The organism is Ruminococcus sp. RTP21484sp1_RTP21277st1_D2_RTP21277_210401 (assembly GCF_040924225.1).
Taxonomy (GTDB): domain Bacteria; phylum Bacillota; class Clostridia; order Lachnospirales; family Lachnospiraceae; genus Blautia_A; species Blautia_A faecis.
Genome location: NZ_JBCOMJ010000013.1, coordinates 1 through 57,671, shown reverse-complemented (window position 1 = coordinate 57,671; position 57,671 = coordinate 1). Strand labels below are relative to the sequence as shown.

Here is a 57,671-nt window from a genome sequence, read left to right as displayed (position 1 = left end):
AATAGCGGCTGATATCCAATGGTTTAATGGTAAAGTCTTTCGTAACAGAACCAGTGTAATTTCCAGTTCCAGTGAGAATTGCAGAAGCAGTACCTGCATCCCAGTTGTTTCTGTAGGAAACGTAATAATCCTGGTTCAGGGTTAATTCCTTGTCCCCGCTTTTTACTGTGGCGGTTGGGCGTAAAGAGGAGCCTGTGTAGGTAAGGCTTTCATCGGAAAGCGTAACCGTGCAGCTGCTGATGTTAGCTCTGTTTATAGTAAAGGATTTAGTTACATACCCCTGGTAATTTCCAATTCCATCAATTCCAACCCACGGAGAATTGTAATAACTGCTTGGTTCAATGTTGTTGTGGTATGTTACAGTGAAATCCCTGTCTTTTACCAGGGTTTTACCACTGTGGGTAACTGTCACTTCAGGAGTTACCTCGGAACCAGTGTAATATGCCGGGGCAATGGAGAATCTGGCATTTGCCATGATCTACAATACAATCACTGGAAATACAGATGCAGTAGAGGAAAATGGCGAGGCAGTCCGTCTGCACCAGAATTTCTGGAGCTTCACAAAGGAAAATGTGAAAAGGGACACAAATTTAGTTTTTCATTTAAGATAAATGTGAAAAAAATGTGAAATTAGCACTCGCCTATTGACAGTGCTAACAATACGTGTTATATTACATGCAGAACAAAGGAAGAGAGAAAAAGAAATCTTCCAGTTTTAACAAAGATGTTAATTAAACACGCAAGTGTTCACAATATAAGGAGGAATGGATTATGTTAATGCCTAGTATTTTTGGAGAAGATTTATTTGATGACTGGATGAGATTACCTGTAGAAAGAGAGAATCACAGAGGTTACAGAGCTGCTGAATTGATGAAGACAGATATTAAGGATGTAGATGGAAATTATGAGCTGAGCATTGATCTTCCAGGCTTCCATAAAGAGGATGTGAAGATTCAGCTGAAGGATGGCTATCTGAACATTCAGGCTTCCAGAACCGAGAATAAAGATGAGAAAGACAATAACGGTAAATACGTTCACAGAGAGCGTTACACCGGACAGTGCTCCAGAAGCTTTTATGTAGGTAAGGAACTGGAGCATGAGGACATCCATGCGAAATATGACAATGGTGTTCTGACTGTTACTTTCCCGAAGGAAGCGAAGAAGAAAGTGCCTGAAGAGAAGAAATTTATTTCTATTGAAGGCTGATTCCCGGGGAAAGAGTTGTTTTAACAGATAAGAATTTCCGTGGGAAACTGGTAACAGATAATAACTGGCGCGGAGTAGTTCACCTGCTTCGTGCCGATGAAATAGATGATTGAAATAGATAATATAGAGTGTGCATTAGCCGTGAATCAGAAGCGGTGGCTGATATTGCCGACTTACATAAGTAACGAGTGAAAGCGGCAGAGCATGTTTTATTTGATGTGCTTGCAGTGTATAGATTATTCAGCAATATTGAAATAATGGTAAACAGCTTCTTTTATATAGATTGTGTTTCATTTTAAGACGATTTCTTAATTTACATAGATTTTGTTTCATACCCCCTCATTTCCTGCCGGCTACCCACCGGCAGGTTTTTTCTTATGTCTTTACATCATTTCACCTGTCTGCTATACTTGTCTGGAATTGTTGATAACTGCAAAGGATAGAACAAAAAATCTCCCACAAATTATGATGTACATCTTGCAGAAAGCCTTTTCAAACAGGCTCCAGAGCATGAAAACAAGATGTTGCTGCAATAATCGTGGATGGCAAAAATATGTTACTGTTTACCTGTTCACAGTAACAAAAACATTTTCAGAAAAGGAATTTACCCATGAATTACATTGTATTTGACCTGGAATGGAATCAGAGTCCGGGGGGAAAAAGGTGGTCTAACAGCCGTCTGCCTTTTGAAATCATAGAAATCGGCGCCATAAAACTAAATGAAGAGAAAGAAATTGTGGATAGCTTTCAGCGTCTGATCAAGCCCCAGGTGTACAATTGGATTCATGACAGCATTCATGAAGTGATTCACATGAATTATAAGGATCTGCAGAAGGGAACTCTTTTCCCGCAGGCCATCATGGAATTTTTGGAATGGTGTGGCGAAGAATATATTTTCTTTACATGGGGAAATCAGGATGTAATGGAACTGCAGCGGAACATGAAATATTATGGAAAACTTTCCCTGCTGAAAGGTCCTGTGACTTATTATGATGTGCAGAAATTATTTGCCATTCGTTATGAAGAAAATGACGAGCGCCGTGCCCTGGAATTTGCTGCTGATAAAATGGGCGTGGAGAAGAAAATGGATTTTCACCGCGCTCTGGGAGATGCTTATTATACTGCATGTATTCTCCAGAAAATAGAAGATAAATACATTTTTCCAAACTCATCCCTGGACGTGTATCAGAATCCCAAGAGTAAGCGTGAAGAGATTCACATATCATATCCAACCTATGATAAATATGTATCCCGAGAGTTCTATTCCCGCGAAAAAGCCATGAAGGACCGGGAAGTAACCAGCACGAAATGTCCATTATGCCATAATCCGGCCAAGCGTAAGATACGTTGGTTTATGAATAATTCCAAGGTTTATTACAGTGTGTCCCTTTGTCAGGAGCACGGCTTTGTACTGGGAAAAATCAGGATTCGCCGAACGGAAGACAATAAGTATTATGTAATTAAGAAGCTCACCAATGTAACAGATGAAGAAGCCGATGAAATCCGCCAGAAACGTGATGCTCATCGTGCCAAACGGAGACTGAAGAAAGAGGAGCAGTAAATCCGTGAAACTACTGCTTGTAATGAATGAAAAACTAACATTTGGTTAATAGAAAAATCCTCTCCAATCACATATGCTGTTTATAAGTAATACAACAACAGCGTATAAAAAGGAGGGGATTTTATGAGTTTAAGAAATTATTTTTACAGGTTTGGGAAATACATTCTGACATTTTTCTTTGTAACACTGCTGATGGTTCTCTTTGGTCCGCTGCGGGCGCAGGCTGCTATTACCAAGGAAGTTACCTCGGATGGTTTTAAACTCAGCGGAACGGGCTGCATGAATGTGTGGGATGGAGACGAATTCCGCTATTATATTGGTTATCAGATTCCTCATGAAGACTCCATGGATTACAAGGTAGATGTGACTATGACTTTTCAAAGCTCCAGTCTGACACCAGGCAGGGCAAGCGTGTATCTGGATGACGACAGCATACCCTTATATTCAAACGGAGGTACGGTGCTGCAGGGCTCAGCCACCTTCTCCAAATCTGATGAAATGGAATTGATGGAAATATTTGTAAATTACGATAGTTTTCCAAGTGAGCAGAACGTAGATTTTTCCATCTCGGTAAATGTACGACAAAACCACAGGAGTGTTTCTGGTAACGGTTGACGATCCTTATGTTTTTTATTCAAATAAGGATTCGTCCAAATATTCTGTAAGTATTTCGGACTCATCGGTAGCACAGGTTACAGGCATTACTCCAAAATCCAATGACAGCTTTGAGGTAAGCGTATATTTTGCAAAAGCAGGTTCAGCGGATTTCATTTTTAAATATGGAAATCAGACGAAAAAGGTGACCTTCACAGTAGCGAAAACAGTCATAACTGTTTCCAGTTCCATCTCCCTGAAGGTGGGGGATACCACCATGTTTTCCAATTATGTTTTCAAAACTGGCGGTGGAAGCATCACCATCAAGAAAGTGAAATCCAGCAATAAAAAGATCGTTGATGCAGCCGGAGGATTCCTGATCGCAAAGAAGCCTGGCACTGCCAAGGTAAGCGCCCTGGTAAATGGCAAGCGGAGAACCATAACCGTGATTGTCGGCAAAAAGCCTGCCCCCAAGCCAAAACTGAAACAGCTTCAGGTAAAAGTGAAGGGCTATAAATATTATCCGGATTCTGGCAAAACCATATACACAACCCGTTTCACCAATAAATCCAAAAGTACCATCACCAAAGTGAAGCTGAAATTCACCATGACCATTAATGAAGAAATGACCCGAACCAAAACCTTCAAGGTCAATATAAAACCGGGAAAGACAAAAACCATGAAGCTGAATATAGGAAAATTAATAGCAGATCCTTCAAATATTAAGGTGAAATGCCTGAAATTCTGGTATAAGAGTTGAGGAAAGAAACTGTAGTAATAGGGGCATTTCGAATAAAGATATAAAAGAATATTGTGTAAAGTAGAGGAGTTGCAATAAAAATAATACAGGGCTAAGAACGAAAATGCGTAATGCAGTTTTCATTCTTAGCCCTTATTCTATAAAGTCGGTGTTGTCAGCAGACTGGTCATGATCGACCGTTCATACTGCATTCCCCATCCAACCATCTGGCCATTGAAATAATACTTGCTCTTTAATCTCAATGGTCCCACAGCGTTGGAAAGAATGGCCTGTTTCTTGGTAAGAACACTGAGGTCTGTTCCTGTGGGGATGGTCACGTATACATTTTTTGTGTAGTAGAATGGATAAGTATTTCCGCAATTATTCAGCAGATACTGTTCACTTGGAAGATTTTTCTTCGGGACAGGATTCTTGCTGATTTTCATTTTTTTACATTCGAAATTGTCGAAACCGTAATCCAGGAGACTTTTTGTGTCAGCCCAGGCGCCATTTACGGAATTCATCACAACTGCAACCAGGGTCATATTGCCGCGCTTGGCATAGGTGATCAGAGTCGCACCAGCAGCATCTGTGTAGCCTGTTTTTCCACCCAGAACACCATCGTAGGCGTAATCCCTGCCAGCCATCATTTTGTGATGATTGAGCAGATAGCGGGTTTCTGTAAAAATATTGGTAGGCGGAATTTCATAAAGATCTGTGGTGAAAAATTTCCTGCAAAGTGGATTCTGCCATGCAGCCTTGGCTATCTTTGCCATGTCGCCTGCGGTGGTTACATGAGTCTCATCAGGAAGTCCGTTAGGGTTATTAAAATGGGTGTTTTTGCATCCAAGCTGCTGGGCTCTGGTGTTCATCAGTTCTACAAACTTCTTCACAGAACCGGAAACCTCTTCCCCAATACCAAGTGCCATTTCATTGGCTGATTCCAGCATCAGTGCCATAAGACATTGTTCAACTGTAAAAACCTCTCCGGCATCACCATAAATGGTGGAGCTTCCCGCTTCAATTCCGTAAGCCGCCTGCTGGGAAAGGGTAAGCTGTGCGTTCACGTCCAGGTTCTCACATCCAAGAAGACAGGTGAGAAGCTTGGTAATACTGGCCGGGTAAAGCTGAGTATTAGCATTCTTGGAATACAGGACCGCCTCTGTGTTTAAGTCCATGAGAACTGCTGACTGCGCCTCAATCTTAGGACCCTCCGGCCAACCCTCAATGGAATCGGTATCAGCTGCCTGTGCATAATATTCGGTATGCGGATCCGGAGTAGGAGTGGGAGATTCGCTGGCAGTGTCTGTAGCTTCTGCCCAGACAGCGCCCGTCTGCCCAAGCAGCATTGCTGCTGTCAGGATTCCACAGAAAATCCGCTTTATTTTCATATGAAGATTTTTCCTGATCATATAAAATCCTTTCTTAAAATAGTACATAAAATTCCCAATACGTAATTGCATTATACCACTTTTCTTTATGTAAAACTATTAAAAGAGTGTGAATTGTTCACAGCACCCCGGAAAATCCACAAATTCAGCATTATTTTCCCCTATTCTCCCCATTTTTTCAGCGGAAAAACACTTGACATATAGAAATTCAGACCCTTATAATAGACAGGAAACAGAATAGTTAAAGACTGTGATGGAGACAGTAAGCTGATTTTGAACGTTTAAGGTTGTGCAGACACAGACAGCAGCAATCTTTTCAGCGAGACGGGGATGGTGTAAGCCCGCCGCAAGTAGATTCAGCCGAAGATCACTCCGGAGTTTTATCTCTGAAGGAACAAGTAGGAGATAACGGAATTCCCCCGTTACAGGGAGCGTGTATCGGCTGCGTGTGCAAGCCTGTACAATGTAACAGGTGGTATAACGAGTGCTGACAGCTTTCGTCCTTTTGCAGGATGAGAGCTTTTTTTATGCAGACGGAGAATCCTGCAGGCAGGATTCTTTATGTAACAGGAAATCCCAACAGCAATCGACTGATAATTTTAAAGGAGGAAAAAGCTTTGTACCAGAAAGTAGACACGAATCTGAATTTCGTAGATCGCGAGAAAAAAGTAGAAGAATTCTGGAAAGAAAACCATATTTTCGAAAAAAGTATGGAAAACCGTAAAGAAGGCCCGACTTACACATTCTATGACGGACCGCCAACAGCAAACGGCAAGCCGCATATCGGCCATGTGCTGACACGTGTTATCAAGGATATGATCCCAAGATACCGTGCAATGAAGGGTTACATGGTTCCGCGTAAGGCTGGATGGGATACCCATGGTCTTCCGGTAGAGCTTGAAGTAGAGAAGAAGCTTGGTCTGGATGGAAAAGAGCAGATCGAGGAATACGGTATGGAGCCGTTCATCCAGCAGTGTAAAGAGAGTGTCTGGAAATACAAAGGAATGTGGGAGGATTTCTCCTCAACAGTTGGTTTCTGGGCTGATATGGAGCATCCATATGTAACTTACGAGGACAATTATATTGAGTCCGAGTGGTGGGCACTGAAAGAAATCTGGAACAAAGGCCTCTTATACAAAGGTTTCAAGATCGTTCCTTACTGTCCACGCTGCGGAACCCCGCTTTCATCCCAGGAGGTTTCCCAGGGCTATAAATTAGTAAAAGAGCGTTCTGCGATCGCACGTTTCAAAGTGGTTGGAGAGGACGCATATTTCCTGGCATGGACCACAACACCGTGGACACTGCCTTCTAACGTTGCACTTTGCGTAAATCCGGATGAGACTTACTGTAAAGTAAAAGCAGCAGACGGATACACTTATTATATGGCAGAAGCACTTCTTGACAAAGTACTTGGCAAGCTTGCAAAGGAAGAAGAGCCTGCATATGAAGTTCTGGAAACTTATAAAGGTAAAGACCTGGAATACAAGGAATATGAGCCGCTGTTTAAATGCACAGGTGACTATGTAGCATCCAAGGGCAAGAAAGCGCATTATCTCGTATGTGATAACTACGTTACCATGAGTGATGGTACCGGTATCGTTCATATCGCTCCTGCATTTGGTGAAGACGACAGTCGTGTAGGACGTGAATATGACCTTCCGTTTGTACAGTTTGTAGATGGCAAGGGTGATCTTACTGCTGAGACACCATATGCCGGTGTATTTGTTAAGAAAGCAGACCCAATGGTACTGGCTGATCTTGAAAAAGAAGGCAAGCTGTTCGATGCTCCGAAATTTGAGCATGATTACCCACACTGCTGGCGTTGTGATACACCACTGATCTACTACGCAAGAGAATCCTGGTTTATTAAAATGACAGCTGTTAAAGATGACCTGATCCGCAATAACAACACCATTAACTGGATCCCGGAGAGCATCGGTAAAGGACGTTTCGGCGACTGGCTTGAGAACGTTCAGGACTGGGGAATCAGCCGTAACCGTTATTGGGGAACTCCACTGAATATCTGGGAGTGCAGCTGCGGTCATATGGAATCTGTTGGAAGCCGTCAGGATCTCTATGAGAAAACTGGTGACGAGCGCGCCAAGACCGTAGAGCTTCACCGCCCATACATTGACGAGCTTACCATGAAGTGTCCGGAGTGCGGCGGCACTATGCACCGTGTACCGGAGGTTATTGACTGCTGGTTCGATTCAGGAGCAATGCCATTTGCACAGCATCATTATCCATTTGAGAATCAGGAATTGTTCAAACAGCAGTTCCCTGCAAACTTTATTTCTGAGGCTGTTGACCAGACAAGAGGATGGTTCTACTCCCTTCTTGCTGAGTCCACTCTTCTGTTTAATCAGGCTCCATATAAGAATGTTATCGTTCTTGGACATGTTCAGGATGAGAACGGCCAGAAGATGAGTAAGTCCAAGGGAAATGCAGTTGATCCGTTTGATGCACTTCAGACATACGGTGCAGATGCCATCCGCTGGTACTTCTACATCAACAGTGCACCATGGCTGCCGAACCGTTTCCATGGCAAGGCTGTTCAGGAAGGTCAGCGTAAATTCATGGGTACTCTGTGGAATACTTATGCATTCTTTGTACTTTATGCAAATATTGATAACTTTGATGCTACCAAATATACGCTTGACTATGACAAGCTTCCGATTATGGATAAATGGCTCCTCAGCAAGCTGAATACACTTGTAAAGACTGTTGACGAAGATCTGAACGACTATAAGATTCCGGAGACTGCAAGAGCACTTCAGGGCTTTGTAGACGAGATGAGTAACTGGTATGTAAGACGCTGCCGTGAGCGTTTCTGGGCAAAGGGCATGGAGCAGGATAAGATCAATGCTTACATGACTCTTTACACAGCACTGGTAACAGTTGCCAAGGCTGCAGCTCCGATGATCCCGTTCATGACAGAGGATATTTACCAGAATCTTGTAAGATCTCTGGACAAAACAGCTCCGGAGAGTATTCATCTCTGCGACTTCCCAGAAGTAAAGGAAGAGTGGATCAATAAAGATCTGGAAGAAAACATGGAAGAAGTTCTGGATGTCGTTGTTCTTGGCCGTGCATGCCGTAACACAGCAAACATCAAGAACCGTCAGCCAATCGGAACCATGTATGTAAAAGCTCCGAAGGTGATGGATAAATATTTCACAGACATTATTGCAGACGAGCTGAATGTAAAAGAAGTGAAATTTGCAGACGATGTGGAATCCTTCATTTCCTACAGCTTCAAACCACAGCTTCGTACAGTTGGACCGAAATATGGCAAGCTTCTTGGCGGAATCCGTACTACACTTGCAGAAATCAACGGCAGCAAGGCCATGAGCGACCTGAAAGCAAACGGTGTACTTGTACTTGATATTGATGGAAACAAGGTTGAGCTTACAGAGGAAGACCTGCTCATCGAGACTGCGCAGACAGAAGGTTATGTAACAGAGTCTGAAGGCGAGACTGCAGTTGTTCTGGATACCAACCTGACACCTGAGCTGATCGAAGAGGGATTTGTCCGCGAGATCATCAGTAAAGTACAGACCATGCGTAAAGAGGCTGGCTTCGAGGTTATGGATAAGATCCGTGTTTCTGTAAAAGATAATGACAAGATTATCGAGACCATGAAGGCAAACGAGGCTGAGATCAAATCTGAAGTTCTGGCTGAGAAAGTCGTTTATGGCGAGACAGATGGTTATGTAAAAGAGTGGAATATCAATAAAGAGCATGTAACTCTTGGTGTTACAAAGCTTTGATTTAACATACAACAGGAGGATCAAAATGATTGACAAACAGTTTGACAAAGAAACCTTCAAGAAAAGTGTAAAAGACAACGTTAAGTTTCTTTACCGCAGAAAGCTTGAAGAGGCAACTCAGGAGCAGCTTTTCCAGGCAGTAAGCTACACTGTGAAGGATGTAATCATCGATAACTGGCTTGATACACAGAATGCTTATGAAGAGCAGGATCCGAAGATCGTATACTATATGTCTATGGAGTTTCTTATGGGACGTGCCCTTGGAAACAACCTTTTAAACCTTGGCGCATACGGTGAAGTGAAAGAAGCTCTTGAAGAGCTTGGAATCGACATCAATGCACTTGAGGATCAGGAGCCGGATCCAGCACTTGGAAACGGCGGTCTTGGAAGACTTGCAGCATGCTTCCTTGATTCCCTTGCTACACTTGGATACAGTGCATATGGATGCGGAATCCGTTACCGTTATGGTATGTTCAAACAGGAAATCAGAGACGGATACCAGGTTGAAGTACCGGATGCATGGCTTGAGGAAGGCTATCCATTTGAGCTTCGTCGTCCGGAGTATGCAAAAGAGGTACACTTCGGCGGATATGTAAGAGTTGAATATGACCAGGCAACCGGTCAGAACAAATTTATCCATGAAGGATACCAGGCAGTAAAGGCTATCCCATACGATATGCCAATCGTTGGATACGAGAACAATATAGTAAATACACTTCGTATCTGGGATGCAGCTGCTATCGAAGAATTTGGATTTGATTCCTTTGACAAAGGTGATTACAAGAAAGCCGTTGAGCAGGAGAACCTCGCAAAGGATATCGTAAACGTTCTTTATCCGAACGACAATAAAATGTCCGGTAAAGAGCTTCGTCTGAAACAGCAGTACTTCTTCGTATCTGCAAGTATTCAGGCTGCAATCGAGAAATATAAGAAAACACATAATGATATTAAGAAGCTCCACGAGAAAGTCGTATTCCAGATGAACGATACTCATCCAACTATGGCAGTTGCAGAGCTTATGCGTCTTCTTATGGATCAGGAAGGTCTTGGCTGGGACGATGCCTGGGCTGTAACTACCAAATGTGTTGCTTACACCAACCATACCATTATGGCTGAGGCTCTTGAGAAATGGCCGATCGAGCTGTTCTCCAGACTTCTTCCACGTGTATATCAGATCATCGAAGAGATTAACCGTCGTTTTATTATTGAAGTACAGAACAGATATCCTGGAAACTATGAGAAGATCAAAAAGATGGCAATCATCTATGACGGACAGGTTAAGATGGCTCACCTTGCAATCGTTGCAGGCTTCTCTGTAAATGGTGTTGCAAGACTTCATACAGAAATCCTGAAGAATCAGGAGTTAAAAGACTTCTATGAGATGATGCCTGAGAAGTTTAATAATAAAACCAACGGTATCACTCAGAGACGTTTCCTTCTTCACGGAAACCAGAATCTTGCTGCATGGATCACAGACCATATTGGACCAGACTGGATCACAGATCTTTCCCAGATCGGCAAGCTGAAAGTATACGCTGATGATGAGAAAGCACTTCAGGAGTTTATGAACATTAAATTCCAGAACAAACAGCGTCTTGCGAAATATATTCTGGAGCACAATGGTGTTGAAGTTGATCCTCACTCCATTTTCGATGTACAGGTTAAGAGACTTCATGAGTATAAGAGACAGCTTCTCAATATCCTTCATGTAATCTATCTGTACAATCAGATTAAATTACATCCGGAGATGGATTTCTATCCAAGAACCTTCATCTTTGGTGCGAAAGCATCCGCAGCATATGAGCGCGCGAAAAAGATCATCAAACTGATCAACTGCGTAGGTGATGTTGTAAACAACGATCCGGCTATCAACGGCAAGATCAAAGTTGTATTCATCGAGAACTACAGAGTGTCCAATGCGGAGATGATCTTTGCAGCAGCAGATGTTTCCGAGCAGATTTCTACTGCAAGTAAAGAGGCTTCCGGTACAGGTAACATGAAGTTCATGCTGAACGGTGCTCCTACACTTGGAACCATGGACGGTGCAAACGTAGAGATCGTTGAGGAAGTTGGTCAGGAGAACGCATTCATCTTCGGTATGAGCGCTGACCAGATCATTAACTATGAGAACCATGGCGGATACGATCCAGACTTTATCTACAACACAGATGCTGAGATCCGTCAGGTACTGATGCAGCTGATCAATGGAACCTTCTCCAGCGATACAGAGCTGTTCAGAGATATCTATGATTCTCTTCTGAACACTAAGAACTGCTCCAGAGCAGACCAGTATTTCATTCTCGGAGACTTCAGATCCTATGCTGAGGCTCAGAAGAGAGTGGAGGCAGCTTACAAGGATGAGAAGAAGTGGGCGAAGATGGCGCTTCTGAACACTGCATGCAGTGGCAAATTCTCCTCTGACAGAACCATCCAGGAGTATGTAGATGATATCTGGCATCTGGATAAGGTTGTTGTAACCAAGAGCGAGGCTGCTGAGAAATAAATAAGGGCAGATTCATTTTGCGAAAAAAATTATAAGAAATAATAAAGGCTGTGTTCATGCCAGGATAAATAAATTCTGGCATAGACACAGCTTTTTATATAAGATCAGAAATCTTCTTTCTGCCAGTACTCATAGGGCAGCATATGATACATTTTCCTTACGGTAGTCCGTTGACTGACATAGAGCTTTGCCAGCTTGCGCTTCTGTATATAAAGATCTTTAGGCATTTCTTCAAGGTCGTAGGGAACTTTGTCGTTTACATAATACTTTCCAAAAGAATAGAAAGCAGCATCGCAGTTTGTCTCTTTATAGGCTTCTTCTACAAGCTGGTGAGTCATCTGGTGGTGGTGATGGCCGTACTCGCCGTCTGCGTTGTGAGTGGCAACCTGTTTCCAGTTTTTGTAGTTCAGGACTGTGGCAATATCTGCCTCCATATCTTTTTTCCAGTAGTTCCAGCTGCTGCGATCTTTTCCGATTTTGTCCGGGTAGGAAAGAATCAGATATTTGTCCCCGGTAGCTTCCATTACGGATTTAAATTCTGCGCTTCGAACCGGATCATTTCCACGGGTCATACATACTACCAGATACTTCTCCTCAATCAAATGCCGTCCTCCCCAGAGCAGATCATCATCTGGGTGTGCCACAAACATCACCTTGTCGTAACCATCCAGATCAAGGGCGTCCAGATCGGCAGCAGTTACATGTGGCAGATTCAGGTAAGGATAAAAGAGATAAAGCTTATGGCCGGCAAAGGCAATCGCGCTTAGTATTACAATTGCCGCCAGTAACTGTTTCCAGTGCCGCACTGACCAGGAAAAAAGACCGACAATGCTGGAACTGGCAGAAAAATTATTTTTCATATCAGGTACTCCAGTCTGAGTTTATTAGTATAAACGAAATGGTTATCTCAATTATACTATATTTTTCATAAGTTACAAGCCAGAGCATGTTTGGTCCGTGTGTTGGTTTATATGCTTGCGGTGCCTATTGCCTGGTATCTGGGAACCTTTAATTTTAATGGATATTCAGATGAAATTTATGGATGGAATGACTGCCGTCAGGAAAATCAGGGAAATGTTGATAGATTGCAACGTTTCTCTGCGGCTTTCTGCCTGGTCTGATTGCGTTTGCAAGGAAAGCGGATATAGGTCTAAATAATTTAATGTACATAAAACGTGATTTTTGTGTTAAAATAGTAATGAAAAACGTGAGAAAATTGCAAATAAAAGCTTATAAAACGTGATGGCTTTTTTAGAAGGGGTGAGGCTATGTATTTTAGGAGAAAGATAGATAGTTATTTAAGACAGTGGAAGGATAAAGAAAACAGACTTCCGCTAATCATTAAAGGTGCAAGACAGATTGGGAAAACGGAATCTATTGTTCATTTTGCAAGTGAAAATTATGAGAATATAGTTTTTATAAATTTTGTGCTGGAGGGGCAGTATAAAACTATATTAAGTGACGGATATAGCGTGGAAAATATTATAAAAAACATATCTCTCATAGACCCCTCTAAAAAATTTATTGCAGGAAAAACTTTGATCGTTTTTGATGAACTACAGGAATTTCCGGATATTGCCACTTCTTTGAAGGCTTTTAAGCTGGATGGAAGATTTGATGTAATTTGCAGCGGATCTCTGCTTGGAATTAACTATAAAAAGATCCACAGCAATAGCGTTGGATATAAAACAGATTACGAAATGTTTTCCATGGATTTTGAGGAATTTCTCTGGGCAAAGGGTTACTCAGATTTACACATCGAACAGATCCTGGAACATATGTGTTCTGGGAAAGCATTTTCTGATACGGAGCTGTCTGTTTACAAAAAAATGTTTCTTGAATATTGCGTGCTTGGGGGCATGCCGGCAGTGATCAGACAATATATAGAAACGAATACATTTTCTGATACTTTGGAAATTCAGCATCAGATTCAATTAGATTATGAAGAAGATATCAGAAAATATGCAGAAGGGTTAGACCAAACGAAGATTGCTAGTGTATATCGAAGCGTTCCGGTACAGCTGGCAAAAGAGAATAAAAAATTCCAGTTAAGTAAAATTGAGAAAAACGCAAGAAGCAGAGAGTATTCGGGCTGTATTGACTGGCTTAAGGATGCGGGAGTTGTTTCTGTTTGCTACTGTCTGGAATATCCGGAATTGCCGTTAAAAGGAAATTATGATGAATTGAAGTTTAAGCTGTACTATCCAGACACCGGCTTGCTAATTGCCTCTTTAGATGAAGAAGCGCAGGAAGATTTACGTGCAAATAAAAATATGGGTGTTTATAAGGGGGCTTTATATGAAAATTTCGTTGCAGAGGCGTTTCTGAAGCAAGGATTAGGATTATATTATTACAAAAAAGAAAATGCAACTTTGGAAGAAGATTTTTTTGTCAGGACAAAAGATGAACTGGTTCCGGTTGAAGTAAAGGCAAATAAAAATCGCTCAAAATCTTTAAGAAAATTGATTGATAATGAAAGTTATAGCGATATTAAGTGGGGAATAAAACTGGCTGACAGCAATGTGGGAATAGAAAATGGCATTTATACATTTCCATATTTCTGCTCCTTTTTGATTAAAAGATATCTGGCAAAAAGAGGCTAAAATTAAACGGCTGCCGCATTGTTCAAAGTGTTTTGATAATGCGGCAGCTAATTTATTAATTAAATTCTCTTCAGTTCATAGCTTCTTGTTCCAAGTCCAATCTTCTCACCATGATCCAGAGTTGCTTCCCACTCTACATTCGGATTGGAATCCATAAAGTGGTTGTGGTGGCAATGCCATTCCGGTTTCGCAAGATTGTCGCCAAGCTGGCTGTTGCGGATTGGTTCTGCAGCAAGACATGCATCTACGCAGGCCTGATCAAGAGCAATCGGGTCGAAGCTTGCGAACATTCCGATATCCGGAAGAATCGGAGCATCATTTTCGCCGTGGCAGTCACAGTTAGGGCTGATGTCCTGAACCAGAGCGATATGGAAGCATGGGCGTCCATGACAGACTGCCTGTGCATACTCTGTCATCTTACGGCAGAGAAGCTCATTGGAATTGCTGTGCGGGTTGTGAATTGCATCAAAACTGCAGGCACCGATACAACGGCCGCAGCCCTTGCATTTATCATAATCAATGACCGCTTTTTTCTCCGGATATGTAATAGCGTCACTTCCGCATTCCTTTGCGCAACGTTTGCAGCCGCGGCAAAGGTCTGTTTCGATAACTGGTTTACCACTATTGTGCTGAGCCATTTTTCCGGCACGGCTTCCGCAGCCCATACCAATATTCTTGATTGCGCCGCCGAAACCGGTGGCTTCATGTCCCTTGAAATGAGTAAGACTGATGAATACGTCAGCGTCCATTACAGCACGGCCGATTCTGGCAGTTGGACAATACTCTGCATTCGCTACAGGAACTTCTACATCATCTGTACCGCGAAGTCCGTCACCGATAATGATCTGGCAGCCTGTAGTGATGGTGTTAAAACCATTCAGATTCGCACAATCCATGTGCTCCAGGGCATTTTTGCGGCTTCCCGGATAAAGGGTGTTACAATCAGTAAGAAACGGCATTCCTCCAAGCTCCTTACAAAGATCGGCTACTACTTTTGCATAATTGGGGCGCAGGAAAGCAAGATTTCCAAGTTCTCCGAAATGCATTTTGATGGCCACGAATTTACCATCCATATCAATGTTTTTGATTCCGGCTGCGATACACAGTTTTTTCAGCTTGTCCAGCTGGCTTGTGCCGACTTTGCAGCGGAAGTCGGTGAAATATACTGTTGATTTTTCCATAAAATTCCTCATTTCTCTGTTATATATATGTCGATAGCGCCAATGGCAACACCAATGTTTAACACTATATTATTCTTTTGATTCTTTAAATGTCAAGCTGTTTTCGTAAATTAGAAAAAAGTGCAACATATTTAAAGTACTTTGCAAGAAAATACATTTAAAAATATTCAGGAAAAGTGTATTCTGAATATACCAACAAAGAAGAATAATAAAAGGGAGGTTAAAAAAATGAAAAGAAAAATGTGGGCTGCAGCACTTGCTGCAAGTATGGTAATGTCAGCATTCTCTGGAATGACGGTATCAGCAGCGGAGGCCGATTCCGATTTATCTGGAACACTTACCATTTTATCCTGGTACGATGAGACAAAAGCAGCACCGGTACTGGAAGCATTTAAGGAGAAATATCCAAATGTGAACGTAGATTTCCAGTATTCACCGCCAGTTCAGGATTATGTTGAGAAGCTTTCAACTCTATTATATTCAGGGGCAGGTCCGGATATCTTTTATATGGCTCTTGAGAACAGAGAAGACTTGATTAAAGGTGGTTATTGCCTTGATCTTTCTGATGAAAGTTATATGACAGACGGGACTATTCCAGATTCTGTAAAAACTACATATGGAAAAGATGGAAAAGCCTATGCGTTGGCAGTTGACTGCTGGGTAGGTGGAATCCTTGTTAATCAGGATCTGTTTGAACAGGCTGGAATTGAAAGTGATCCAACTACATGGGATGAACTTCTGGAAGATTGTCAGAAACTGCAGGATGCAGGAATTACTCCAATTATGGATAACTGTCAGGATGCAGCAGTAAACTTCACTGCTCCGTTATATGGATCAGAGGTGGTTTCTAAGAATCCTACCGTTGTACAGGATATTTATGATGGAAAAACGACTTTTAAAGATACCTGGACAGAGCCAATTACAATGTGGAAAGAACTTGTTGATAAAGGGTATTTAAGCTCTGATCTTCTTGGCTCTACAAGTGATGAAATTGTTACGGCATTTGCAACCGGTCAGGTTGGCATGATTCTTAGTGGTTCCTGGAACCTTGATACCATTAATTCTATTAATCCAGATATGAACTACAAATGCATTCCGGTACCCGGAACATCTGAAGATTACTATTGTGGTGCAGTAAATGTAGGGCTTTGTATCAACTCTGCAAGTGAAAATATAGAGTTGGCAAAAGCATTTCTTGATTTTGCTGCATCTCCTGAGGGACTTGAAAAACAGTATCAGGGCTATGGCGGTTTTACAATTGCAGAAGGATATACACCAGATCTTCCTGCACAGATTACAGATGCTGTAGAAGGCGTTAAAGAAGGAAAATATTATATTCCAATGGCAGACTGGCTTTCCTATACAGAATCATTAAGACTGACATATGTACAGAGCTTACAGGATTGTATGGCCGGAACAATTACTCCAGAAGAGGCCGCATCCAGACTGGATGACAAACTGGCAGAAGTTTCTGCTGAATAAGTGTATTGAAAACACCCCACGGTTCGCTGCCAGGTAAAAATGTTCCTGGTAGCGGCTGTGGGGATTTTAATTGGAGGAGAAATATGAAAAATAAGAAGTTAAAAAAAGCAATTCAGTACGAAATATTTCTTTTACCGGCATTTATTGCTTTTACTTTGTTTACAATTATTCCGCTGGTAAAAACAATTATGTATAGCGTGACAGACTTTAATGGAATCAGCCATGAGTATAATTTTGTGGGATTGAAAAATTTTATCGGTGTTTTTAAAGATCAGATGATGAGGCATTCTTTGTTTAATACTATTTTTTATACATTTTGTACAATGATTCTGATCAATCTTCTTGCTATTCCACTGGCAGTATTTCTGGACCGAAATACAAAACTGAAATCTGTAGAACGTGCAGTTTTCTTTTTCCCATCCATTGTCAGTGGCCTTTTGCTTGGATATATCTGGGGCTATATTCTCTCCCCAATGAAAACAGGTGCACTTAATACATTACTTGCAGTATTTGGAGCAGGACCTATTGGTTTTACAGCAACAGAATGGGGGGCAAAAATTAGTATTATATTAGTCGCAGTATGGACAAGCACAGGATGGTATGCGACTATTTATCTTGCCTATCTTCAGGCAATTCCAAACGAATATTATGAAGCGGCAGCAATTGATGGTGCAAGTCGCTGGCAACAGTTTACAAAGATCACATTTCCTTTGCTCGCACCTGGACTTACAGTAAATACTCTTCTGCTTCTTACAAATGGACTGAAGGTTTATGATCTTCCTTATGCGTTGACAAAGGGAGGTCCTGGATATTCCAACTATACTGTTACACAGGTTATCATTCAGCGTGGTTTGTCAGAAAAGCAGTATGGAGCTTCCACGGCACTGGCAACGATTTTCATTATTATTGTTGCGTTGATTGCCGGTATTCAATATATGGCAATGAGTAAGAGGGAGGAAGACATATCATGAAAAAGAAGAAAAAAATTCGTGAGAAAAAATTTTATCTGTCAGATCTTGTTTTATTGCCGATCTGTATTATATTCCTGTATCCATTTTATTATATGGTAATTAATACCTTTAAAACAATGTCTGAGATGTCTTTCAGTCCTACGGCTTTTCCTACACAGTTGTTTTTGGATAACTATAAAGACATTCTGACAAATCTTCAGATTTATCGTGCATTTGGAATCACAGCAGTAATTACAGTTTGCTCCGTACTTGCAATTGTAGTAATCGGTGAAATGGCAGCATATCCTTTGGCTTTTCGTGCAAGTAAGCTGGATAAAGCATTTACTATTTATCTGATGATTGGTTTTTTGGTTCCTTTCCAGGCAATTCTTTTGTCCTTATTTGAAGTGATGCAAACTCTGCATCTTATTGATTCTGTTGCTGGAATGATTATTTTCTACTGTAACGGTTCGGCACTTACGGTTTTTCTTGCAGTGGGTTACATGAAGAGTATTCCAAGAGAGCTTCAGGAAGCTGCAATTGTAGATGGCTGCAGCATTCCAATGGTATTTTTCAGAATTGTATTTCCACTGATGAAACCAATTACTTCAACATCTGTAATCTTTAATACAATGTGGATTTGGAACGATTTTATTGCTCCGAATATCTTCCTTAGTACTCGTTCTAAAGGTACCATTGTTTTGGAGATTTTTAGGGCAAAGGGACAGTTTAGTGTGGATTGGCCAAGATTTATGACTTTGTCTGTAGTTGCTATTTTTCCAGTGGTCGTGTTCTATTTGCTGATGCAGAAAAATATCATCAAGGGGCTGACAGCAGGGGCCGTAAAGGGATAAATAAAATCACTTTCAGGGTTAATTTTATGCTAAAAAGTTTTTTGTTCTGAAAAATTAAATCTGTGGTACACTAAAAGTGGTGATGAAAGATGTTTAAGAAAAGAAAAAAAGAATCTTCTTTAATAGGAGCAGTACAAAATTATTATCTAATCTGCAATACATTACTGCTTTTAGTGTTTGGAATCTGTATGCTTGGAATTTCTACCAGGGTTTTGATTAATAAGGTAGAAGATAGCAGTGAAATGATCACAGAGCAGGCAGTGTATACTCTGGATAAGACATTTAATGATATTGCATCTCAAATGGTCAGCTTTTCCAGTTACCGTGATCTTTGGAACAAATTCAGTAAATCCAATATGTCCATTCAGGATAAATTGGATGTAAACAGAGAATTGAATAACATTCTGAAAAAAACAGATCTTTTTAATTCGGTAGTACAGGATATTTTAGTGATTTCAGACAATGGCTATTACTTTACAACAATAGGTCAGGACGGTCTGGCTGCAAATTATGATTACTGGTCTAAGGAATGGTACCAGAAGGCGAAGGATACAACCGGGAATGTATATGTTCATATTTTAGGACTTCATAATCAGGATTTTTATAGTAAAAAAAGGGCAATTACAGCCAAAAACAAAACTTTTTCTATTTCATTTGCGCTGCAAAATTCCAAAGGAAAAGTATCAGGAGCATTGATCTATAACTTTGATATTACACAGTTGGCTGAGGTTTTGGGTGCCAGTAATTATGAAGAAAGTGGAAAAGTTGCGATTTTAAATGAAGAGGGAGTTATCATGAGCAGAAGTGATAATTCCGATATCGGAAGTATGCTCAAGGTGTCAGAGAGAGACCGTGAGATCATGAAGAGGGAAAAAACTGGAAGTTTCTGGACTAAGGTAGATGGAAAAGAACATTTTGTAAGTTTTCAGACTACGTCTATGGGATTAAAGTTGGTGTCTTATATTCCTCAGTCTGAAATTTTTCGGCATACTCGTACTATGATCTGGCTTTTGATATTGATTATTCTATGTAGTCTGATACTGAATCTTCTGATTACATTCAAGGTCAGTGGTTCTATAAAAAGACCTATACAAAAATTAATAGATAATATACAAAAAGTAGATTCACAGAAGCTGATTCTGGAGACGGAAGGATATAATTATAAAGAACTGGAACAGATTGCAAATAAATTTAATGGACTTTTAGAGAGACTTAATTCTCTTATTGATAAGGATTATAAGTCGCAGATTCTGATTAACAAATTCAGGCTTTACTCTCTGCAATCTCAGATAAATCCTCATTTTCTTATGAATACTTTGCAGCAGCTGCAAACAGAAATCGTGTATGGAAATGTGGAAGAATCCAATGATATTATAGTGGATTTAAGCAAGATGCTGCGATACAGTTTATACAATTATGAGGAGATTGTACCTATCGGTATGGAACTTCAGTATATTCAGAGCTATCTTGAATTATTTACCAGAAAATATGAAGGAGAACTTCAAGTTAAATATGAGATAACAGAGGAAATTGAAGGCTATTATATGCTCAAAATGCTGCTTCAACCTATTGTGGAAAATTGTATTATGCATGCTTTTGGAGAAAATCCTCATGGCGCATTAATAAAACTTTCTGTGTCAAAAAAGAAAGACGAATTCTTATTTTGCATAGAAGATAATGGTACCGGAATGACTGAGGAACAGCTTGCAATTCTTATTGAGGATCTGAATATATCGGAGATTGATAATCGTAGGATTGGAATACGAAATATACATCAGAGGATACGTTTGAAATATGGAGAAAAATATGGGGTTTATATAGAGAGCAAAGAAGGGTATGGAACCAAATTTGAACTTAAGCTACCATTGATTAATCACTCCTGAATATTTATACCTGAGAATCAGAGAGGCTGAAAAACATGTTAAAGAAGGTGAGTAAGTGCTATGAAGCTTTTAATCACAGATGACCAGAATTCTGTACATATGTTTTTTGATCGCATGCTGAATTATGAAGAGCTTGGAATCACACAGGTATTTCATGCTGGAAATGGTGAAGAAGCATTGGGAATTATAAAGGAAGAGTGGCCAGAACTAATGCTTTTGGATATTCGTATGCCCGTATTAGATGGTTTGGAGCTGTTGGAAAAACTCCAGGAATTTACTTTTGAACATCGGGTTATGATTCTGAGTGCATTTAGTGAATTTGAATATGCAAAAAGATGTATGCAGTTTGGAGTAAGAGAATATCTTCTGAAACCTATTGATATTCGAGAAGTAAAAAAAGTGTTAGGGCAAAATATCAGTGAGATTTTGGAAATACGGAAGAAAAGCATTTATCAAACATTTCAGAAATATATGGATGAGACTGCTGATGGCACAGAATATGTACCGGAAGAACTGGAGAGAACGGGATATGGAATTGTGTGTTGTGAAAGTGGAAATATTCCAAAGTTTATGTTTGAATGTGAGGAGAAAAATAACTATCAATCTGTAAAGTTTCTCTGCAGTGCAGATGTAGAGGATTTGGAAATTCGGGTTTATGAGGTGAAAAATCAAAAGGAATGGGAATGCTTTTACGACTCGCAGAAAGACAAAAATGTGGATATGAGGATTGGATTTGGAACCTTTCATTTGGGAAAAGAACAGTTCCAACAGGCATTTACAGAAAGTATAGAGGCTTTGCGACAGAGCTTTTATAACCCGGGAACCTATTATTATGAGAGTGGTTATCTTACTCATTATCAAGGAACAGAAGCAGAGAAATTATCAGAACAGCTGAATAAAAGCTTTGAAACCGGAAATATACAGGAAATGAAACAAGCAGTAGAAAAGCTATTTTTTATTTTCAAAAGAGGAAACGTGCATCCAAATTATGTTCAGGATTTTTGCTATGGTTTTTTGATCCAATTGAATTCTGATTTTGTAGAAACATTGAAAAAGCTGAGAAGCAATGCTGTGATGGATTCTTTTCATTCTGTAGATGCGGCAGGGGTAAAGAACATGTTTTTGAGATTAATGTTAAGTATGCGCTTGGATCTGCCGCCTAAGGATGTACAGATGGATGAAGATGTGGTTAGAAAAATTCGTCATTATATTGATACTAATTACGAAAAGGATATTTCTTTGACTACATTGTCTAAGCATTTTTTTATTAGTAAGTATCAAATTAGCCGTCTTTTTAAAAAACAGTTTGAGATTAATTACAGTGATTATATTTTGAAGGTGAGAATGGAAGCGGCAGAGATGATGCTTAGAAATTCAAAAGAGAAAATAGATGATATAGCAAAAAGAGCTGGATTTGAAGAAACCAGTTACTTCAGCAGGGTATTCAGTAAATATTTTGGAATGTCACCTGGAGAATACAGAAAAAAGAATATGTAATTGAATAAAAATATATAAAATCTAAAAAAGGAGAGGAATATGGCGAGAAAACTGTATTGTGAGGGTTTGGTAAATCCAGTGGGGATTGACAAGCTGCAACCAGAATTGTCCTGGAAAATGGTTGGTGAAACAGAAGCACAGAAAAGCTTTCAGATTCAGATTTTGCAAGAAAATGAGATTGTTTTTGACAGTAAAATCGTACCTGGAATGAAAAGAAAATACATTTTACCAAAACCACTTAAGGAAAATTCAGAGTATCAGTGGATCTTAAGGTGGACGTTGGAAAACGGTGAAACAGGAGAAGAAAAGGCCGTATTTTCTACTGGAATCAGTGATCAGGATCATTTTAAAGCACAGTATATTACCGGAGGAACCGTATTTCGAAAAAGTTTTGCATTAGATGAGGAATTACCGGAAAAAGCAATTCTGTATTTTACAGGTCTGGGATATGTAGAAAGCTATATAAATGGAAAAAGGATTACTGACAGGGTACTTTTTCCGTCTTATACAGTGTACGAAAAGACAGTAGAGTACACGGCAGTTAATGTTACAGAACAGCTGAAAAAGGGAGAAAATGTTCTTGGATTATGGGTGGGAGGACATTGGCCTTTAGATGAAAAACTGCGAGCAAAAGATGTTTACAGTGAGGCTTTTTACCGTGGTCGGTGTGTTGGATTTGCAGAGATGCATCTTACATTTAAAAATGGTAAAAAAGTGATTATGGGAACAGATGAAACCTGGCAAACCAGCATGTCACCTATTGAAATATCAAGTGTATTTGACGGAGAACATTATGATGCCAGAAAGGAACAAGATGGCTGGAATCTTCCAGGTTTTGATGCAACAGATTGGAAAAATGCATATTTAGCTAAGGAGCCACTAGGGGAACTTGTTTATTCTTATACACCTGCAATTCGTGTGGTAGAGGAGTTGAAACCAGTAAAAATCTGGAAACAGAAAGAGTGCTGGCTTATAGATTTTGGACAGAATTTTACAGGGTGGATACGTCTTTCTATACAGGAAAATGAGGGAACGGTTATAAAAATTCGTCATGGTGAAGTACTCTATCCAGATGGATCATTAAATGTAGAAAATCTCCGATTTGCAAAGGCTACAGATATTTATACCTGCAAAGGAGGCGGAGAATGCTATGAACCGAGATTTACATATCATGGTTTCCGTTATGCTGAAATTACTGGCCTTTCTGGGGAATTAAAAGAAGAGCAGATTATTGGAAAAGTTGTACATACAGACAATCAGGAAATTTCTGAGTTTTCCTGCTCGGATGAAGCTTTTAACAATATTTTTAAGGCAATGGTATGGACAATGCGCAGTAACATGCATTCTATTCCAACCGATTGCTGTCAGAGAGATGAGCGTCAGGGATGGATGGCAGATGCAGGTATGGCTTCTGAATTTGGAATGCTCCATTTTGATTTGACTAATTTTTACCGCAAATGGTTTCATGACATCCGGGATACTCAGGAAAAGGACGGTTCCATGCCTTTGGCTGGTGCACCGGGATGGCCAAGAGACACCTTTATCTGGAAAGTTGGCTATCATATGACATTGCGAAATGCCTATCTGTATACAGGAGATAAAGAACTGGTAGAAGAGAATTACCCAACTTTGCAAAAGTATGAGGCATACCTTCATTCTACACTGGTAAATGGACTTTTGGCTTACGATTTTTATAATGATTGGTTGGCTTTGGAATTTGCAAACAATTTGATGATCGCCAATTCATTTTTAGCTGATTTTTATGAGTCTCTGATTCTGTTTGCCAATGTGTTGGAAGATACACAGGGAAAAGAATTGTATGAAAACAGACTAATAGATCTGAAAGATGCGATTAACCGTGAATATTATGGCAAATGCATGGATAATCCATTAGGTACTGGATATTACGGAACATGCGATACATTAGCGGTTGCTCCAAGTGCTATGGCTTTGGAATTTGATATTGTACCGGAAAAATTTCGGGAAAAGGTGATTCGGGAGATGCTTTTCCAGGTGGTTGAATCAAAAGGATCCGTGCAGTATCCAACCGGAATCCTTACATCTGGAATTCTCAATCAGTGTTTGTCTGATCTTGGAAAAGATGATATTATTTATCAGTTCTTCTGCCGTGAAGATTATCCGTCTCTGAAATTTATGCTTTCCAAGGGCGCAACTACTATATGGGAAAGATGGCAGTATTTGGTACATAATGAAATGAATTCACATAATCATCCTGCACTTTGTTCGCTGGGACCATGGTTTATAAAAGGAATCTGTGGCTTAAGAAAAGTGGAGCCAAAGAAAGATGGCAGTGTGCATTTAGAAATCATGCCATTTATTCCATCGGATATGACTCATGCAGAAATGACTTATATGACTGTATGGGGGAAAATTAAATTAAATTGGAAGAAAAATGGAAACAAGGTTTTATTTAGTGCAGAACTGCCAGGAGCCGCGAATGCAGACTTTGTCTATGGAGAAAAGAAAGCTGTCTGGAAGGGCGGCAACTATGAAATCGAGCTTTAAAAGGAGAGAAAATATGAGTAATCCAATTATTTCAGGATATTATGCTGATCCAGATATTCGCTATTTTGAAGGACGTTATTATATTTATCCAACTACGGATGGAAATAAATGGCATGGTGCTTCTTTTAAATGCTTTTCTTCAGATAATCTGAAGGACTGGACTGATCATGGAGAAATTTTTAACATAACATGGAATTCAAAGTGGGCAAAGGACTTTGCCTGGGCACCTACAGTGGGATATAAAAACGGAAAATATTATCTTTATTATTGTGCTGAAAAAAATATAGGAGTAGCAGTTGCAGAGCATCCATATGGTCCTTTTGAAAACCTGTCCGTGGAAGAACCATTTTTGTCTATGGAAAAGCTGGAAAATGGAGTAACTTTGGATCAGGTTATTGATCCGTATGTTTTAACAGATCATGATGGCAGAAACTATCTTTACTTTGGAAATTCCAAAACACCAGCGGTAATGGAACTGGAAGATGACATGTGTACTATTGTTCCGGGAAGTATGAAAAATATTATTTATGAGGGAGAGGCTGACTGTCGGGAGGCATTTATGGCAGTTTATGAGCAGGGAAAGTATCATTTTACATGGTCATGCGATGATACAAGAAGTGAGGATTATCATGTGAATTATGGAATTTCAGATTCACCAACAGGACCGGTAAAGGTTCTTGGAACGATTTTACATAAAAATACGGAGAAAAATATTCTGGGGACTGGTCATCATGGCATGATAAAAGATCCGAAAACGGGAAGATATCTGATTGCGTATCACCGCTTTTCCCATTCACTTCCAGAAGGAGTAGATGGTTGGGACAGAGGTGCATTCAGAGAGATTTGTCTGGATTGGATGGATTTGTCTAAGGATGGTTTGTTTCAAAAAGTTGAAGTGACAGAGTAAAGAAATGTAAGTAAAAATGTCAGAAAATCCAAAAAGAGATTAAAGTGATAATCTCGTGGGTTTTCTGACATTTTAGGTTCGTGAAGTCGGATTATATAGCTGTCAAAATAGAGATTAGTAGAATTTTAATACATCCTCCAGCTCTCTACGCCTCGGTCGGCTTGGTTCCTCATCAGCTTTTCCTACAGCAATAACGGAAACAATGGTTTCACTTTCCGGAATAGAAAGCATTTCACGAATTTTGTCCCCATCCCGAAGTCCCATAATCAGAGTGGAAAGACCAAGCTCTGTGGCTTTCAGAATCAGGTTTTCGTTCTGAAGACCAAGGTCGTAACAGCCCCATCCATTTCCAATCTCATTATCAGGAGTGCCGTCTGTCTGGAAACCGGCACGGTTATGTACGAAGGTGGTGACGATTAAAGCTGCATGCTCAGTTTTTACATCGTTATTAGCGTAACACAGGCATTCCTTACGAAGCTTCTGACTCATGTCCGCTGATAAAACACAGTAATAACGACCTGTTTCTGTATTCTTCCATGATGGCGCTTCCAAAGCGGCCTGTACAAGCTGCTGGATCTGCTCTTTAGTAACATTTGTATGGGAACTGTACTTACGCACAGATCTTCTGTTCTCAATAAGTGTCTGAAATTCCATGAAAAAGCCCCCTTAAAGTATGTTTTGGCTGTATTTTAGCATAATTCATTGGATGTGAAAAGTTAAAATTTTTTGTAACCTTTCTCCCTATTTATTTGTATAATTAGTGAAGGTACCCGACACAAGAAAATAACAGACCGCTGCTTTTCATACTGATCAGCAGCCAGAGGAGTTCTCATGAGACAACCAGTTCAACAGCTGATCCAGCTCTACCAGAACAATCTTTTTACCGCAGCGTTTAATATTTGTCAGAATCAGATGGATGCGGAGGATGCTGTTCAGGAGACGTTTGTTCAGTATTACACCAGCAGAAAAGAATTTGAAAATGAGCAGCACATCCGGGCATGGCTCCTTCGTGTGGTTATCAATAAGGCGAAAAATATAAACAGGACTTTCTGGAAGAAAAATAAATGCTCTCTGGAGGATTATATGGAAACTCTTTCTTTTCCAGATTCCCAGTCAAGAGATTTGTTTGAAGAGGTAATGAAGCTTCCGGACAAGTACCGCATTGTGATTCACTTGTTTTATTACGAAGATTATCTCGTCAGGGAAATAGCCGAAATCCTGAAGCTTTCAGAAAGCAATGTAAAGGTTCGGCTTTCCAGGGGAAGAGCCTTGCTTAAGGATTCTTTAAAGGAGGAATGGGAAAATGACGAATGGTGAAAAATATAAAAAAGCTTTTTCCGTATTGCAGACTTCAAAGGGCTCATTACAGGAGGTTGAAAATATGGCAAAATTACAGAAAAGAACAAAAATGAAAACTGCAGCTGCAGTGATTGCAGGCTGTATTATCCTTGGAGGAACCGGTACTGCATATGCAGCGAATGTTGGAGGTATCCAGCGCACGGTTCAGATCTGGCTTCATGGTGATCAGACACAGGCGACCTTAGATGTTTCCAATGACGGTACTTATACTATGGAATACTATAATGAGGATGGCACACTTCATCAAACCGGTGGCGGTGGAGTATCTATTGATGCTGACGGAACTCAGCGCGCTCTTACAGCGGAAGAGCTTATGGAGGAAATCAATTCTCCTGATGTAGAATACGAAGAAGATGGAAGCGTATGGGTTTATTTTCATAATCAGAGTATTGACATTACCGACAAATTTGATGATAATAATGTTTGTTTTGTAAAGGTTACAGATGGAAAAGAGACATTCTATTTAACGGTGAAATATAAGAATGGGTACACTTTTTCAAATGATAAATATATAGAACCGTAGAGCTTTTTTCAAACACGCTCTAAAGCGTTTGGTAGGCGTGGAACAGCTGACTTTCATATATGGTGATGTCACCGACATGTTCGTTTAGATAATTGAATTAAGCAAGGATGGCGAGGGGCAAAGGTCTCTCGCCTGATTTACGTAAGGGGGATGAATATGATTTATGAATTAATAGAAACGGGCAGAGCCAGTGCTCTTTTTGCAGGCTGGCAGGATAGTGTGGTCTGGTCCGCATTGCAGGGAGTGATGGGGAAAATATATGTGGATTCTCTGGAAAAACCGGAGAGTGGTGTTGTTATGCTTGGGGATTTCTGCTTCCTGAGTGGAAAACCGGAATCAGAGATCATTTCCGGAGCTTTGACAAATAGTGCATCAGAGGAAGTGATTCTGGTTCCGCAAAATGATGACTGGGCACAGATGATTGTGGAGTGTTACGGGGAGAAGGCAGAGAAAGCGCTCCGTTATGCAATCAAAAAGGAACCTGGGATTTTTGATTTAAAGCAGCTTCAGAAGGTAGCACAGAGTTTGCCAGGAGAGTATGAGATGAGACTGATCGATCAGGAGCTTTTTGAAATTTGCAGAGATACACAGTGGAGTAAGGATCTGACAGCAAACTACGAAAGCTATAGTCAATACAAAGAGTATGGACTTGGTGTTTGCATTTTAACGGGCGGGGAAGTAGTCGCCGGAATTTCCTCTTATTCTGGTTATGGCAGAAGAAGTGACGAGAATCTTGGATGTCATGGTGGAATTGAAATTGAGGTAGTAACCCGTGAGGACTACCGGAGAAAAGGTCTTGCATATATCGGAGCGGCGCGGCTGCTTCTGGAGTGTGACAAACGCGGGCTTTATCCAAACTGGGATGCAGCCAACAAAATGTCAGTAGGACTGGCAGAGAAACTGGGGTATCATTTCAGCCATGAGTATGTGGTTTATAAAGTGAAAAAGTAAGTTGCGGCGAACCTGGAAGTATGATAGAATATGAAATGCTGAAACAAAATGTTATATAATTGTGATTTTTGTTATAAAAAATAAAAGAAAACACTCACAATAGAAGAAAAATGTCAACTGATTGAAAAAGTGGCGGAAGCATTCGGCTGAAAGAATGGGATGTAAGGCTGCTTTTTAGTGGAAGTAGGAGAACTTATGACTGGATTTGAGAAGCTGGAAAACAGTTTAATAGATGTAATAAAGGAAGAACAGGCTAAGCTTGGATTTAAAGAAGAGAAGATTCACTTATATTATCCGCTGTCTTCCCTGAATCATTTCTTCCTGGCACAGGACAGCGCAGATGAAATGGCAGCCCGTCTCCAGAACCTGCCGGAAAAATTGACATCCAAACTGGGAGAAGTGAGGGTGTCTCATAAAGGGGACAGATTCTGCTTTTATATACCGGAGCCAGGAAGCGTTTATGTACATGAGAATATGAAAGAGAATGAATTTATTAAAGTACTTATTGAACTGGTTCAGAAGCATGAATGTACGAAGGTAAAATTACTTGACCTGTTTGCTTCTTACTGGGAAAAAACAGAAAGCCAGGAAATGGACAATGGGGAATTTGATTTCTATATCCGTTTTCTGGATAAGGCAGACGATACGTACTATTACTGCTTTAAGGACGAGGGATTTCACTTTATTTACCATAGATTTCTGCCAGAGGATTATGAGGATTTTGGATTTTGAACAAGCGTAAATCTTGACAAACAAGAAAACTTGTGCGTATATTGTAAAAAAGCTGTTGCTTGTTCATTACAAAGGAGGAAATCGAAATGGATTTGAAAAACTATTCAACAGGTGTCCAGCACATTGGAATTCCAACGAACGATATTGATAAAACTGTAGATTTTTACCATAAACTGGGTTTTGAAACAGTTTTTGAAACAGTTAATGAAGAGGCGGACGAGAAGGTTGTATTTCTGAAGCTTGGAACTCTGGTTGTGGAAGCCTATGAGAATCATGTAGCAGTCTTTCGTGCTGGAGCAATTGATCATGTTGCACTCGATGTTAAGGATATAGAAGAAATTTATCAGTACATTAACCAGGCTGGTTTGAATACCACACAGGACAGTATTCATTTTTTACCATTCTGGGAAAATGGAGTAAAGTTTTTCACTATTGAAGGTCCGAACAAAGAGAAGGTTGAATTCAGTCAGTACTTATAAAGGATATTTACAACAGGAAAGGGGCTGTCACACTGAACCGCTCCCCGTCAAGTAGACAATTGAAAAAATATAAATTTTTCCTGCCAGCAGAAATTTATCTGCTGGCAGTTTTTATGCGGCTTGCAAGTAAATTTCGTGTTTTTCCATTGGTGTTAAAATTCCGAGATTCCTTTGTAAGCGTTTATTGTTATAGTAATCTATATAATCTTCGATCATTTTTACGAGAGTACCTCTATCAGTGAATCGTTTTCCATAGTATCGCTCTCTCTTCAAAATCCCCCAAAAGCCTTCCATTGGTCCATTGTCGATACATTTAGCAACTCGCGACATGCTTTGTATTATTCCAGCATTTACAAGTTTTGTATGAAATGTCCTGTTCGTATATTGGAATCCCCTGTCACTGTGAAACAGTGGCTGCGCACCAGGATTTCTAAGTAAAGCATTGTCTACCGTATCAAACACCAAAGCATTGTTGTTCTTATCACGAATAACATACGAAACAATCCGTCTATCATATAGGTCCAGTATTGCACTTAGATAAACTTTATGCTTTTCAATCCCAATATAATAATGGAATTCTGTCACATCAGTGAGCCATTTTTCATTTGGTGCTTTGGCAGTAAACTCCCGATTAAGTATGTTTTCAGCTATATACTGAGGGTTTGCAGCCTGTCTTGTGCATCCGCTGTTAGAATACTTGATAGTTGATTTTATATTAAGTTTACGGCAAATGCGTAGCACACGTTTATCGTTTATATCAATACCATGATATCGTTCCAAATCATCTCTGATCCTTCGATAGCCTTTATCCGGTGAGTCTGTGTGAATCTTTTCTATCTCGTCAGCAATAAACCTATTCTTTTGCTCGCTTTTGGGAATTTCTCTGTGTAGCCATTTATAATAAGCTGCTCTAGAAACATTACCAAGTTTGCAAAGTGCAGCAACTGAATAATTATGATCTTCATGTTCTTCTTTGATTGCCTGCTATATATGTTCATGACGGACCAGGCTTAGCCCCGCCTCCTCTCTATTTCTTCGAGTTTTTTTAAAAAAGATGCCTCCATTTCAGCACGTTCTTTCTCTGCTTTTAAAATTTTAACTTCAGCACGCAGCTTTTCTAATTCACTCATCTCATCGGGACGTTTTCGTTTGCCACGGTTATCTCTTAAAGCTTCTACTCCACCAGCTTCATATTTGACTATATAATTGCGAGCCTGTTGATAGGACACCTGGTATTGTTCTGCTGTTTTGGCATAATTACGATTATGTGCGATACAATACTGTACTATTTCAACCCGTTCTTCAAAAGTGGTTTTTCTTCCTTTGGTCATGATAATGCTTCCTCCTGTTCCAGAAGATTTTAATTCTTCATGACCATTATACTTCTTTATCCAGATTTGTAACTTAGCTTTTGAACGGATTTCGTATTTTTTGCAAATATCATCTTGAGAACCATAGCCTGCTAAATAATCTACGACTGCTTGTTGTTTCAATTCTTTGGAATATTTTTTATTCCCTTTCAATGTGAATGCATTTGCTCCCATAGATTCATAGTTTCGAATCCATTGTTGGACAGATGCGAGACTTACATCAAACATATCGGCAATTCGCCGTTGACTTTCTTTTCCATCCAGATATAGATTTACAGCATATATCTTATCCGCAACAGATACTTTTCTTTTAGACATAAAATATGCTCCCTCCTAAGTGACAAGTTTTTATTATTTCACTTGCCTACCTAGAAGGGAGCATATCACACTAAGTGCGACAGTCCCAGTTTTTTTGGCTATGAATTAAGATGTCATGTATGCATGGATATTTGCTAACTGCTGTGAAGGGAAACGTCCAGGTGCTCATAGCACTGTTTGTTTCATTGTTTGATTATCGGCATAGCTTAGGGGAGATTCCATAATATTTCTTGAATACTTTGCTGAAGTAACCGGAATCTTTATAACCGACAAGAGAAGAAACTTCTGTAATACTGGTATTTCCCTGTTCCAGTAATCGTCTGGCATGTTCCATTCGGACTGAAAGTATATAATCTGTAATGGTGCATTTCATATATTTGTTGAATATTTTCCGAATATAGCTGGCATCCAGAACAACATTTTCCGAAATTTGTTTCACTGATAACTCTTCGTCCATATAATGCTGCTGAATATAATCCTGAACCAGATGAATTATTTCCGATGCACGTGAAGGCTTGGAACTGTCAGAAAGCAGAATCGCTTTCTGACATATGTGAAACAACAGATTACAGCTGTCATGTGCTGAGGATTTCAGAAAAATATTTGGATATAAAACAGGATCATTATCTAGCACATCATTGATGTTAATTTCTTTTTCAGAAAGAAAAGAAAGAATGATGGAAAAAAGCGGAGATAATAGAAGCTGAGCAGTATACATATCAGAATTCTGCAGCAAAACCTGTTGTTCAATTTCCAGCAGTACTTCTTTCGCATCTTCCAATGATGTCTGACGCAATGCCATAAGAAAGCGGTTGTAAATATCCAAACCAGCAAAGCGTGGTGAAAATATGTGATTATTATTGCTATAGCGGTAAATGGGACTGTCCTGCGATGTCTTATATTGTAAAGCAAGTAAAGCCTTTTGGTAGCTGTCAGCTATCTGACCAGAATCTTCTGCAATGGTTCCAATTCCGAAAGCAAGGTCTATAGAAAACCATTTTTGAATGAATGTTTTGACGGTTTTCATAAAATCAAAGGAAAAATTCTCCGCTCTTTTTTGTGTCTGAAAATTAAAAAGGTAAACAATGTTATTATAAGTATCCTGGAAAGAGTAATAGTTAACTGTTGAATTTATCAATTCATCCAGGCAGTTTTTTACACTGAATTTCAGAAGAGATAAATTTAATTTATTAAGCTCCTGGCAGGAGATATAATTAAATTCTACTATGGCAATCTGATAAATATCTGATACTTTCCATTGGTCAAAAAGATATTTTGCACCATCATCAGATTCAGATGGTTCTTTTGAGAAGGAAAGAAGAGAATACATATAATTATCCAGGGTAAAGTCATGCAATTTTTTTTTGCGAATAGTTTCCTGCTGCTTCTGTTTATATTTTTGTTTCAGAGTTTGAAGAAGCTCAGAGAGTTCATCCGGAGATATTGGCTTTAGCATATAGTCTTCAACCTGGAGTTGTATTGCCTTTCTGGTAAATGAGAAATCGGAATATCCGGTTATAAATACAATCATAATATGTGGATGTTCTTCCTTGATTTTTTCTGCCAGTGTTAATCCATTGATATGGGGCATATTAATGTCCAGAAAAACAATATTAATAGTATTTTTTGAAAGCTCAAAAAGAACTTCCTCTCCGTTCTGAGCAAGGCAGCAGACCTGGAAACCAAGGGAATGCCAGTCTACGGCAGTAAGCATGTAATTACGAAAATATAGTTCATCGTCAGCTATTAATACACGTATCATAATTCCTCCCAATTCTTTGGTATACAGATGACAACAGCTGTACCGGTATCTTTTTGACTGAAAATCCGAAATTTGCATTTGTTATTGTAGTAAAGGAAAAGTCGGTTGTAAACACTTTTCAGTCCGAAATGATCTTCTGCTTCAGGAGAATTCAGATAACGGCGAAGCTTTGCCTGTTCCATTCCTACTCCGTTATCACAAACACATAAAGTAATATGGTCAGTCCGTACTCTGGAGATAATCGTGATAATTCCCGGAGATGTTTTTTCCTTTATTCCATGATATAAAGAATTTTCTACAAGAGGCTGTAAGGTCATTTTGGGGATTATATAGTTTTCTGCCTCTGGTTCAGCTTCGATCTGGAAATCCAAAATAGTAGCATAACGGTATCTCTGAATGAGCAGATAATTTTGCAGCATACGGAATTCTTCCCGAATTGGAATCAGTTCTTTTCCATTACTGAGCACACAACGATAATAATCTGCAAGATATTTTGTTACAGTAGCTGCTTGTTTTTCCTGTTTTTGATAGCAGGAAATATAAATCAAATCCAATACATTATAGAAGAAATGGGGATTGATCTGAGCCTGCATTAAGGACAGTTCATATTTTCGTTTCTGACGCTCATCCTGCTTGATTTGTGCAGTCAGTTTTTCCAGTTCGTGAACCATAGTATTAAAATTATTGGATATATCTCCGATTTCATCGTTTTGCTTAAGATTAGAGCGAACTTTTAAATCTCCAAGTTCAACGTGCTGCATTCTTTCAGAAAGATATTCCAAAGGGGTTGTAATAAGTCTGGTAAAAGCAGAAATCAGAAAAATAATAGTGATTGTGCTTAATATCAGGATAAGAACCAGTAAAAACATATTTATGGCAAAAGTGGATCTGAGGCTTTCTAGTGGAGTTTCATTGACCAGAATATAATCAAGAAAACCTGTGGGAGTCCAAGTCAACATGTGCTTTTCTTTATCTATGTTTATAACCTGGGAACCGGTTTTAGCACTATATATAAAAGAATAACTGTCAGGATCTGCCTGACACAAAGCAGTGCTTTCTGAATTGGAAATCACAATTCCCTGTTTGGAGTTGATTATATAATAGTTTTGATTTAAATTGTCAAACATAGAAGAAATAGTAGCAACTTTTGTGTTTAAAAATAAATAACCAAGTGTTTTTCCGGTATTAATATTGAGTACTCTTTTTGAAAATGTTAAAACTGGTGAATCGATTCCGAGATATGCACGCTTCTGTATATTGAGAAACTGATTCTGCGGAACCCCGGTTGAAGGAATAGAATCAAGCAGTTCTTCCTTGATTTTGCTGAGATCAGGTTCCATGTCGGTACCGGCGCAGACAATTTTATCATTTACAGTGAGATAAACCACAGAGTCTACAAAAGAAAATAAGTGCAGGTTATAATTAAAAGCAGACTTTAGGTAGGAATTAGCCGGATTGCTAAAATAATAACTTTGAGTTTGGTTGATTGTACTGATCAATTCATTTGAGCAGAGAATGACATTATGATATTGGGTTTTCATGTCATTGTCGAGTAGATGACACTCATTCTGAATATGCTCTATAGAACTTTTTAGCTCTTTTTGCGAAAACTGGTAATTGGCGAAAATAAGTAAAACAATGTTTTGCAACAATACAAGAAACATGATGATAAGAATCAGTTTCTTTTTTAATGTAAAGCCAGGTAATGCCAATTGTTTTGCAGACATGATTTCTCCTCCGGTTCCGAAATAAAGTAATCTCACAATATAAGATAAGTACAAAATAATTTTAAGGATTCACGTACTGTAAACCTGTAATGAATTATAACATTATCGTATGGAGAGTTAAAGCTGAACAAAAGAAATGCCTGTTTTTTCTAAAAAGAAGCCTGTTTTTTCCAGATGAAGAAAAGAAGCCTGTTTTTTACAAAAACAAACCTATAAAACACAGGAAATTGTTAATGAAATCGAAGATAATAGAGCCATCAAATACAACAGGTAATCAAAAAGGAGGATTAAGAAATGAAAAAAAGAGTAATCAGTTTTATGATGTCGGCAGTCCTTACATTGTCAGGACTTGGCTGCTATGGACTTGCAAATGTGCATGCAGAAACAGATACGAATGTTGAACGGAAATTAAAAATTTTTGCACATTATGCAGAAGCGGAGAAACCGATTCTGGATTATGCAATCAGCAAAGTTCAGGAGAAATACCCAAATGTAACGTTCGAAATTGAGGCACATCCTAATGATGATGGTCAGACATTAAAGACACGTGCCGCAACAGGAGATATGCCTGATATTGCACATGTAAATGCCGGAGATGTGGAATCACTTTCAGCAAGTGGCAGCTTACTTGATGTAGCCGAGTATGTAAAGGACACCGGATATGCAGATAAAATGACCGAATCTGCAAAGGGAACTGAAGTCTATGATGATGGAAAAACATATATTTTCCCGGACTCCGGAGCTTCTGCAATTCTGCTCTATTACAATAAAAAGGTATTCGAAGATAATAACATTAAGATACCGGAAAATTATGATGAACTTCTTGAGGCAACGAAAGAACTGGTAGCAGATGATATCATTCCATGTGCTCTTTTTGCCAAGGAAGGTTTTGTGAGCGGCGCATTTTTCGATATGTTTGCGCTGAAATCAAATCCAGCTGGTTTAAAGGCTTTATCAGAGGGAAAGGCTCATGCATCAGATAGTGGATATGCAGAGGGCATTAAAAAAATGGTTGACCTTGTAAATGAGGGATTCTTCCAGGCTGGATGTACATCTACAGACTATGAGACAGCACAGAATCTGTTTACGTCAGGTCAGGCAGCAATGTTTATTAACGGTGACTGGGATATTTCTTCTTTAGTAGAAAAAATGGGCGATGATGTAGGGTATTTTGAATCCTATCCTATGGCTGATGCTGGAAAAGAGCAGGATAATTACTATGCATTTTCCGGTGGCTTTACATATGAGGGATATGCTGTTTCTTCTGATACAGAGGATCCGGAGCTTGTTGCTGATATCGTTTCAATTTTGGCAGAGGGTACTGTAGAAGGAAACTATATCTATCAGTCCAAAATTCCAACTGTAATTAATATAGATTCTTCTATTGAACCGAATACTCCGGTTCCGGAACTGGCAAAAAAAGAAGCTGAAGAATTAAAGAACATGGATTTCCAGACTGCATGGACACACACTTTGAAAAATGCTGAGTTTGCCACAAGTTTTGTAGAATTATTACAGGAAATGCTTACAGGAATGGATGCAGATGATGTGATTGTGTCTATTGATGATCTCGTAGACAGCGTTGGTGGAAACTAAGAGTATAGACAGAGGTGAATATATATGAATAAGGTGATGGCAGATAAGAAAGCAATAATGATTTTTACACTGCCTTGTCTGATCTTCTTTGGGCTGATAGCCTTTTATCCGGTCTTTCAAACTGTAATCATGAGTTTCTTTGACTGGGATGGATTGACGACCAAAACATTTACCGGACTTGCAAACTACATAAAACTTTTTCAGGACAGAATATTCTGGACATCTTTCCGCAATAGCTTTCTGGTTGCAGGAGTTCTGATTGTTTTTGAAGTAATTCTTGGAACGTTTCTGACACTTGTGCTTATGGATAAGAGGATTCAGTGCAGAAAATTTATTCGCAGCAGTTTATTCATACCAGTTGTTTTGTCAGTAACAGTAGTGTGTCAGCTGTGGTCCTCCATATTAAATCCGGAAATTGGACTGATCAATCAGATTTTCTCTGCATTAGGTCTTGATTTCCAGCAGCAATGGCTGTCAGACAAGCATGTGGCGATTTTGGTCGTGGCATTTGTAAACGCATGGCAGTACATGGGATATCAATTTGTAATTATTTATTCAGCGGCAAATTCTATTCCAACAGATTATATTGAAGCCAGTCGTATTGATGGTGCTACCAGATGGCAGACAAATTTTTACATTATTTTGCCTATGCTGAGAGATACGCTGAGAAACTGTCTGATCTTTGCTGTGACAGGTGGATTTAATATTTATTCGCAGATGCAGCTGCTTACTCAAGGTGGTCCTGGAACTGCTACATATAGCCTGACTTATATGACATTCCGCAGTGCATTCAAACTTAGAAAATATGGATATGGCTGTACTTCAGCAGTATCGCTAATGCTTATGTGTCTGGCTTCGATTGCAGTTATTAACATGCTTATGAGCAAGAAGAAGGAAAATGAATGATGGAAAGAATCAAAGTAAGATCTCACAAGGCCTGGGTACAAACAATTATATTATTGATATTTGCCTGCCTTAGCATATACCCACTATTATATCTGACATGCTATTCGCTGAAAACAAACGATGAAATATTCTATTCAAATCCTTTTGGGCTTCCTTTGCATCCGCAATGGAGCAACTATATAAAGGCAATTACAACCTTTGATATTATGACATATTTTAAGAACAGTCTGCTTACTACTGCCATTGCGTTGGTTGGTGTTTTTATTCTGATTTTGCCATTTTCCTATGCAGTAGCAAGAATGAAGTGGAAGTTAAAGGGAGCAGCCTCCATGTTTATTTCAATCGGCCTTTTTATCCCTTTGCAGGTCAGCCTGATTCCTCTTTCTGTTCTTATCAAAAACATGGGACTTGCGAATACTCACTGGGCATTGATTTTGCCGTATATTGCTTTTAATCTGGCATTTCCGTTTATGATAATTTCATCCTCTTTTCGGGCTCTGCCTGCTGAACTGGAAGAGGCAGCGGTAATTGATGGAGCAAGTATTTATAAAACTTTTTTTTCAATCATGCTTCCACTGGTAAAACCTGCAATCACTTCAGGAGCTTTATTTGCCACACTGGGAATATGGAATGAGTATATTCTTCCAACGGTTATGATTTCCAGTAATGAGCTGAAAACTTTGCCGGCAGGACTCGCAACCTTTGTGGGACAGCACAGTACCAGCTGGGGAGCTATGGGTGCAGCAATGATGATTGCCAGTATACCTACAATTATTCTGTACCTGTGCTTCAGTGACAAAATTGAAAACTCTCTTACCGTGGGAGGCGCAGTAAAAGGATAATTAATTGATAAAAGGACTTTTTTACCATATGGGACAGGCATTCGATACATGAATGCCTGTAAAGAAAAGGAGAATATATTGTTATGCAGAAATTATACTATCAGTTTCCGGAAACCTGGTTCGGTGATTGTATGCCATTTGGACATGGGGATAAATTCTATTTATATCATCAGAGAGACACCAGAAAACCGGGACCATTTGGAGAGCCGTTTGGCTGGGATTTAGCAACAACCTCTGATTTTGTTCACTATGAAGACTGTGGTGTGGCAATTCCAAGAGGAACTGATGAAGAGCAGGATCAGTTTATTTTCGCAGGAAGTGTTTTTGAAGCAGAAGGACAGTATCATATTTTCTACACCGGTTACAACCGTGATTATCCAGCTCTTGGAAAACCGTCTCAGGTACTGATGCATGCATATAGTGATGATCTGGTTACCTGGCACAAAACTCAGGATGCTCTTACCTTTACACCTCAGGAAGGCTATGATCCAGATGACTGGAGAGATCCATGGGTGATTCGTGACGAGGAAAATGACCAGTACTTACTGGTTCTTGGAACAAGACTGCAGGGACCGAAAACAAGACAGACCGGTAGAACTGTTAAATTTACTTCCAAGGACCTGAAGAACTGGAAATTTGAAGGCGATTTCTGGGCACCGGACCTTTATACCATGCATGAAATGCCAGACCTGTTTAAAATTGGTGACTGGTGGTATCACATTGTAACAGAATACAGTGACAGAAGCAAAATGGTTTACCGCATGAGCAAGAGCCTGAATGGTCCATGGATCGCACCGAAAGATGATGCATTTGATGGCAGAGCTTATTATGCAGGACGTACCTTTGAACTGAATGGACAGAGAATTCTGTTTGGTTGGGTTGCAACGAAAGACAAAGATGATGATGACGAAAACTTTATCTGGGCAGGAACCTTCATGGCGCATGAGGTATACCAGAAAGAGGACGGCACTCTTGGTGTAAGAATTCCGGAAACAGTATGGAATGCTTTTGACAAAGAGGAAAAGAAGGACGATTTTGTAATCGATACACCAACTAAGAGCTCAGAAGTAGTTATTGGAAGAAATACCGGTGACATTTTCAAGTTCGAAGCAGATGTGGAATTCTCTGATGGTACAAGAACATTTGGTGTAAGATTTTATGAGGATGAGGACAAAGCAGAATCTTATCAGTTTGTATTTAATACTACAGAGAACCGTTATGTATTCGAGAAAAAACCGAACTGGCCATGGCCAGCAAATCAGAACATCGGACTGGAAAGACCAATTGATCTGATCCCTGGAAAGAAATATAATATCCGTATGATCGTGGATGATACAATTGCTACCATTTATGTTGATGGTGTGGCTTTGAATGCACGAGCATACAAGAGACCGGGAGAAAGCTTATCCCTGTTTGCTTCTGAGGGAAGCCTGAAGGTTACAAATTGTAAGGTTACTATAGGTTTAAAGTGATAGTTTACTAGAGTGTGTTTGAAAAATAATTTTTTAGGTATCATAAGACGGGGCTGATCTTATGGTACCTTTTTTGTGTGGCGTTAGAGAATTGTTGTAACTCGAATGAAGATTTATACAAAATACACAATTATGAGCGCTATTTAATACATTTTACACACTAAATTACAACAACATCACAAAAAACAAAAATATATATTGTACTTATTGACATACAAGATAAGATGTCATATAATGTATACATACAAAGCAAGACAACGTTAAAACAAATGTTAAAAGGAGGTAATTTATGAAACGAAAAGTAATAAGCACGGTAATTGCAGCATGTATGGTAGTGGGGACAATGGCTAGTTTTGGAACGAGCGTAAATGCAGCTACATCAAAATCGGAAGACAGTGGAGAAAAGGTTACATTAAAACTTTTCCATAACTGGATCAATGTAGATGAGGCACCGTATTTTGAAGACATTGCTGAAGAGTTTGAGTCAACACATCCAAATGTGGACATTGTTGTTGAGAATGTTGGAGATCCGGATTATAAGTCTAAACTTAAGGTTATGCTTGGTGCAGATGATGCTCCTGATATTTTCTTTTCATGGAGCGGTGAATTTGCATATAAGTTTGCAAGAGCGGGAAGTGCACTGGATCTGACAGAATACTATGAAGAGGATTCTGAGTGGAAAGATAGCTTTATCCAAGCTGCGCTTGAGCCATTTCAGTATGAGGAAGGCATTTATGGAGTACCGGTACGAGTTGACGCCAAGCTGATGATTTATAACAAAGATTTATTTGAAAAATATAATGTAGAGGTGCCGACTACATATGATGAATTTTTAAACGTATGCCAGACGTTTAAAGATGCAGGAATAACGCCATTGGCTATGGGAAACAGTGATCCCTGGACAGCTTGCCATTATATTTCCACATTTAACAGTATGTGTGTACCAAGTGATGTACGTGCAGTAGATAATAATTATAAGACTGGTACATTTACAGATGATGGATATGTGCAGGCACTGAATATGCTAAAAGACTTGAATGACAAAGGGTATTTTACAGAAAATACGAACTCTATAGACTTCGAGGTGGCAAGAAATGATTTCCTTACAGGAAATGCAGCTATGACGTATATGCAGTCTATTGAATTCAGACGATGCGCAGAAAATAATCTTAATGCAGGTGCATTTAAGATTCCATTCCCAGAGGGAGAAGATGGAGATCCGGAACTGGTAACTGGTTCACCAGATGGATTTATGATTTCAAAATCCTGTAAGAATCCGGAAGTTGCCATTGAATTTCTGAAGCTTATGACCAGCAAGCCATGGCAGGAGAGGATGATCACACAGTTATCCAGTCCGGCATCTGTACAGGGAATTCATAATGAAGAAAATTCAGATGCATTGACTTTGCAGGCAGTTGATATTTACAGTAAGGCTTCAGGTTTTGCGAATTGGCTTGATGCAGATATTCACAGTAAGATTGCAGATGTTTATGTACCTGGGCTGCAAGAGGTAATTGCAGGATCTGTGACACCAGAGGACTTGATGTCCGAGGTGCAGGAAATTGCAGAAGAAGTTCAGAGTGATTCAGAAGAATAATAGAACGAACTGTCCATGGGAATAGATAATTCCCATGGACAGCAAAAGGAGATTCGGGAATGAGTATCTATAAAAATAAAAAAATCATAGTACTGTTCCTGGCACCGGTAACTATAGGATTGCTTGTTTTTGTGTATTATCCTCTGATACAGACAATTATAGGTAGTTTGTATAAATGGGTATCCTATTCACCGGATAGGAAGTGGGTAGGAATAGCAAATTATTTGGCCATATTTCAGAAAAAAGGATTCTTAAGAATACTGTTCAATAATACTATATATGCAATCCTTTCTGTCGTGTGTCAGGTGGGTTTGGCGATGGTAATGGCAGCTTGCCTGGAAGAAATATTTATGAGAAAATTTCAGAAATTTTTCAGGACAGTGTTATTTATTCCGTCATTAATTTCTATGTCAGTTATTGGCCTTTTGTGGAAATGTATTTTTAACCCTAATACAGGGCCGCTGAACCAATTATTGGTACAGGTTTTCCACGTTCAAAATCCACCCGGCTGGCTGGGTGATGCGAGTCTTGCAATTTTCTGTTGTATCTTTATTTCCCAGTGGCAAAATGTTGGATATTGTATGCTGCTTGATCTGATTGGCATCCAGAAGATCCCGCAGGAAATTCATGATGCCGCACTTATAGATGGTGCCAGTTCAGTAAAAAAATTTTGGTACGTAACGTTACCTATGAGTAAAGAGTCTATGTTGGTAACTGCACTTATAACAACAATTGGAAGTTATAAGATTTTTACAGAGATACAGATACTGACAGGTGGTGGCCCGGGAAGAGCAACCGAGGTTCTTGCCACTGCAATGTATAGGGCAGCTTTTAATAACGATGAGATGGGTGTGGCAAGTGCGTATGCGGTAGTGATATTTGTGATTACTCTGGTATTATCTTTGATACAAATGAAGCTATCCAGAACAGGAGAGGAGGCAGAACAATGAAATATAATCGATGGTATTCTTCCATTGGGAAAATACTGGTGTTTCTGTTCTTTTGTCTGTTTGCAGTTGCTATTATATTACCACTTGTATGGATGTTGATCTCCAGTGTGAAAAACAATACGGAGTTTTTGTCTTCACCGTGGTCACTTCCAGATAAAATACATTGGGAAAATTATGCATATGCTGTGAAATATGGTGTTGGTCAGTATTTTTTTAATAGTATCATTGTAACAGTTGGAACTGTAATTATGACTGTGCTCTGTTGTTCACTGGCCTCCTATGTATTAAGCAGGTTTGAGTTTAAAGGGAAAAATCTCATATTTATTATGATTGTGGCAGGAATGATGATTTCACCAGAAGTAAATCTGGTTTCCTTGTTTAAACTTATGCAGAAACTAAAATTGTATAATACATATCTTGGATTAATTATTTCCTATAGTGTATTTCAGTTTCCGTTTACAGTGCTGCTGTTTCGTTCTTATATGCTGTCTCTTCCAAAATCTGTGGAAGAAGCTGCTATGTTGGATGGTTGTTCTGTAATACAAATGTTTACGAAAATTGTGTTACCAATGAGCAAACCAATATTATTTTCAGGAGCGTTGTTTGCCACAATGCATGCATGGAATGAATATATGTTTGCTACGGTATTTGTAGAAAGTGATAAGTTAAAAACAGTCCCTGTTGGTCTGGTTTCTTTGCAGACTGCTTTAAGAACAGATTATCCTGTTTTGATTGCAGGATTGACAATATCAGCTGCTGTAGTAGTTGTTGTTTTTCTGATATTCCAGAAGCAGTTTGTCAGAGGGCTTGCACAGGGAGGCGTGAAAGGATAGAAAATATGAGAATACTAGGTTTGGGTGATTGTTGTGTGGATTATTATATTCACAAAAAGATGGCGTTTCCAGGAGGAAATGCATTTAATGTAGCGGTGTATGCAGCGGAGAATGGCGCTGAAGCAGGATTTTTAGGAACAGTAGGTGATGATGTCATAGGAGAACATATCCTGAAATGTGCCAGAGAAAAGCATGTAGACATTTCACATTGTCCTGTGAAGCATGGAGTATCCGGACGGGCTGCGGTCAACATTGTTGATGGTGACAGAGTATTTGTTAGTGGTTATTTTGAAGAAAAACATGGTGTTGGAAGTTTGTACCCACCTATGTTGAGCAGTGCAGATCTGAACTATGTAGAATCATTTCAGCTTGTACACAGTTCCTGCTATGCACATGTAGAAAATCAGATTGAAAGAGTACGTGCATTAGGACCGATTATCAGCTTTGATTTTTCATCTGAAGATAAATATCGTACGGATGAATATCTGAAACAGGTAAGTCCAATGGTAGATATGGCACTGTTTTCCTGTGAAGATATGTCGGATGAAGAGTGTATTAGCTTTGCCAAAAAAGTACAAGGATATGGTGGTGCACATGTGCTGATGACCAGGGGAAAAGGTGGACAGCTGTTGGTAACAAAAGATGGTCTGTGCCATAAGGGGCAGGCAAAATTAATACAGGCCGTAGATACTATGGGCGCAGGAGATTCTTTCTTTGCCGCATTTTTGGTAACTTTGTTAAAAGAAGGATGGACCAAAGACAGTATCATTACAGAATCTATGATAGAAGTTGCTTTTGCAGCTGCAGCAGATTTTTCAGGACGTAACTGTTTAAGAGAAGGATCTTTTGGTATGGGACTTTCTATTGAAATGTAAATAATGAAATGCAAATAAAAGGAGGAAAAAATGCTTAAGTTTAATGAGGATGCAATCAAAAAAGACGTGGAAGAGACACTTGCACTGCGCAAAGATGTGGAAGCTGCTGTGAAAAAAATTTGCGAGAAAGGTTATAACAATATTTTTCTCGTAGGTATTGGCGGTACATATGCAGTTGCAGAAGAATTAATGTCTTATCTTAAAGGACATTCCAAAATTGAAATATATCTTGAAAATGCAGCGGATCTGACAGCTGAAGGAAATACAAAGCTTGGAGAAAAGTCTGTTATGGTGATCACATCGGCTACAGGAAATACTCCGGAAATGACAGATGCTGTGCGTTATGGCAAGGAAAAAGGAGCTACGATTTTTGGATTTGTGGATGAAAAAGATTCTCCTCTGGCAAAAGAAACTGAAATTTTGTTTTCATGCAAAGGTGGAGCTTATCTGAAGCTGCTTGTGACTATGCTGGCGTTCATGAAAGAAAAGGGAGAATTCGAATTGTATGATCTCTTTTATCAGCAGGCAGAATCATTAGGGGATGCATTAATTAATGTGCAGAAAGAAGCGGATAAAAAAACAGAAGAATTTGCAGAAAAACATGGTGAGGACAGTATGCACTATGTTGTTGGCGGAGGAATGTTAAAAGGTGCAGCTTATAGCTATGCGATGTGCTACATGGAAGAGATGCTGTGGATGCGTACAAAATCTATTTCCTGTGCAGACTTTTTCCATGGTACACTTGAAATTATTGAAAAAGATACGAATGTAACTCTGTTTAAAGGGGAAGATCATGGCAGAGCTCAAGCAGAACGTGTAGAACGTTTCTTACCTAGAATCTGCGATAATATTACAGTATTTGATACAAAAGAATATCATACACCTGGAATAGATGACACATTCAGAGAAATTTTGACACCAATGATAATGGCTGCTATTTATGCACGTATTAATGTGCACCTGGAAAATGTAAGAAAGCATCCAATGGAAATCAGAAGATATTATCACAAACTGGATTATTGATGTGAAAGATAAAACAATAAAATTGAGGAGGTCATATTATGAAAATCGATTATAAAGCAGTCGTAAAAGAAATTCTGGATTCAAGAAAGGAAAATGGAGGTATTCATGCGATTTACTTCGCTGCCTGCGGTGGTTCTAAAGCAGGATTAACAACTGCTGACTTTTTCTTAAAGTGTGAGTCAGCAACAATAGATAGTCATGTGTATACTGCAAAAGAGTTTGTACTTTGTCCACCTAAGGCTTTTGACGAAAATTGTATTGTAGTTACCTTGTCTGCAAGCGGAACTACACCAGAGGCTGTTGCAGCTGCAAAAGCAGCAAAAGAAAAGGGAGCAGTGTCTATTACAATTGTAGGTAAGAAGGATTCTCCACTTGCAGAGCAGGGAGACTATGTATTCTTTAATGGTGATGAGCCGAAGTATCAGTACTCCACATGTTCTATGGCAGTAGCTCTGCGTTTTGCAGTAGAACTTTTACAGCAGGCGGAAGGATATGAGCACTATGATGACATGCAGCATGGTTTTGATATACTGGATGATGTGATCAAAAAAGCACGTGAATATGCAGAGCCAGGTGCTATCCGATTTGCAGAAGAACATAAAGATGATAAAGTGCTTCATGTTATGGCCACAGGCGCAAATTATAACGTAGCGTATACAACAACTACATGTATTTTAATGGAGTGCCAGTGGATTCACTCAAATCCAATTCATAGTGGAGAGTTCTTCCATGGACCATTTGAAGTTGTAGATAAGGAAGTTCCATTTCTTGTACTTGTGGGGGTAGGAAGAGAAAGAGAAATGGATGAAAGAGCTGTTGATTTCTTGAAAAAATATGGAAAACGCATCACAGTGTTGGATGGTAAAGAGTTTGGTATTGATATACTCGGCCCAACAGTTGCAGAGTATTTAAGCCCGCTGGTGTTTACCGGAGTACTGAGCAGATACAGCCACCGTCTTGCAGATGCTCGTAATCATTCCGTATATGTACGCCGATATATGTGGCATGTTCCTTATTGATTGGGAAAATGGCATAGAACTGGCTTGAAATACGATAGCCTAGATGAAGGTGAAATATCTAACGCTGGTAACTTTTAGAGGAATATACTTAGAAAGCTTGCTGGATCGGAAAAAAGATTATATAATATAAAATAAAAGCGTATATGTTTAGAGACATATACAGATGAATGAGGTGCATTATGAACGAATTAGATCCGCAGAGTATTGTTCCGCTATATAAACAGTTGAAGGACTTGCTTCTTCAGGAAATTAAAGAGGGAATTTATAAAGCAAATCAGAAAATTCCGACAGAATTGGAATTAAGTGAAAAATATCAAATTAGTCGAATGACTGTTCGGAAAGCACTTGCTGAACTGGTGGAAGAGGGCGTTCTGGCGAAAAAACAGGGAAAAGGAACATTTGTGCAGGAAGAAAAGATGACAGAGGATCTTTCAAGCCCAAATAGTTTTACCAATCTCTGTAAACGTAATGGCAAAGTTCCAGGAGGCAAGACGTTAAAATGCACACTTCAGGAGGCAAAAGACAGAGATCGGCAGCTGTTAAAATTAGAAAATGGTGAAATGGTTATTTTGGTAGAGCGTGTGCGAACAGCAGATGATGTACCTGTTATGCTGGAAAAGCTTTATTTTCCAGGACATTTGAAAAATATACTTGTAGAAGATTTGAATAATGCATCTTTGTATCAGATCCTTCTTGAAAAGTATGGACTGCAGTCTGGAAACTCAGTGATGGAAATTAGTGTGTGCGAGGCTACGCCAGAAGAAGCAGCGGAGTTGAAAGTAAAAACAGGGACACCTTGTTTATTGATGGAAGAAATTGTGTATGATCAATATGATAAGCCCTTCCATCGAACCAAGTCAGTGCTGCGAGGTGATAAATTTAAATATATCAGTCCGCGAATGAATGTGGTAAAGCATGTGAACAGTAATTAAACAAAAAGCCGGAAGCCTTGAATGTGGTTTCCGGCTCTTTTAGAATACGTGGAGGCTTGTAATGAAATTAGAGAAAAAGGTTAAAAAAAAATTAGAGGATCTGGGGATTTTTTTACTTTCTGGTTTTCTGATTGGTATTGCAACATATAATTTTGCATCGGCATTTTCTTTTCCTATGGTTGGGTTTACTGGGATAGGGTTGATAGGTTATCATTTATTTGGGATTCCTATAGGTATGACTGTGGTTTGCTTAAATATACCGATGGCTCTTATTTCATGGAAAATACTAGGACGGGAATTTTTGGAAAAGTCTATACTGTGTATTGCAAGTGTTGCTTTTTTTACAGATTATATTGCACCATTGTTTCCGAGATATACTGGAGAAACGCTTCTGGCAGTTTTGTGTACAGCGACTTTATCAGGAATTGGTTATGCTCTAATGTATACAAGAAATGCATCAAGCGGTGGGACTGATTTTATGATTATGCTTGTGCGAAAAAAATTTCCCCATCTTTCTTTAGGTTCATTAACATTGATTCTTGATTCGTCAGTTATTATTTTGGGAGTATGCCTAGTGTCAAAAAGTGCAGACAGTCTTTTGCTTGGAATTTTAATTACTTTCTTAATATCGGTAGTTATAGATAAAGTAATGAATGGATTTTCAGCAGGAAAAATGACGATGATTATTTCGCATTATCCAGAGCAAATTGCTCAGATGATTGCACAAAAAGTAGGAAGAGGGGCAACATTTCTTTGGGCGGAAGGCAGTTATACACATAATCATAAGAAAATAGTGCTTTGTGCTTGTAATAATAAAGAATTGTATATTATTCGAAAAAATGTATTGTTGATAGATCCTGAAGCTTTTGTTGTCATTATGGATTCAAATGAGGTACTGGGGGAGGGGTTTATTGAACCTGGTGTTGTTAATTAAGAATACAGTGTTATTTGGCAATGTTATGTCAGGAAAAGAATAATGTGAAGCTTCCAGAATGAGGAACTCTGAATAAAATGATGGATAATTCAGAAGCGATGTTGGAATATGATTTTAAAAAAGAGCTGTCGCACTAATCAAAGTCTCAGGTAGTGTAAAATAGTTTGTATTTTTTATGGCAGTTGCAAAAGAACAAATTCGACAGATCATCTCAGAAAACAACATTAATAGCGTTGCAGATATATACACGCTTCTGAAAGACCGTTTCAAGGATATCCTGCAGGAGCTGATGGAGGCAGAAATGGATGCAACTCTTGGCTACGAGAAAAACCATAAGGGAGATCTACAGACAGACAATAAAAGAAATGGTCATTCTACAAAAAACTTAAAGAGTCAATATGGTGAATTTCAAATCGACGTACCAAGATACCGTAATGGTGAGTTTGAACCAAAACTCATCCCTAAATACCAGAGAGATATTTCCAGGATTGAGGAAAAAGTGATATCTTTATATGCCCGTGGTATGAGTACACGTGACATCCACGACCAGCTCCAGGATCTTTATGGAATTGAGCTATTAGCTGAAATGGTCAGCAAGATCACAGACAAAATACTTCCTCAGGTTAAGGAATGGCAGTCCCGTCCTCTGAACCCGGTTTATCCGTTTGTCTTTATGGACTGTATTCATTATAAAGTACGTGAGGATGGCAGGATTCTGAGTCGTGCTGCGTATGTAGTTCTTGGCGTTACAGTGGAGGGATACAAAGATATCCTCGGCATCACAGTAGGCGCAAATGAAACCAGCAAGTTCTGGCTTGGGATGCTTAATGATCTTAAGAACCGCGGAGTAAAAGATGTCCTTTTCTTCTGCGTGGATGGTCTTCCGGGTTTTAAAGAAGCTATTCAGGCAGTTTATCCGCAGGCAGAGATTCAGAGATGTGTGATCCATATGCTACGCAATTCTTTCAAATATGTAAATTATAATGATCTGAGAACAATCTGGAAATGTTCGAACAGGTTCATATGGCAGTTGCAATGGGAAATGCGAAAGAAAGTGTAAAGCGTGCAGCAGATGAGATAACATCAGACTGCGATGAAGATGGTGCAGCTGTGTTTTTAGAGAGATATTGCCAGGTAGCCTTGTAATAAAGGCTACCTGGCAATATAAACGTGTAATCGCATCCGGGCGAATCGCCCACAAATTGTGACGCACATCTTGCAGAAAGCCTTTTTCAAACACGCTCTGGCTCTCTGGTTTCACTTTCCAATCATCTGAATTCTCTTACGGTTATAAACCAGATGCAGATACATGGCATCCTGTGCGCGGAGCGGGTCATGTGCGGCAATGGCATCCGCAATCTCACGGTGGGTCTCGATGGTTTCTTCCAGCAGTGTACCTCTGGTGGTCTCTACAAACAGAGGGATTGAGCTGTTAATCACAGGAACCAGTCTTGGAACCACAACGTTTTTGCTGCTCAAAGCAATGGCTGCATGAAAATCTATATCCTTTTGTGTATGGTCTTCATGTTTTTTTAATAAGTCTTCTACTTCATCGCAAAGCGCGGTGATTTTTTTTATGTCTTTTTTATCGGCGCGTGTGGCTGCCATTGCAGCAATAGGGGGTTCAAGGAGAAAGCGCACTTCCAGAAGGTCATTGATCAGCTTTTGCTTATTGCCGATAAAGGTAAAGCCCAGTGGGTCATCCACCATTCCGGGGGAAGAGGCAATATAGGTACCAGAGCCCTGGCGGATCGTAACAATATTTCGGGATGCGAGAAGCTTCATGGCTTCCCGTACAGAACTTCTTCCTGCATTCAGACGCTCAGAAAGAATGGTTTCATTCGGTAATTTATCTCCTGGCTGTAAATTTTCTTCTAAAATAAGTGCAATAATATCCTCTGATATTTTTTGGGGAAGGCTTTTTTCTTCTGATAACAAATTCATCATATGACTTACTCCGCTTCTAATGTAATAATTCTTATTTTCTATGATAATGTTTTTTAAATCCAATGTCAAAACGCTAAATTGCACAAAAAAAGATACAAAATTTTAGATAAAATTCCGTATTGCGTTTTTAACGAATAGATTATATCATAAATACATCAGATGAATTCAGAGAAAAAACAGTGACTAAAGGAAAAAATACATAAAAATCAGCAAATAGGTCAGATGAATTCATAGAAAGATTGTAAAACATCAGATGAATCAAGGAGGTAAAAAGAAAAATGGAAGAAACAACTTTTGCGGCAGATCCAATGAGACTGATGATCGCGGCGGCGGTGGGAATTGTGGTTCTGCTGGTACTGATCATCAAATTTAAGCTTCATCCGGTTCTGTCAATGATGATTTCCGCAATCATCATTGGAGCGGGAGCAGGAATGCCGCTTACGATGATCTCGGACACAGTAGAAAAAGGTGTTGGAAAGACATTGCAGGGAATTGCGCTTCTGGTAGGACTTGGTTCCATGTTTGGCGGAATTCTGGAGGTAAGCGGAGGAGCCCAGAGAATCGCAGAGACATTGATCGGTAAATTTGGTCAGAAAAAAGCCGGATGGGCACTTGGACTTACGGGACTTGTAATTGGTACCACCGTATTTTTTGAAGCGGGTGTTGTGGTGCTGATCCCATTGGTGTTCAGTGTTGCGAAGCAGACGAAAAAATCCACACTGTATTATGCGATTCCCCTTCTTTCCGGTCTGGCCAGTGGATATGCTTTTGTTCCACCTTCAGCAGGCTCGGTACTTGTGGCAAATGCCCTTGGCGTGAACCTGGGAACCATGATCATGGTAGGAGTTCCGACAGCACTGATCTGCATGATGGTTTCCGGAATCTTCTGGGGAAGTTTCATTGGTAACAAGATTCATACAGAGCTTCCGGCAAATGTGGAAGAGATTAAAGATGATGGAAAAGACCTTCCGCCTTTTGGCCTGGTATTAGGTGTGATCCTGATTCCGCTTGTTCTGATCCTTCTCAGCACATTATCTAAGTATATGCCGCTTCCAGAAGGGGTAAAGGATGTTCTTGGATTTATAGGAAAACCATTCCTTGCATTAACCATTGCGACACTAGCATCTATGTATTTCCTGGGAATCAAACGAGGATTTACCGGTGCGCAGTTAAAGAAAATCCTGGACCATTCACTCAGACCGGTAGGCATGATCCTTCTGGTAATTGCCAGCGGCGGAGTGATCCGATGGATGCTTCAGGATTCCGGCCTTGGAAACATTATCGGACCGGTTCTGGAGAAGAGTGGACTTCCATTAATCCTGATCGCATTTCTCATTGCACTTCTGGTCAGAGCTTCTGTAGGAAGTTCGATTGTAGCGATGACAATGGCATCCGGAATTATGGCAACCATGCCGGCTGTAATGGATACCAGTATGATTTACAGAGCAGCAATGTGCTGTGCAATCTGTGGTGGCGCAACTGCACTGAGCCATGTGAATGATGCAGGCTTCTGGCTGGTAACTTCATTCCTTGAGATTGACGAAAAGACAACCCTGAAATCCTGGACGATCATGGAAACACTGATCGGTGTTACGGCACTTATTGTAAGCTTTATTGTTTCAATCTTTGCATAGGAGGCAGGACGCAATGATAAAGATACCGGTTTATTTAAGAGATATGTGTGATGCCAAGCATCTGGTGCAGGCTGCATCAGGATGTGAGAAAAATGTAGATCTGATCTGTGGAAGATATATTGTAGATGCGAAATCAATGCTGGGGGTGTTCAGTCTTCCCACATTTGATGATGTAGAACTTGGAGCAGAAGAAGAGGACGAAGAGAAACTCAGGAAAACACTGGAAAGTTTAAAGCTTATCAGAGAATAAAAAATGGAGGAAAAAATCATGCAGTTAAAAAGTCAGGAAATGAGAAAACTTGCACCGGAGCTTGATCCGCTGCGTATTGGAACAGGATGGACAAAAGAAGATCTTGGAAAAGTCCAGGTTATGGTTGAAAGCACCTATGGTGACAGCCATCCGGGAAGCGGACATCTGAATATCCTTGTAGAAGAAGTCCGCAAAGGAATCGCAGAAGAAGGCGGTTTCGGAGCACGTTATAACTGTACCGATATCTGCGACGGTGAAAGCCAGGGAACAGATGGAATCAACTACAGTCTGGCCAGCCGTGAGATGATCGCCAATATGATCGAAATCCATGCAAATGCTACTCCTTTTGACGCAGGTGTATACCTTTCAAGCTGTGACAAAGGTGTTCCGGGAAATCTGATGGGACTTGCCAGAGTAAACATTCCTTCCGTATTTGTTCCAGGTGGAACCATGAATGCCGGACCGGAAATGCTGACACTGGAGCAGCTTGGAATGTACAGCGCAAAATTCGAGCGTGGCGAAATTGATGAAGAGAAGCTTGACTGGGCAAAATGCAATGCATGCCCAAGCTGTGGCGCATGTTCCTTTATCGGAACTGCATCTACCATGCAGATTATGGCAGAGGCACTTGGACTTGCACTTCCAGGCACAGCCCTGATGCCGGCAACCAGCCCTGACCTTCTTGACTTTGCAAGAGAAGCTGGAAGACAGGCAGTGAGAATTGCCCAGATGGAAAATATGCGTCCTTCTGACATTGTAACTATGGACAGCTTTGAGAATGCAATTCTTGTTCATGCTGCAATTTCAGGAAGCACCAACTGTCTGCTTCATCTTCCGGCAATTGCCCATGAGTTTGGCATTGAGATCACAGGTGATACCTTTGATAAGCTGCACAGAAATGCAAGATATCTTCTGGATGTACGTCCGGCAGGCCGATGGCCAGCAGAGTGCTTCTACTATGCAGGTGGTGTACCGGCAATCATGGAGGAGATTAAAGAGCATCTCCACCTGGATGTCATGACAGTTACCGGAAAGACATTAGGAGAAAACCTGGAAGAACTGAAGAACAACGGATTCTATGAAAAATGTGATAAATGGCTTCAGGAATTTAACAAACGTTACAATGTAAATGTTACGAAGGAAGACATCATCCGTCCATATGACAAAGCAATCGGAACAGATGGAAGTATCGCAGTTCTTCGTGGAAACCTTGCTCCGGAAGGTGCCGTGATCAAACACACTGCATGCCCGAAGGAAATGTTCAAATCCGTTCTCCGCGCAAGACCATTTGACAGCGAAGAAGAATGTCTGGATGCAGTTCTGAAGCATAAGGTTCAGAAGGGTGATGCAGTCTTCATCCGTTACGAGGGACCAAAGGGAAGCGGAATGCCGGAAATGTTCTACACTTCTGAGGCAATCAGCAGTGATAAGGAACTTGGAAAGAGCATTGCCCTGATCACAGACGGACGTTTCTCAGGAGCATCTACCGGCCCGGTTATTGGACACTGCAGCCCGGAGGCTGTTGACGGAGGTCCGATCGCTCTTGTGGAAGAGGGAGACCTTATCGAAATTGATGTTATGGAAAGGAAACTGAACATCATCGGAATCGCAGGAGAACGCAAGTCTATGGAGGAAATCGACCAGATTCTTGCAGAAAGACGTAAAAACTGGAAACCACGTGAAATGAAATACAAAAAAGGTGTCCTGAGACTTTTCAGCCAGCATGCTGCAAGTCCAATGAAGGGAGCTTATCTGGAGTATTGATTATGAAGCATAAATTTATTACCATCGGCGAGATCATGCTTCGGCTGACTCCGCCAGATTATGAAAAAATCAGAACCGCAACATCTTTTGAGGCAAGATATGGGGGAAGTGAGGCCAATGTGGCCCTCTCCCTTGCAAATCTTGGAGTAGATGCCTCATTCTTTACAGTAGTTCCGGGAAATAGTCTTGGAAAAAGTGCTGTACGTATGCTGCGAAGCAATGATGTAAATTGCGACAGCGTAGTTTATTCAACAGAAGAAGAGACACCGACACATCGGCTTGGAACCTATTATCTTGAGACTGGTTACGGAATCCGTCCAAGTAAAGTGGTGTATGACAGAAAGCACAGTGCCTTTTCCGAATATGATTTCAGCAAAACAGATGTGAAAAAACTTCTGGAAGGTTACACCTGGCTTCATCTGAGCGGCATTACACCTGCACTTGGAAAAAGCTGCGGTGAACTGATCCTGACCTGCCTGAAAACAGCAAAGGAAAACGGCATGACCGTCAGCTTTGACGGAAATTTCAGAAGTACATTGTGGAGCTGGGAGGAAGCAAGAGATTTCTGTACCCTCTGCCTTCCATATGTAGATGTTCTTTTTGGAATCGAGCCTTACCACATCTGGAAAAATGAAGAAGATCATACCGCAGGTGATGTGAAGGATGGTGTTCCATTCCAGCCGGACCGTGAACAGCAGGAAAAAGTATTCAAGGCTTTTGTAGAGAGATATCCGAATATCAAATGCGTTGCAAGACATGTGCGTTTTGCACACAGCTGCAGTGAGAACAGCCTTATGGCCTATCTCTGGATAAACGGAAAGATTTATGAAAGCAAACGGCTTACCTTCCATATTCTTGACCGTGTTGGGGGTGGAGATGCATTTGTAAGTGGTATTATTTATGCTCTGATGAATGAATATACACCGGAAGATATTGTGAACTTTGGTGTTGCAGCCAGTGCAGTGAAGCATACCATTCATGGTGACGGAAATATTACAGATGATGTTTCCCTGATCAGACATGTGATGGAAATGAATTTTGATATAAAAAGATAACATGTTTTTGAGTGAAAGGAAATTCAAATGATGGATATAGCAGAGAAGTTTCAGAAGCTTGGTGTTGTTCCGGTAGTTGTGCTGGAAGATACAAAAGATGCAGTACCCCTTGCAAAGGCACTTGTTGAAGGTGGACTTCCATGTGCAGAAGTTACATTTCGTACAGAAGTAGCAGAAGAATCAATCCGTCTGATGACAGAACAGTTTCCGGAGATGCTTGTAGGAGCAGGAACTGTTCTTACCAGAGAGCAGGTGGATGCAGCTGTTGCAGCTGGTGCGAAGTTCATTGTAAGCCCTGGATTTGATCCGGAGATCGTAGATTACTGTCTGGAAAAAGAAATTCCTGTTTTCCCAGGCTGCGTCACACCGTCTGAGGTTGCGCAGGCAGTAAAAAGAGGCCTTAAGGTGGTAAAATTCTTTCCGGCAGAACCGGCAGGCGGAGTTGCCATGATCAAGGCTATGGCTGCACCTTATGTGGGAATTAAGTTTATGCCCACTGGCGGTATCAATGCAAAAAATCTGGAAGATTATCTTTCTTTCGACAAAATTATATGCTGCGGCGGAAGCTGGATGGTAAAAGGAGAGCTTGTAAAAAACGGAGAATTTGACAAGATCAGAGAACTGACAGCAGAAGCACGAAAACTGGTTGATTCCATCCGAAAATAATCGGAGGTATTACACATATTCATATTCACAAAAAACAGGATCCTGCATGAAAACAGGGTCCTGTTTTTTACACACATACCCTTCATACAATAAAAAAACCCCTATAAACCCAAACTCTCCCCCTCTATCCCAACCCCATCGTATGAGTTAAGATAATATCAACAAAGGAAAACAAAAACAAATAAATAAGGAGGGAATGGAATGAATGAGGTCATTGTCTCCATGAACAATATCAGCAAAAGTTTCCCGGGTGTTAAGGCTCTGGATCATGTAAAATTTGAGCTGCGTTCTGGAGAAGTCATGGCGCTGCTGGGAGAAAATGGAGCCGGAAAATCGACCCTGATGAAAATCCTCAGCGGTGTATATACCAGAGACGAAGGAACGATGGAAATCTTCGGAAAATCCTATGACGACCTAACACCAAAGCAGGCCCAGGAAGCAGGAGTAGCCATTATCCATCAGGAATTGAACATGTGCAGGCACTTAACAGTAACGGAGAACATGTTCCTTGGAAGAGAAGTAAAAGGTGGTTTATCCTTAAATAATGCGAAGATGCGGAAAGAAGCCAAGAGGGTTCTGGACGATCTTCGAATCGACATCAGTCCGGATCAGATCGTAGGAGATCTGCCAGTATCCAAACAGCAGATGGTTGAAATTGCAAAAGCACTTTCCATCGATGCAAGGATCCTGATCATGGACGAGCCTACATCCTCTCTGACAGCAAAAGAAATTGATGATCTTTTCCGTATCATCCGAAAGCTGAGGGACGAAGGAAGAGGAATCGTATACATTTCACACAGACTGGAAGAACTGTCCCATATCGTGGACAGAGTTACCATCATGCGAGATGGACAATACATAACAGACGGTAATTTCAAAGACATGGACATGGACTACATTATCAAAAATATGGTAGGCCGTGAAATCAAAGAAAAATTCCCGAGAGTGGAATGCAGGAAAGGCAAGAAGATTTTTGAAGTGAAAAATCTCAATGCCGGAAAAATGGTCCGAGATATCAACTTCTCTTTATATGAAGGCGAGATCGTAGGATTTGCGGGACTGATGGGAGCCGGAAGAACGGAGACTACAAGAGCCATCTTCGGTGTTGATCCGAAAGACAGCGGAGAGTTTTATGTGGATGGTAAAAAAATCGAAGTCAACTGTCCAATGGATGCCATTCGAAACGGTGTTGTGCTTGCTCCTGAGGATCGTAAAAAAGACGGTCTCTGTACGAAACTGAGCATCCGTCAGAACCTGGCACTGCCAAATCTTGACCTTGTATGCAATAAGATGGGTGTGATAAACTCAGGAAAAGAAGATGCTCTTTGCGAAAAAGCAGTGAAGGATCTCCAGATTAAAACACCGAATGTGGAAATTGATTCCGGCAATCTTTCTGGTGGAAACCAGCAGAAAGTAGTTGTTGGAAAATGGCTCGCAAGAGATTCAAGGGTTGTTATCTTTGATGAGCCCACAAGAGGAATTGATGTTGGCGCAAAGGTAGAAATTTACAATCTGATGAATGAGCTGAAAAAACAGGGAATTGCAGTTATGTTTGTATCCTCTGAAATGCCGGAGGTCATGGGAATTGCAGACCGTATCATCGTAATGTGTGACGGACGTATCACCGGTGAGGTTTCAGCAAGGGAAGCCACCCAGGACGAGATCCTTACAATGGCAACATCCTTTGAAAACAAGAGTATTAAGGAAACTGAGGGAGGAAGTAAAAATGAATAGTAAACAGCAACGCCCTTTAAAGAAATTATTGGGAATCAGGGGAATGGGGGCAGCACTTACCGCATTCGTGGGGCTGATCATTATTTATATCGCATTTGGTATCATTAACCCGGCGGTTTTTTCAGGACAGAATATGTTGAACCTGCTGCGTTCCATGTCCAAGTACCTGTTGATCGGTATTGCACAAAGTTACGTACTGATCACTGGAAACATTGACCTGTCAATCGGATCCATGGTCGGAATGAGCGCCATGATCGCAGCTACCTTAATGACAACAGGAATGGTACCATTCCTTGCAATTGTGATCGCACTTATTGCCTGTCTGGTAGTTGGTGTGGTAAATGGATATCTGGTTGGAAAATTTAAACTCCCTCCATTTATTGCAACTCTGGGAACCATGTTCGTAGCACGAGGAATTGCCTACATGGTAAACGGAAACAGAAATACAGATGCCATTGCAACAGGTGTTGGAAAAGAAACGGCTGATGCATTCCAAAATTGTTTTTATTACGGTAAAACGCTTGGCATTTATAACACATTCTGGATCGCACTTGTTATTTTTGTTATATTTTTCTTTATCTTATCCAAGACACGTACAGGCCGTCATATTTACGCAATCGGTTCTAACGTGGACGCGGCAAAGCTTTCTGGTGTAAACGTAGTTTCCACCACAGTAAAGACTTATCTGGTAAGCTCCGTATGCTCCTGTGTAGTTGGTCTTATCCTTTGCGCACAGGCTGGTATGGGAAATATGGAAGCTGGAAACATGTACGA

The 57,671-nt window shown here is 40.0% G+C and carries 51 protein-coding genes and 2 pseudogenes (1 of these 53 running past the window's edge); 43 read left to right on the top strand and 10 right to left on the bottom strand.

Going from position 1 to position 57,671, the window contains the following annotated elements:
- The 7 genes and pseudogenes from AB5706_RS10450 to AB5706_RS10420 all read left to right on the top strand — a co-directional run.
- Positions 1–145, top strand: partial view of a pentapeptide repeat-containing protein gene (locus AB5706_RS10450; protein ID WP_368366074.1) — the end only. It extends 431 nt beyond the left edge of the window; the window shows 145 of its 576 coding nt (coding positions 432–576); its start codon lies beyond the left edge, outside the window; the stop codon is at positions 143–145.
- Positions 146–473: 328 nt separating this feature from the next.
- A complete protein-coding gene (locus AB5706_RS10445) occupies positions 474–611 on the top strand; it encodes a hypothetical protein (protein ID WP_173773020.1) in 138 nt (45 codons plus the stop codon).
- A gap of 160 nt (positions 612–771) precedes the next feature.
- Positions 772–1,206: an Hsp20/alpha crystallin family protein gene (locus AB5706_RS10440; RefSeq protein ID WP_173734793.1), complete on the top strand. Its 435-nt coding sequence runs from the start codon at positions 772–774 to the stop codon at positions 1,204–1,206.
- Positions 1,207–1,652: 446 nt separating this feature from the next.
- Positions 1,653–1,742 (top strand): annotated as a pseudogene (locus tag AB5706_RS10435) (DUF6783 domain-containing protein); the annotation flags it as partial.
- 74 nt (positions 1,743–1,816) lie between these two features.
- Positions 1,817–2,767: a 3'-5' exonuclease gene (locus AB5706_RS10430; protein WP_173734792.1), complete on the top strand. Its 951-nt coding sequence runs from the start codon at positions 1,817–1,819 to the stop codon at positions 2,765–2,767.
- Positions 2,768–2,890: 123 nt separating this feature from the next.
- The gene (locus AB5706_RS10425) at positions 2,891–3,382 is read left to right on the top strand and encodes a hypothetical protein (protein WP_368366060.1); all 492 of its coding nucleotides are present in this window, start codon (positions 2,891–2,893) and stop codon (positions 3,380–3,382) included.
- Complete coding sequence (locus AB5706_RS10420) at positions 3,342–4,121, top strand: hypothetical protein (protein WP_368366059.1); 780 nt, start codon at positions 3,342–3,344, stop codon at positions 4,119–4,121. The genes AB5706_RS10425 and AB5706_RS10420 overlap by 41 nt, the downstream gene beginning before the upstream one ends.
- A gap of 137 nt (positions 4,122–4,258) precedes the next feature.
- On the opposite strand, the gene AB5706_RS10415 is transcribed toward AB5706_RS10420, so the two are convergent.
- Positions 4,259–5,491: a D-alanyl-D-alanine carboxypeptidase family protein gene (locus AB5706_RS10415; RefSeq protein ID WP_226837465.1), complete on the bottom strand. Its 1,233-nt coding sequence runs from the start codon at positions 5,489–5,491 to the stop codon at positions 4,259–4,261.
- Between the two features lie 617 nt (positions 5,492–6,108).
- Between AB5706_RS10415 and ileS the strand changes: the two genes are divergently transcribed.
- Positions 6,109–9,261 (top strand): isoleucine--tRNA ligase, encoded by a 3,153-nt coding sequence (gene ileS, locus AB5706_RS10410; protein ID WP_368366058.1) that lies wholly within the window; start codon positions 6,109–6,111, stop codon positions 9,259–9,261.
- A 28-nt stretch (positions 9,262–9,289) separates the two neighbouring features.
- The gene (locus AB5706_RS10405; RefSeq protein ID WP_347161125.1) at positions 9,290–11,764 is read left to right on the top strand and encodes a glycogen/starch/alpha-glucan phosphorylase; all 2,475 of its coding nucleotides are present in this window, start codon (positions 9,290–9,292) and stop codon (positions 11,762–11,764) included.
- Between the two features lie 104 nt (positions 11,765–11,868).
- Here AB5706_RS10405 and AB5706_RS10400 read toward each other — a convergent pair whose 3' ends face one another.
- Entirely contained in the window at positions 11,869–12,624 is a 756-nt protein-coding gene (locus AB5706_RS10400; protein ID WP_237963733.1) for a PIG-L family deacetylase, read from the bottom strand.
- A 408-nt stretch (positions 12,625–13,032) separates the two neighbouring features.
- Here AB5706_RS10400 and AB5706_RS10395 point away from each other — a divergent pair, with 408 nt between their 5' ends.
- Positions 13,033–14,367, top strand: coding sequence for an ATP-binding protein (locus tag AB5706_RS10395; protein ID WP_226837459.1), 1,335 nt, complete (start codon positions 13,033–13,035; stop codon positions 14,365–14,367).
- 59 nt (positions 14,368–14,426) lie between these two features.
- On the opposite strand, the gene AB5706_RS10390 is transcribed toward AB5706_RS10395, so the two are convergent.
- Positions 14,427–15,548, bottom strand: coding sequence for a DUF362 domain-containing protein (locus AB5706_RS10390; protein ID WP_173773026.1), 1,122 nt, complete (start codon positions 15,546–15,548; stop codon positions 14,427–14,429).
- A gap of 228 nt (positions 15,549–15,776) precedes the next feature.
- On the opposite strand from AB5706_RS10390, the gene AB5706_RS10385 reads away from it, so the two are divergent.
- The 7 genes from AB5706_RS10385 (at position 15,777) to AB5706_RS10355 (ending at position 25,647) form a co-directional block, all read left to right on the top strand.
- Entirely contained in the window at positions 15,777–17,030 is a 1,254-nt protein-coding gene (locus tag AB5706_RS10385) for an ABC transporter substrate-binding protein (protein WP_187565252.1), read from the top strand.
- 83 nt (positions 17,031–17,113) lie between these two features.
- The gene (locus tag AB5706_RS10380) at positions 17,114–18,001 is read left to right on the top strand and encodes a carbohydrate ABC transporter permease (protein WP_187565251.1); all 888 of its coding nucleotides are present in this window, start codon (positions 17,114–17,116) and stop codon (positions 17,999–18,001) included.
- Positions 17,998–18,834 carry a carbohydrate ABC transporter permease gene (locus tag AB5706_RS10375; RefSeq protein WP_187565250.1) on the top strand — a complete coding sequence of 279 codons (837 nt, stop codon included), beginning with the start codon at positions 17,998–18,000 and terminating at the stop codon, positions 18,832–18,834. Before AB5706_RS10380 ends, AB5706_RS10375 begins: the two co-directional genes overlap by 4 nt.
- An 89-nt stretch (positions 18,835–18,923) precedes the next feature.
- Positions 18,924–20,717: a sensor histidine kinase gene (locus AB5706_RS10370; protein WP_368366057.1), complete on the top strand. Its 1,794-nt coding sequence runs from the start codon at positions 18,924–18,926 to the stop codon at positions 20,715–20,717.
- Positions 20,718–20,777: 60 nt separating this feature from the next.
- Complete coding sequence (locus AB5706_RS10365) at positions 20,778–22,214, top strand: response regulator transcription factor (protein ID WP_226837455.1); 1,437 nt, start codon at positions 20,778–20,780, stop codon at positions 22,212–22,214.
- 39 nt (positions 22,215–22,253) lie between these two features.
- Positions 22,254–24,740 carry an alpha-L-rhamnosidase gene (locus AB5706_RS10360; protein ID WP_226837452.1) on the top strand — a complete coding sequence of 829 codons (2,487 nt, stop codon included), beginning with the start codon at positions 22,254–22,256 and terminating at the stop codon, positions 24,738–24,740.
- A gap of 13 nt (positions 24,741–24,753) precedes the next feature.
- The gene (locus tag AB5706_RS10355) at positions 24,754–25,647 is read left to right on the top strand and encodes a family 43 glycosylhydrolase (RefSeq protein ID WP_226837449.1); all 894 of its coding nucleotides are present in this window, start codon (positions 24,754–24,756) and stop codon (positions 25,645–25,647) included.
- A 114-nt stretch (positions 25,648–25,761) separates the two neighbouring features.
- Here AB5706_RS10355 and AB5706_RS10350 read toward each other — a convergent pair whose 3' ends face one another.
- Complete coding sequence (locus AB5706_RS10350; RefSeq protein WP_368366056.1) at positions 25,762–26,301, bottom strand: nitroreductase family protein; 540 nt, start codon at positions 26,299–26,301, stop codon at positions 25,762–25,764.
- Positions 26,302–26,478: 177 nt separating this feature from the next.
- Here AB5706_RS10350 and AB5706_RS10345 point away from each other — a divergent pair, with 177 nt between their 5' ends.
- From AB5706_RS10345 to AB5706_RS10325, 5 genes are all read left to right on the top strand, one after another.
- Positions 26,479–26,964 carry an RNA polymerase sigma factor gene (locus AB5706_RS10345; RefSeq protein ID WP_118577634.1) on the top strand — a complete coding sequence of 162 codons (486 nt, stop codon included), beginning with the start codon at positions 26,479–26,481 and terminating at the stop codon, positions 26,962–26,964.
- A 64-nt stretch (positions 26,965–27,028) separates the two neighbouring features.
- On the top strand, positions 27,029–27,529 hold the full coding sequence (locus tag AB5706_RS10340; protein ID WP_227200824.1) for a fimbrial biogenesis chaperone: 501 nt from the start codon (positions 27,029–27,031) through the stop codon (positions 27,527–27,529).
- A gap of 156 nt (positions 27,530–27,685) precedes the next feature.
- A complete protein-coding gene (locus AB5706_RS10335) occupies positions 27,686–28,480 on the top strand; it encodes a GNAT family N-acetyltransferase (RefSeq protein WP_195408757.1) in 795 nt (264 codons plus the stop codon).
- 195 nt (positions 28,481–28,675) lie between these two features.
- Positions 28,676–29,212 carry a DUF3877 family protein gene (locus AB5706_RS10330; protein ID WP_195408756.1) on the top strand — a complete coding sequence of 179 codons (537 nt, stop codon included), beginning with the start codon at positions 28,676–28,678 and terminating at the stop codon, positions 29,210–29,212.
- A gap of 86 nt (positions 29,213–29,298) precedes the next feature.
- On the top strand, positions 29,299–29,691 hold the full coding sequence (locus AB5706_RS10325; protein ID WP_195408755.1) for a VOC family protein: 393 nt from the start codon (positions 29,299–29,301) through the stop codon (positions 29,689–29,691).
- 111 nt (positions 29,692–29,802) lie between these two features.
- Here AB5706_RS10325 and AB5706_RS10320 read toward each other — a convergent pair whose 3' ends face one another.
- From AB5706_RS10320 to AB5706_RS10305, 4 genes are all read right to left on the bottom strand, one after another.
- The gene (locus AB5706_RS10320) at positions 29,803–30,669 is read right to left on the bottom strand and encodes an IS3 family transposase (protein WP_227200843.1); all 867 of its coding nucleotides are present in this window, start codon (positions 30,667–30,669) and stop codon (positions 29,803–29,805) included.
- Between the two features lie 32 nt (positions 30,670–30,701).
- Positions 30,702–31,379, bottom strand: coding sequence for a helix-turn-helix domain-containing protein (locus AB5706_RS10315; protein ID WP_195477191.1), 678 nt, complete (start codon positions 31,377–31,379; stop codon positions 30,702–30,704).
- Positions 31,380–31,572: 193 nt separating this feature from the next.
- A complete protein-coding gene (locus AB5706_RS10310; RefSeq protein WP_195379564.1) occupies positions 31,573–33,141 on the bottom strand; it encodes a response regulator in 1,569 nt (522 codons plus the stop codon).
- Entirely contained in the window at positions 33,138–34,868 is a 1,731-nt protein-coding gene (locus tag AB5706_RS10305) for a sensor histidine kinase (RefSeq protein ID WP_195379563.1), read from the bottom strand. The genes AB5706_RS10310 and AB5706_RS10305 overlap by 4 nt, the downstream gene beginning before the upstream one ends.
- A 294-nt stretch (positions 34,869–35,162) precedes the next feature.
- Between AB5706_RS10305 and AB5706_RS10300 the strand changes: the two genes are divergently transcribed.
- The 14 genes and pseudogenes from AB5706_RS10300 (at position 35,163) to AB5706_RS10235 (ending at position 48,993) form a co-directional block, all read left to right on the top strand.
- Positions 35,163–36,464, top strand: coding sequence for an ABC transporter substrate-binding protein (locus AB5706_RS10300; protein ID WP_195379562.1), 1,302 nt, complete (start codon positions 35,163–35,165; stop codon positions 36,462–36,464).
- Positions 36,465–36,488: 24 nt separating this feature from the next.
- Complete coding sequence (locus tag AB5706_RS10295; RefSeq protein ID WP_148461513.1) at positions 36,489–37,370, top strand: carbohydrate ABC transporter permease; 882 nt, start codon at positions 36,489–36,491, stop codon at positions 37,368–37,370.
- The gene (locus AB5706_RS10290; protein ID WP_195379561.1) at positions 37,367–38,212 is read left to right on the top strand and encodes a carbohydrate ABC transporter permease; all 846 of its coding nucleotides are present in this window, start codon (positions 37,367–37,369) and stop codon (positions 38,210–38,212) included. Before AB5706_RS10295 ends, AB5706_RS10290 begins: the two co-directional genes overlap by 4 nt.
- Before the next feature lie 83 nt (positions 38,213–38,295).
- A complete protein-coding gene (locus AB5706_RS10285; RefSeq protein ID WP_195379560.1) occupies positions 38,296–39,684 on the top strand; it encodes a glycoside hydrolase family 32 protein in 1,389 nt (462 codons plus the stop codon).
- Between the two features lie 289 nt (positions 39,685–39,973).
- A complete protein-coding gene (locus tag AB5706_RS10280; RefSeq protein WP_227198678.1) occupies positions 39,974–41,281 on the top strand; it encodes an ABC transporter substrate-binding protein in 1,308 nt (435 codons plus the stop codon).
- 59 nt (positions 41,282–41,340) lie between these two features.
- Positions 41,341–42,231 carry a carbohydrate ABC transporter permease gene (locus AB5706_RS10275; RefSeq protein ID WP_227198679.1) on the top strand — a complete coding sequence of 297 codons (891 nt, stop codon included), beginning with the start codon at positions 41,341–41,343 and terminating at the stop codon, positions 42,229–42,231.
- Positions 42,228–43,064 carry a carbohydrate ABC transporter permease gene (locus tag AB5706_RS10270; protein ID WP_227198680.1) on the top strand — a complete coding sequence of 279 codons (837 nt, stop codon included), beginning with the start codon at positions 42,228–42,230 and terminating at the stop codon, positions 43,062–43,064. The genes AB5706_RS10275 and AB5706_RS10270 overlap by 4 nt, the downstream gene beginning before the upstream one ends.
- Positions 43,065–43,069: 5 nt before the next feature.
- On the top strand, positions 43,070–43,939 hold the full coding sequence (locus AB5706_RS10265; RefSeq protein ID WP_177297924.1) for a PfkB family carbohydrate kinase: 870 nt from the start codon (positions 43,070–43,072) through the stop codon (positions 43,937–43,939).
- A gap of 30 nt (positions 43,940–43,969) precedes the next feature.
- The gene (locus AB5706_RS10260) at positions 43,970–44,962 is read left to right on the top strand and encodes an SIS domain-containing protein (protein WP_227198681.1); all 993 of its coding nucleotides are present in this window, start codon (positions 43,970–43,972) and stop codon (positions 44,960–44,962) included.
- A gap of 38 nt (positions 44,963–45,000) precedes the next feature.
- A complete protein-coding gene (locus AB5706_RS10255) occupies positions 45,001–45,981 on the top strand; it encodes an SIS domain-containing protein (protein WP_118577618.1) in 981 nt (326 codons plus the stop codon).
- Positions 45,982–46,160: 179 nt separating this feature from the next.
- Positions 46,161–46,913, top strand: coding sequence for a GntR family transcriptional regulator (locus AB5706_RS10250; RefSeq protein ID WP_227198682.1), 753 nt, complete (start codon positions 46,161–46,163; stop codon positions 46,911–46,913).
- Between the two features lie 61 nt (positions 46,914–46,974).
- Positions 46,975–47,847, top strand: a complete 873-nt coding sequence (locus AB5706_RS10245) for a YitT family protein (protein WP_227198683.1) — start codon at positions 46,975–46,977, stop codon at positions 47,845–47,847.
- Positions 47,848–48,022: 175 nt separating this feature from the next.
- Positions 48,023–48,841 (top strand): annotated as a pseudogene (locus AB5706_RS10240) (IS256 family transposase); the annotation flags it as partial.
- 29 nt (positions 48,842–48,870) lie between these two features.
- Complete coding sequence (locus tag AB5706_RS10235) at positions 48,871–48,993, top strand: HAD family hydrolase (RefSeq protein ID WP_173769882.1); 123 nt, start codon at positions 48,871–48,873, stop codon at positions 48,991–48,993.
- A gap of 6 nt (positions 48,994–48,999) precedes the next feature.
- Here AB5706_RS10235 and AB5706_RS10230 read toward each other — a convergent pair whose 3' ends face one another.
- Positions 49,000–49,083, bottom strand: coding sequence for a DUF6783 domain-containing protein (locus tag AB5706_RS10230; protein ID WP_368072524.1), 84 nt, complete (start codon positions 49,081–49,083; stop codon positions 49,000–49,002).
- A gap of 21 nt (positions 49,084–49,104) precedes the next feature.
- Complete coding sequence (locus AB5706_RS10225; RefSeq protein ID WP_227198684.1) at positions 49,105–49,794, bottom strand: FadR/GntR family transcriptional regulator; 690 nt, start codon at positions 49,792–49,794, stop codon at positions 49,105–49,107.
- A 278-nt stretch (positions 49,795–50,072) separates the two neighbouring features.
- On the opposite strand from AB5706_RS10225, the gene AB5706_RS10220 reads away from it, so the two are divergent.
- From AB5706_RS10220 to AB5706_RS10190, 7 genes are all read left to right on the top strand, one after another.
- Complete coding sequence (locus AB5706_RS10220) at positions 50,073–51,428, top strand: GntP family permease (protein WP_368366055.1); 1,356 nt, start codon at positions 50,073–50,075, stop codon at positions 51,426–51,428.
- A 13-nt stretch (positions 51,429–51,441) separates the two neighbouring features.
- On the top strand, positions 51,442–51,678 hold the full coding sequence (locus AB5706_RS10215; protein WP_118577612.1) for an HPr family phosphocarrier protein: 237 nt from the start codon (positions 51,442–51,444) through the stop codon (positions 51,676–51,678).
- Positions 51,679–51,696: 18 nt separating this feature from the next.
- Complete coding sequence (gene ilvD, locus AB5706_RS10210; RefSeq protein WP_195380074.1) at positions 51,697–53,442, top strand: dihydroxy-acid dehydratase; 1,746 nt, start codon at positions 51,697–51,699, stop codon at positions 53,440–53,442.
- Positions 53,443–53,444: 2 nt separating this feature from the next.
- Entirely contained in the window at positions 53,445–54,497 is a 1,053-nt protein-coding gene (locus AB5706_RS10205; protein WP_187565238.1) for a sugar kinase, read from the top strand.
- Positions 54,498–54,524: 27 nt separating this feature from the next.
- Positions 54,525–55,163 carry a bifunctional 4-hydroxy-2-oxoglutarate aldolase/2-dehydro-3-deoxy-phosphogluconate aldolase gene (locus AB5706_RS10200; protein ID WP_368366054.1) on the top strand — a complete coding sequence of 213 codons (639 nt, stop codon included), beginning with the start codon at positions 54,525–54,527 and terminating at the stop codon, positions 55,161–55,163.
- A 201-nt stretch (positions 55,164–55,364) separates the two neighbouring features.
- Positions 55,365–56,897, top strand: a complete 1,533-nt coding sequence (locus AB5706_RS10195) for a sugar ABC transporter ATP-binding protein (protein WP_148461522.1) — start codon at positions 55,365–55,367, stop codon at positions 56,895–56,897.
- The coding region (locus AB5706_RS10190) for an ABC transporter permease (RefSeq protein ID WP_368366053.1) at positions 56,890–57,671 on the top strand (782 nt) is incomplete at its 3' end. The genes AB5706_RS10195 and AB5706_RS10190, both read left to right, overlap by 8 nt.

Coding starts and splice junctions, on each gene's coding strand:
- AB5706_RS10355 (WP_226837449.1), top strand. CDS start 24,754: ATGAGTAATCCAATTATTTCAGGATATTATGCTGATCCAGATATTCGC.
- AB5706_RS10350 (WP_368366056.1), bottom strand. CDS start 26,301: ATGGAATTTCAGACACTTATTGAGAACAGAAGATCTGTGCGTAAGTAC.
- AB5706_RS10415 (WP_226837465.1), bottom strand. CDS start 5,491: ATGAAAATAAAGCGGATTTTCTGTGGAATCCTGACAGCAGCAATGCTG.
- AB5706_RS10205 (WP_187565238.1), top strand. CDS start 53,445: ATGAAGCATAAATTTATTACCATCGGCGAGATCATGCTTCGGCTGACT.
- AB5706_RS10445 (WP_173773020.1), top strand. CDS start 474: ATGATCTACAATACAATCACTGGAAATACAGATGCAGTAGAGGAAAAT.
- AB5706_RS10285 (WP_195379560.1), top strand. CDS start 38,296: ATGCAGAAATTATACTATCAGTTTCCGGAAACCTGGTTCGGTGATTGT.
- AB5706_RS10235 (WP_173769882.1), top strand. CDS start 48,871: ATGGCAGTTGCAATGGGAAATGCGAAAGAAAGTGTAAAGCGTGCAGCA.
- AB5706_RS10220 (WP_368366055.1), top strand. CDS start 50,073: ATGGAAGAAACAACTTTTGCGGCAGATCCAATGAGACTGATGATCGCG.
- AB5706_RS10370 (WP_368366057.1), top strand. CDS start 18,924: ATGTTTAAGAAAAGAAAAAAAGAATCTTCTTTAATAGGAGCAGTACAA.
- AB5706_RS10420 (WP_368366059.1), top strand. CDS start 3,342: ATGTACGACAAAACCACAGGAGTGTTTCTGGTAACGGTTGACGATCCT.
- AB5706_RS10280 (WP_227198678.1), top strand. CDS start 39,974: ATGAAACGAAAAGTAATAAGCACGGTAATTGCAGCATGTATGGTAGTG.
- AB5706_RS10290 (WP_195379561.1), top strand. CDS start 37,367: ATGATGGAAAGAATCAAAGTAAGATCTCACAAGGCCTGGGTACAAACA.
- AB5706_RS10425 (WP_368366060.1), top strand. CDS start 2,891: ATGAGTTTAAGAAATTATTTTTACAGGTTTGGGAAATACATTCTGACA.
- AB5706_RS10305 (WP_195379563.1), bottom strand. CDS start 34,868: ATGTCTGCAAAACAATTGGCATTACCTGGCTTTACATTAAAAAAGAAA.
- AB5706_RS10310 (WP_195379564.1), bottom strand. CDS start 33,141: ATGATACGTGTATTAATAGCTGACGATGAACTATATTTTCGTAATTAC.
- AB5706_RS10335 (WP_195408757.1), top strand. CDS start 27,686: ATGATTTATGAATTAATAGAAACGGGCAGAGCCAGTGCTCTTTTTGCA.
- AB5706_RS10195 (WP_148461522.1), top strand. CDS start 55,365: ATGAATGAGGTCATTGTCTCCATGAACAATATCAGCAAAAGTTTCCCG.
- AB5706_RS10200 (WP_368366054.1), top strand. CDS start 54,525: ATGATGGATATAGCAGAGAAGTTTCAGAAGCTTGGTGTTGTTCCGGTA.
- AB5706_RS10275 (WP_227198679.1), top strand. CDS start 41,341: ATGAGTATCTATAAAAATAAAAAAATCATAGTACTGTTCCTGGCACCG.
- AB5706_RS10440 (WP_173734793.1), top strand. CDS start 772: ATGTTAATGCCTAGTATTTTTGGAGAAGATTTATTTGATGACTGGATG.
- AB5706_RS10385 (WP_187565252.1), top strand. CDS start 15,777: ATGAAAAGAAAAATGTGGGCTGCAGCACTTGCTGCAAGTATGGTAATG.
- AB5706_RS10265 (WP_177297924.1), top strand. CDS start 43,070: ATGAGAATACTAGGTTTGGGTGATTGTTGTGTGGATTATTATATTCAC.
- AB5706_RS10245 (WP_227198683.1), top strand. CDS start 46,975: ATGAAATTAGAGAAAAAGGTTAAAAAAAAATTAGAGGATCTGGGGATT.
- AB5706_RS10360 (WP_226837452.1), top strand. CDS start 22,254: ATGGCGAGAAAACTGTATTGTGAGGGTTTGGTAAATCCAGTGGGGATT.
- AB5706_RS10430 (WP_173734792.1), top strand. CDS start 1,817: ATGAATTACATTGTATTTGACCTGGAATGGAATCAGAGTCCGGGGGGA.
- AB5706_RS10375 (WP_187565250.1), top strand. CDS start 17,998: ATGAAAAAGAAGAAAAAAATTCGTGAGAAAAAATTTTATCTGTCAGAT.
- AB5706_RS10380 (WP_187565251.1), top strand. CDS start 17,114: ATGAAAAATAAGAAGTTAAAAAAAGCAATTCAGTACGAAATATTTCTT.
- ilvD (WP_195380074.1), top strand. CDS start 51,697: ATGCAGTTAAAAAGTCAGGAAATGAGAAAACTTGCACCGGAGCTTGAT.
- AB5706_RS10300 (WP_195379562.1), top strand. CDS start 35,163: ATGAAAAAAAGAGTAATCAGTTTTATGATGTCGGCAGTCCTTACATTG.
- AB5706_RS10400 (WP_237963733.1), bottom strand. CDS start 12,624: ATGAAAAATAATTTTTCTGCCAGTTCCAGCATTGTCGGTCTTTTTTCC.
- AB5706_RS10325 (WP_195408755.1), top strand. CDS start 29,299: ATGGATTTGAAAAACTATTCAACAGGTGTCCAGCACATTGGAATTCCA.
- AB5706_RS10225 (WP_227198684.1), bottom strand. CDS start 49,794: ATGATGAATTTGTTATCAGAAGAAAAAAGCCTTCCCCAAAAAATATCA.
- AB5706_RS10255 (WP_118577618.1), top strand. CDS start 45,001: ATGAAAATCGATTATAAAGCAGTCGTAAAAGAAATTCTGGATTCAAGA.
- AB5706_RS10260 (WP_227198681.1), top strand. CDS start 43,970: ATGCTTAAGTTTAATGAGGATGCAATCAAAAAAGACGTGGAAGAGACA.
- AB5706_RS10250 (WP_227198682.1), top strand. CDS start 46,161: ATGAACGAATTAGATCCGCAGAGTATTGTTCCGCTATATAAACAGTTG.
- AB5706_RS10395 (WP_226837459.1), top strand. CDS start 13,033: ATGTATTTTAGGAGAAAGATAGATAGTTATTTAAGACAGTGGAAGGAT.
- AB5706_RS10365 (WP_226837455.1), top strand. CDS start 20,778: ATGAAGCTTTTAATCACAGATGACCAGAATTCTGTACATATGTTTTTT.
- AB5706_RS10340 (WP_227200824.1), top strand. CDS start 27,029: ATGGCAAAATTACAGAAAAGAACAAAAATGAAAACTGCAGCTGCAGTG.
- AB5706_RS10295 (WP_148461513.1), top strand. CDS start 36,489: ATGAATAAGGTGATGGCAGATAAGAAAGCAATAATGATTTTTACACTG.
- AB5706_RS10330 (WP_195408756.1), top strand. CDS start 28,676: ATGACTGGATTTGAGAAGCTGGAAAACAGTTTAATAGATGTAATAAAG.
- AB5706_RS10315 (WP_195477191.1), bottom strand. CDS start 31,379: ATGTCTAAAAGAAAAGTATCTGTTGCGGATAAGATATATGCTGTAAAT.
- AB5706_RS10390 (WP_173773026.1), bottom strand. CDS start 15,548: ATGGAAAAATCAACAGTATATTTCACCGACTTCCGCTGCAAAGTCGGC.
- AB5706_RS10345 (WP_118577634.1), top strand. CDS start 26,479: ATGAGACAACCAGTTCAACAGCTGATCCAGCTCTACCAGAACAATCTT.
- AB5706_RS10270 (WP_227198680.1), top strand. CDS start 42,228: ATGAAATATAATCGATGGTATTCTTCCATTGGGAAAATACTGGTGTTT.
- AB5706_RS10215 (WP_118577612.1), top strand. CDS start 51,442: ATGATAAAGATACCGGTTTATTTAAGAGATATGTGTGATGCCAAGCAT.